This window comes from Sellimonas caecigallum (genome assembly GCF_019754295.1).
Lineage (GTDB): Bacteria > Bacillota > Clostridia > Lachnospirales > Lachnospiraceae > Sellimonas > Sellimonas caecigallum.
The window spans coordinates 1-46862 of sequence record NZ_VIRV01000018.1 but is presented as its reverse complement, the minus strand read 5'-3'; the positions used below and the strand labels follow the sequence as shown (position 1 = coordinate 46862).

The window sequence follows — 46862 nt, the reverse complement described above, 5'->3', positions numbered from 1 at the left end:
AGCGCGAGTCCCATTTTCAGTTTTGGTTGATAGATGGATGCCATCCCTTTTTTTGTACATTCGTGGTAGTAGCATCGTTCTTCGTATCCTGGCTGGGGTTTTTCCATATGCATCCAGTTTTCTATATCTTCGGCTGCGTGTTGATTGCGTGGGCGGACGTGTTCGGATGATACCGTAATTTTGCTGTCTTCATCTAAAATTGGGTATCCCATATTCATATGATACAGAATTTCCACTGGTTCGGTGCGGTCGCCTTCATTTTGGATCTGGTCATGGATCCGGAAGGTGTTTTCTTGGAGGCTGATCCGGATTTCGCGGCAGAGTTTCAGTTTTCTGGAAAAGATTGTCTCATCGGATATTTCTGCATAGATTACCAGTTCATCGTCTTCTTTTCTCCAGTAATAGTATGAGGCCGGTGTATTGGAGATGGATCCATGCATGGGTACGGATTCTCCTTCGTCAATACACGGTACGCCTACGGATTCCAGTCCGCATGTCGTTAGAAATCCTGCGGTAAAGGATTTGAGGAAGTGGTCTTCTCTCCTGTCATAGTATGACGGTGCCACATAACCACATGGGGAGAAGTACCCCATATTCATGCCTTTGAATCGAAGTCTTGAAATATCTGCGGCGCGGTCCAATGATATCGTCAATTCCAGCCCTTTGCCGTTCCACACCTCCAAAAGCCGCATTCCGTCTCCTTTTCCTCCTGTGAGGCGATGTTCTTCTGCTCCGAAAATCTGTGATTCATGTCCTATATACGGATTCATACTCTGTTTCCTCCTTTTCTCCTCGATCCAGCCAGTTATCCCACGAGAGGGCGTACTGCTTCATAGAGATGACGATACCGCTGAAATATTTTTTCGTACGCCTCATGCCGTCCTGCATCAGGATAACAGATTCCTTTTTCCCGGATCATACATTTGGCCGCTTCTTTCAGATCCTGAAAATACCCGACAGCCGTCCCTGTGATCATAGCGCTTCCGACGGTGCCTGCATCTTTTGCCTCCAGCACCTTGATCGGCACATTGAGTACATCTGCCTTGATCTGAGTCCACACTTCGGAGGATGCCCCTCCTCCGGTGGCATGAAGCATGGAAAAGGAAATTCCTGCTGATCTTAGGATCTCTTCATTGAGCCTCATCTCGTAGGCTACTCCTTCCATACATGCCCAGTAAATCTCTTTCTTCTCTGTTTCCATCGTAAGTCCAAGGATTGCCCCCTTGGATCCCGTATCCATATATGGGGTGGCCGCCCCTGCAAAATGCGGAAGCACAAGGAGACCTGTCGGCCCGCTGTACCCTGCTTCCATCACATCATACGCCGACACATTCTCTTCCTTCGCTTTTTTCAATTCGTCTCCCGCAAATGTCTCAAGAAACCATTGGAGCAGCGCTCCGCCTGTGTAAGAAAATGCGTAGCACAAGTATTTTCCTGGGACAATGTACGGCGTGACCGCATATTTCCCTTTATAAAATTCCGGATTTTTCGGAATCTCGGAGAGGACACAAGTCATGCACTCCACCGTCCCTGCACCATCCACTGCTTTTGTTTCGTCAAATACGCCTGCACCCACAGCTGCCGCCACCTGATCATGGCTGACAGAGACAATCTTTGTCTGGCTGGAAAGTCCGGTCTGCCTGCATATCTCTTCCAGCGGTTCTCCTGCTATTGTCCCCGTCGGGACCGGTTTGGAGAAAAGCTCTTTGCGGACGCCTGCTGCCTCCAGTATCTCCTGGCTCCAATCCAGTGCCCGTATATCGAAGGCCATTGTCCTGGCCGCCAGAGAATAGTCGATCTGACAGACGCCTGTGAGTAAATATACGATGTAATCTTCGATCAAAAAAATATGTGCAGCCTTTTCACATACATCCGGCCTGTTTCGGAACACCCACATAATCTTTGCAATACTGTACATTTCGTGCGGCACCAACCCGGAAATCTCGGCAAGCCGTTCTTCCCCAATCTTTTCTTTCAATATGTCACACTCTTTTTGCCCTCGCGGATCAGTATAAAGCATGGATGGAAAAAGCGGTGTCCCTTCCTCGTCCGTCACAACAAACGTCTCTCCAAAACTCGTTACCCCAATGCCTCCAATATCCGGGCAGCTCTCCGTCATGCTTTTTACGACTGCAAGTACGCTGTCTCTTACACCTGCAATGTCGATCTCATGCTCGTGATGCTTTCGGGATACCGGATAATCCCGGTATTCCTTTAAAAGCCTCTGTCCTTTCTCGTCAAACACCGTGATCTTGCATCCGGTTGTCCCGATATCCAGTCCTGCGATCTTCACTCTGTCTCCCTCCTGTCTCTTCGTCTGATTTTCCGGCAACATCTTTTTTCCTTCTACGACTCGATGGACACCACGTCATAGTGTAGATATGTCTCGAATGCTTCTGTGAGCACATCTTTCATATGTCCTACCCCAACTGACGTGTGGTGTTTAAATCCGCCTCTTGCTAGCCGAATCAGTTTGTTCTCAAGATCCGGTATCTCTGCCACACCGGCACATCCGAAATACGTCTCCTCGATCGGTTCTCCGGTAAACGTCCCTTCGCTTACATAGACGGTCAACTTTCCGTCTTCCGTCTTACAGTTGGAAAATGTCATAGGGAATGCCCTGATCCGCCCTTCATTTGCACCCCAGCCGGAGCCCGGATCATCTTTTGCGAACATCTTATGCTCTGTTACTGTTCCTTTCCCTGTCATGAGAGACTGTGCCACCGGCCCACAGTGGAACAAAATGACCTTGTTCTCCTGATCTCCATAGTTATTGTTCCAGTCAAGAACTGCCGTCGGCTCTTCGGATGCCAGATTCATGGCCCGCATGGTAATGGCCGAACAAAGATCGATCTCGCAGGATGCAACGATTCCCCTGTCGTTTAATTCACTTAACAATACACATGGACAAACTCTAAGGATCGTCTCCATCTCATTCCAGCACCGGAGCGCAAGAGCATCCAAATGATACGTCTCGATGTACTGATCCAGCACAACGCTGATCTTTGCCAATGTCGTTTTATTTTTCTCCGGTACCATGGAAAAATCGGTGTACTTCTCAAGCCGTTCTTTCTTATCAATGACGTTTTGATCTGCATCGTCCATATTCTGGACTTTGTAGATCAGTTCGGAGAGGTCAAAGGACTCCACATTGATCCCGTATTTCTGAAGCGTGATCTCATCGAACCGCACCGTCTTAAACGCTGTCGTCCTGGCGCCGATACATCCTACATTGAAATGTTTCATTCCGTTTACGACCCGGCAGATGGCCGCAAAATCTCGGAGATTTTGTGCGAAAGCCGGAGACAGCGGATGAACCACATGCGGTTTCAGAACAGTAAACGGTACTTTATACTGGCTGAATACATCAGTCACAGAGAATTTTCCGCAGAATGCATCTCTTCTGTGCTGGAAATCCATCTTCCCTATCTCGTCCGGGTATGCCTGCATCAGAATCGGCACACCTGCGTTTTCCAGTGCCTGGATTGCTCCGTTTTCATCCACAAATATCGGCATGCAGAAGATGACGCCATCGTATTCCCCTTCGTGGGACTTCAGCCATTTCGCATATAGTCTTCCCTCATCTCTTGTCTCCACAGCCCCGTATCTCGTGGCATCCTCCTCCATGATCAGGTAGTCATACCCTGCATCCGTGACAGCCTTGACCATGTCTTTCCTTGCCCCCAAGATCAGTTCTCCCGGCATAAATCCTCGATTTCCAAAACAAAGTGCAAATGTCATTTTTCTCATTTTTCTTCCCCTTTTCTGCTCATTACCGCCCTGCAAAAATCTGCATGGCCTCTTTTACATTTTCCTTCATTGCTTCTCTTGCCGCCCGGATCGTTTCCGTGAAAAAGAGAGGCCCTTTGCCTTCCTGTCCCTTTCCGTACTCCAGACAAGCTGTTCCGCCCGCCTTGTCCATGTAAGTAAAATAATTGATCTTCCGCACTCCCGCCTCGATGGCTCTGTGAAAATCTTCCCTGCTTACCCCGGATCCTCCGTGCATGACGACAGGAATGTTTCCTGCCTCCTCCCTCACTCTTTCCACTACGGAAAAGTCCAGCTTCGGCTCTGTGAGATAGATGCCGTGAGTCGTCCCAAAGGAACAGGCCAGGGCATCGATCCCAGTCTCCTCTGTGAATGCCTTAGCCAGGATCGGATCTGTATAAATCTTTGTCTCATCTTCTTCCGGCTCTTTTTCATGGCCTGTTCCCGACTCTCTTTTTCCCATCGATCCGAGTTCGGCCTCCACGGAAGCCCCCCACTTTTGGGCCATCTCCACCGCTCGTTTCGTATTCTCGACATTCTTATCGTAATCCAGCACGGAACCATCATACATGATAGATGTAAATCCCATCTCCAGTGCCTTTTCCAGATACTCCAGCGTTTCCCCGTGATCGAGATGGACACAGACCGGGACATCTGCTTCCTTCGCCATCCTTACCATGATCGGTCCTATGACAGACAACGGCATCAAATCTTCATGGCACTGGGCGAACTGTACGATGACCGGAAGTTTTAATTCTTCCGCAGCACCGATGACTGCCTGCAGGCTTTCCAAGTTCGGCGTGTTAAACGATCCTGCCGCCATCTTTCTTTCCTCCGCCATCTCCAATATTTCTTTTAATGTTACGAGCATTCTCCATCATCCTCTCTTTTTCTCTGTGGCAAATCTTAACTTTATTTTACGTGATGGATTTGGGGAAATATATAAAGAGATGTGCGTTTTACTTTGAATTCGTTCGCAAAACAGGTATAATGAAAACAAAGTTTTATGGAAGGAGAATCGACAAGATGATCTCATCTTTCAATCTGGATAAAGTAAAAGAATTGTTTCGTGATTTCTATACATTGACGAGGATTCGGGTAACCCTCTTTGATGAACGGTTTGAAGAACTGTCTTCTTATCCGGAACATCTGCCGGAATTCTGCCGCCTGCTGCGCAGTGATCCTGTCTCTGCCAAGCAGTGCCGCCTATGTGACAAAGAAGCATGCCGGGCGGCCTCCACCCGGCATGCTACCTATATTTACCGCTGTCACGCTGGTCTTACCGAAGCTATCTCTCCTGTGTATTTCGGAAATATCGTCATCGGTTACCTGTTTTTCGGACACGTCTTCTCCTACCCGGACTATGAGACCGGATGGACAGAGATCCGATCCCGATGCCGTTCCTGCCACGTGGACGAAGAAGCGCTTCATGCCGCCTGCCTGAAGCGTCCCATCATTTCGGAAGAATATATCCTTGCGGCCTCCCACCTGCTCCATGCCGTGGCGTCTTATCTATGCATGGAGCGTATGGTCACGATCCGCCGCCAGGAGCTTCCGGTCCAGATCGACGATTATATCATGGCACATCTGGACGAAAACCTCAGCGCTTGCGATATCTGCCGGGAATTCCATATTGGGAAGACGTTTCTCTACGAGATCGCCCACCAAAGCTATGGGACCGGAATTGCCCAGCATATCCGAAATCTCCGTGTGGCCCGAGCTCAGTCTCTTCTTTTGGAACACCCGGAACTTCGCATTAGTGAAATCTCATCCATGTGCGGATTTGCAAACTACAACTATTTCATAACTATGTTCAAACGGGTAACCGGCGTTACCCCCAAAGCATACCGAAGACAACACCTTGCTGCTATTCCTGATACCGGATCCGCTCCACGATCGATTCTTTCTTGACATTCCTGCTCAGGATAAAGGAGAGTCCCATCTGCAGCACTGCCAAAATGAGAATCATACACATAATTTCTGCAAGCGGGACATGATACACGTCCAATCCGAAATATCCATGCTCTCTGCCGTATCGGAAAAGTGCGTATCCGAGAGGCATTCCTGCTGCCAGAGCGATCATGACACTGCCTAATGTAAAGAGAAGTCCTTCATTTCTCAGCATCCCGTTGAGCTGCCGATTTGTCATACCAAGAGCCTGCAGGACGCCCAGCTCCCTTTTTCTTGTGATGATGCTGATGATCATCGTGTTGGCCATATTCATAAAGGCGATCAGTCCCACAAGAAAGAGGAGCGCATAGGCAAGCATCTCGAACATGCCGAGAGTGCTTTCCGCCGTTTCCAGTGCACCGAGATAGCTGCTCAGCTCATAGTGTTCTTTTCCTTCCAGCAGATTTTGGATCTCTGCCTCTACTTTTGCACAGTCTGCCTCTTTGCAGTCCACCCAGATCATCCCCGGGTTGTCTTCTGTAAATCCAAGTTTACGATAAGTATCCTCCGTGATCATCCAATCCATATTGCTGCTTCCAAAAGCTCCCTGCATTTCCCCTTCCATCGATACGGTCCGGTCTTTGTCGCCAAGTTCCATCTGTATCTGATCTCCAATGTCATATCCGCTTTCTTCGATGAAGTAACTCCAGCCGTAGATAAATGCATCTTCTTTTGCTGCTTTGTCGTAATCCACTGTCCCTTTTAATGAACCTTGATATGCTTCATCTTCAAACTCTTCTTTTCCCAGCACTCCGACACTCTGCAGGTTTCCTTCTGCATCCCGCGCATAGAGGATGTTCTGCAGACGTACCTCCGTAACTCCGTCGATTTCCTCAAGTGCCTGCAAAAATGCGTCATCAAAAGGATTATTCTGGAGGATGGAATCCAGGTTATTTTCCGGGTAGGCCGTATCGCTCAAATCATAATCAAGGGCAATCTGAAACTGCCCGTATGGCACCTGTTTTTTCGCATCGTATTTCGTGCTGATATTTCCTGTAAAGTTCGAAATTACCACAAAGAGAACACAGGAAAGTCCCATCGTCAGGATTGTCACGACAGTTCGCTTCCTGTTTATAGCCAGATTTGCAGTCATCATGGTTCCGACACTCATTTGCCTTTTCCCTTTTCTGAATCCTTTTCGTCTCTTTGATCCGTCTCCCTGGAAGCGGATCGCCTCCACCGGAGAAATTTTCGCCACGAGTTTCATTGGTTTTTTCAATGCCGCCCAAACAGCCAGGAGGGAAACGGCTGCACACAAAAGAAGGAGTGGAACGGACACCATAGAAAAATCGGTGTAAGCCTCTCTCCCCATCACAGACTGGCTCTTTTCCAGCCAGTAATGCATGAACGCCACGGTAATTCCGGCTCCTGCGATCATCCCCGGAATAATGGCCGGGAGCGCCAGCGTCATCCCTTCCCGAAAGACGAGCTTTCGCATCTGCTTTCTCGTCGTCCCAAGCGCCCGGATTTTTCCGTATTCCTGGATCTTCTGGATGATACCCACCTGGAAAATATTATAGATGACAAGGACGGAAAAGAGGCATACAATAAGTGCGATTACCACGCATCCGAGTATCGTCTCCATCCCTGGATCCAGCGCCCAGAATGTATAGTATGTGTTGATGACTGTCTGACTTGGATTGATGCCGCATTCTTCTGCCAGATCTTTTGCAGTCATCTCCACTGTCTCCGCATTCACTTGTACTTCTTCTGAAAATTTAAAATACGCATTGAATGCACGCTCTCCATTTTTATAGACCGCTTTGTAAAAATCTTCGGACACATAGGCGGCATAGGACTGATTTTCCAGCTCTACAGGCGATTTTGTGATACCGCTCACGACAAAATCCGCGTCTCTGTATGTTTCCTGGTTATTTCTCCGAAACCGAAGTTTGATCTTGTCGCCCTGTTTGGCTTCCGGATATCCGAGTTTCTCAAAAAATTCCTCCGGTCCTGCAATCTCATTTTCTTTCTCCGGAAATACTCCTGTTTCCAACTGCTCTTTCAGATTGGTCATTTCAAGAGCTTTTTCGCCCATCCAGGATAAGGCAAGGCGGCTTTTGTTTTCCACTTCTCCCACGGAAGCTGCCCTGCCCACTTCCGCAAACTCACTTCTTTGTTCCATGGAATGTATTTGATCTTCCGCTACTCCCACATACATTCCGTAATAATCGCCGTAAAATTTTTCTGCGTTCAGCTTTTCATATTTGATTGTGGAATAACCGAAAGTTGCGATGGCGGACAGAAGCGTCATCGTAAGAAATACCGCCACCATGACAAGAACGCTCCTTGTCTTATTCTTTTTGTTGTTGCTCAGTGCAAGTTTTGTGATGGTTTTCATTTCAGTTCTGCCCATATTTTTCCACCGACATTTTCAGAAGTCCAATGACTTCATCACTCGTCCTGGAATCCAGGTTACCGGTCGGTTCATCTGCAAAGAGTATATCCGGCTTAGAGGACAATGCCCTTGCAATAGCCACTCTCTGCTGCTGCCCGCCAGACAGTGTATTTGGCAGGTTTTGCAGCTTCTTTTCAAGTCCCAGCGTCCTTACGATATCCATCACAAACTCCTCGTCTGCCTTTCTTCCGTCAAGCCCCATCGGAAGAACAATGTTTTCCCACACATTGATGGAAGAAACAAGATTAAAGGACTGGAAGATAAATCCGATCTTACGTCTCCGAAACCTTGCAAGAGCATCTTCTTTGTAAGAAAAGATATCCTTTCCACGGATCAGTACTTTCCCGCTTGTAGGGGTGTCCAGACCTCCCAGCATGTGAAGGAGGGTACTTTTTCCCGAGCCGGATTTCCCCACAATAGCCACAAACTCTCCTTTCTGGATTTCGAGATTTGCGTTTCTTACCGCCTTTACTTCATTTTCTCCGCTTCCGTAATATTTACATAAATTTTTTGTTTCCAATATTCTGTCCATATGTGTCTTCCTTTCTGCCAGTTCTTTCTTCTTTCTATCCTACATCATACACGCCTTCTCTTACAGCCCACTTTCAGAAAAATAAAAGACACTTACAAAACTGTAAGAAATGATAAAAAGCAGTAGAAAAGGACCTCTCCACGGTTTCATTTTCCCCGCTTCTGGTCCTCTTCTTTCTATCGGTACGGAAGCTGAATGACAAAGGTACTTCCTTGTGTCTTTGCTCCTTTTCCTGTATTCACGCTGATGATCCCATTGTGGCCGTCTATGATCTTCCGCGTCAGATAAAGTCCGATGCCGGACCCTTCTTCTTTCTTTACCTCTGGCCGATCTCCCCGGTAAAACCGCTGAAACACTTTGTGGTATTCTTCTCTTTGGATTCCGATCCCTTCATCCTGGATTTCGATTCTGAGAAAAGACAGCCTTTTTTCTGCTCTCAGAAAAATATGGCTCCCCTTTGGGCTGTACTTTACCGCATTATCCAGAACATTGATCAGCGCTTCCCCAAGCCACTTTCTGTCATGCGGAATCTTGAGAGACTCGATTTCAGGATCCGCATCCATCTCAATCTCGATCTGTTTTTTATCTGCTTTCTCCCAAATTCTGTTGACCGCTTCCAGGATCGTATCGAAGATTTTTCCCTCGCAAAGGGAGAGCTCGATCATTCCTGTCTCCATGCGGGAAATATTCACAAGGATACCTGAAAGTTTCTCCAAACCAGAAAGCTGTACAGACAGCCGGGACTCGAACTCCTGCCGTTCCTCACTTGTGAGATCTTCTTTCGTCAGCACTTCAAAACAAGATTTCAGCGCAGCCACAGGTGTCTTGAGCTGGTGGGAAATATCGGTTACGAGAGTTTTTACCCCCTCCCGTTCCTTTTTGGCCTGATCCGTCACAACCTCCAGATAGCTGCACAGGGAATCCACCTCATCCAAAAGCATTGTAATCCCGCCCTGCTCTTCGGTAAAAATGTCATAATAGTCCGGCCCGTACCTGCCTTCCCTCACATCTTCCAAAATGGATGCGATCTTCCGGACCATGCGATCCCTTTCCCGTTCGGTCTTTTGCTTTTCCCATACAAGCATCAGAAGAAAGAGCAGCCAAAGTACCAGGCCGCCTCCCGCAATCCAGCAGCTTCTCTGAAGAAATTCTCGGCCAAACTCATTGGCATCCAGGTCTTCATAGCCATATGACTCCAAAATTTTCTTTGCGTCGTCCATGGTCATGGTTCCTGTTCCTTTTAAAACAGAGAGTGCTGTGTCCGTCTGATTGTCTGCACGGATGATCTGCGCTGCGGCGGTCACTTTTTCCTCATACTCCTGATACTGTATCCTGATCAGGAACAGGACCGCTGCGAACAGAAGGACAAAACCCATCGCCGCTTTTTTTGCCAGTCGTTTTCCTGCTTTTCCCATTGTTTCTGCTGCCTTCCTTTTTACTTATCGTCTTGCGCACTCTTTATCCCATATATACCCCAGTCCCCGGACATTTCGGATATATTCCGGTCTGGCCGCATCCGGTTCGATTTTCTCCCTCTTCTCTACTCTTTTACTGCCCGTACTGCAAGGAAAGACGGGATATGGTATTCATGCAGCCGTCCCTCCCCATTGGTGTCTTCATATAGATCCGTAAGACGGAACCCCGCTTTCAAAAGCCCGCCGATCTGCTCTTCTGTCGTGTGGGAAAACTGGATCCCATCCCGCTTCTCCATACACTCTTTGTAGAGTTCCTCATCCTGCAGCGGATTGTACGGAAGCTTTCTCACAAGCATCCTCTCATCATCGTCAAATATATAATTCAGGCCGATATCCACACCAGCCATCAAAATCCCGCCTTTTTTCAACACCCGAAAACATTCCTTCCACACCGGGAGTACTTCCTCGATATAACAATTTGCCACCGGATGAAATATCATGTCAAACGTCTCATCCGAAAATGGAAACGGGTTTGTCATATCCGCTTTCACGATCTGTATGTCATATCCTTCCCTCTCTGCCACAATCCGTTCGCCATCCAGCTGTCTGTCGGAATAATCCAGGACGGTCCCTTCTGCTTTCAGAGCTGCAAATATAGGCATCTGCTGTCCTCCTCCGGATGCAAGCCCCAATATCTTTGCCCCTTCCATCTTCGGAAACCATTCTTTTGGCACAGGCTTTGTTGGGGTAAGCACTACCTCCCATTCGCCTGTGCGTGCCTCCTCATAAATTTCATGGGAAATAGGTCTTCCCCACTCCCATCCTTCCTCTACCCACTCATCGATGGTCTCTGCATTGATTTCTGTATATGATTTCATGCTCTCTCCTTTTCTTTGCCTATCTTTGGCAACTCTGTCATTGCCAAAAATCTTTTCCACCATTGTAATGCTCAGCCATTTGGAAGTCAATGATGTACAAAACGGCTATCCTTTTTGGATTTCTCCCAGTCTTCCTTCCATAAGCAGACGCATCGCATACGCGGCCCCATCCTGTGCGTTGGACAGTGTCACATACCCGGCTGCCTCACGGATGACCGGTTCTGCATTGCCCATGGCCACGGCAGCTCCAAATCCTTGCCGAAACATCGACAGATCATTCATACTGTCGCCAAGCACCATAACTTCATCCCTTTTGTAACCAAGAGAGGTAATATACTGCTCGATCGCTTTACCCTTCTGTGCATCCTCATGGGTCAGTTCCACATTATTGAAAAAGGAGGAGGCGATGGCAAGCTTAGGAAAGCGCTCCATCTCTTTCCATATTGCTTCTGCCTCTGTCTTTCCCTTTGCCGTGATAAAGATCTTATACACAGGGATCTCCTTTTCCAAAACTTCCTCTACGTTTCTGAGGCACCGTATCCTCTTTAAGATCTGCTGAAACAGTTCCATATTCCGGATCTCCTCGTCCGATCCGTCTCCCAAAAAGAGCCTTGATTCTTCCAGGATCTGCTGCTCGGCAGTCTTCGGATCTCCGATGAGATAGTCGATTCCTCCGGCACAAAAGCGGACGGATCCTCCCGCCGCCACCGCACAATCATAGATTTCCCGGAACCATTTTCTATCCATCTCGATCGTCTGAAGGATCTTGCCTTCGGTATCCCGTATTTCAGCGCCGCTTCCTGTGATAAAATCACATTTCAGGTTCCACTTCTCCAGAACTCCTACCGCTGAAGGATAATCCCTCCCTGTTGCGATCAGAAATCGGTACCCTGCCTTCTGTGCATCTAAAATCGTCCTGTATGTGGCATCCGAAAGCGTGTGCTCCGGATTTAACAATGTTCCATCCATATCTGCTGCAATTACTTTTATCATTCTTTTTTCTCCATCTGTAAGTTTTTTAATTTTAACACAACTTTCTTTTTTTCTACAACAAAAACAGGCTGTTCCTCCTCATCACGGATTCTCACAGCCTGCTTTTTTCGTATGCACTCTCACGTGTATTCAAAGATCGCTTTCGTCTCTCTCCGCGGGAATACAGAAAGCAGTTCCATCCCTCTATGCAATCGCCGTATGTTTCCATTTTCCGCTGACATACCGCGCAATGAAACAGATACTGCGAACGACCCAGTCGATGATCATAGCCGCCCAAACGCCAAAGAGTCCCATTCCCATATATTTTCCAAGGATATAACTGAAAACAATCCGGAAGATCCACATGGAGGCAACTGATATGATCATGCACATCCTGGCATCTCCTGCTGCCCGAAATGTGGCTGGCGTCGTAAACGCGATCGGCCAGATTATGATACAGCACACCCCATAAAAAATCGTGATCTCCGTCGTCGTCTTGGCTGTAAGATCGGATAGGTTGTAAGCCTTCAATATAACCGGAAGCAAGACAACGATCACAAAGTTTGTAACAAACATGCTGACATATGTAATTCCCATCAGCTTCTTCGTGTAATAGGTGGCCTGTTCATAATCGCCTGCGCCCACACAACGAGCAATGACAGTCGTCACGCCAAGAGCGATGGCCATCCCCGGAAGCACCTGGAAAGACGCCAGCGTATTGGCAACGGCATTGGCCGCTATGGCATATGTGCCAAATGTGGATACAAGACTTAAGACGATAATTTTCCCAAGCTGGAACATACTGTTCTCCAGCCCGTTCGGGATTCCCACTTTCAAAATATTTTTGATCATCTTCCAGTCTGCCCGGTACTTCCATGTCCGCTCAATATGGACTGCCCTGTCCGGTCTGCAAAGAAGAATCAGGATCAAAATCCCTGCTGTAATCCTGGATATAAGCGTAGGGATCGCGACTCCTTCTGTCCCTCTGTGGAATCCATAGATCAGGATAGCATTTCCCGTCACATTGATGACGTTCATCACGATAGACACACGCATGGATATTTCCGAATTTCCCATTGTACGGAAGATCGCCGCACCCCCATTGTAAAGAGCAATAAACGGAATAGATGCCGCCACGATCATCAGATAAATGTCTGCGTGTCTCATGACATCCGGCTCAATCTGTCCAAATACTCCTCTCAGAATCCACCCTTTGCAAAGATAAATCACAACTGTGATCACTACGGCACAAATCGTGACAAACCATACGAGCTGAGTTGCCGCCTCACTCGCCTTTTCTTTCTTTTTCTGACCAAGGTACTGCCCCGCCACGACTGCGCCCCCGGTAGCCAGAGCGGCAAACACGTTAATCAAAAGGACCATAATGTTGTCCACAAGCGAAACACCTGAAACCGCCGCTTCCCCTACGCTGGCAACCATGATGCTGTCCGCCATCCCTACAAGGACCGCCAGAAACTGCTCTATGATCAGTGGAACGAGAAGCGTTGTCAGATCCCGGTTGGTAAAAAGATAGCCGCTGCGGTCTTTCTTTTTTTTCATACTCTCATCTCCCTTTTTCTTTCTATATTCCAAAAGCATCTCTCCATATACTTTCGGACACAAAGCTGGGATCCGCCACGTCTGTGTCGGATCCCGATCTGTTCTTCCTGGTTTTACAACATCTGCTCTTTTTTCGCCAGAATTGCTTCCACCGCTGCACATGCCGGACAGTCACAATATTTTGCTCCTGCTGCCTTGATCTCTCTTGCATGAGCGGCTACATTTTTCGCTGCTTCCTCGCCGCCGAATACCTGGATACCGGCCTCTGATTCAGCAAAAGCTGCCAGTCCATCCACTGTCACGATATCCTGTTCCAGCTCAGCAATATACTTCTTCGTCTGTTCCTCTTCCCGGTCTGTACCTACTGCATCGAGCCATGCCTGTGCAGCTTCTCTGGCTTCCCTGCTGCAAGACGGCGCATTCATAAGTTCTCTTGATTTTTCAGCAACGTAATCCCGTAATTCCTGATTCATCGTAAAACCCCTTTCCATGTTGATACTGACACTACTGTTATCTTAACACAATCTGACAGATTTTACGATACATTCTGCAAATTTTTACAGGACACAAAGTGTCTGCTTCCCTGCTTTTGATGCCCACAATTCTCTTTCATTTTCTTTCAGGTAAATCCGTGTTGTAAATACCATCGCCCCTCCATTGATAAATATTTCCATAATGGAACTGTCAATCAGAATTTCCACGTTTTCCACATCCATCTCAAGGATCCCTGTCCGCTTTTTTCTTCCTCCTCCGCAGGCAGCTGCTTCTCCGGTTTCCATCAAAAAGGAAAGCTCAGCATGTTTTTCTTTTACCGAGAATGTCGCTCCATTTTCCGGTCCGCCTACACAAAGCCTCCAGCCTTCCGGACTGATATTGTCAACTGTAAGCCGAACTGTCTTTTTCCCCCAGAAAAATCTTTCCCCATTCCAGTTTTCCACTTTCCACGGAAGACTTTCCACTTCGTGTACCGGTTCCTGAAGTATCTTTCCATTTTGAAGAGTCAGCTCTCTTGGAATAGTAAGACAATGCTGCCATCCATTTTCCACCGACAAATTCCGATGCTCTTCCCCTGTATCCGGAACTCCTGCCCATCCGATAAGGATCCGTCTTCCCTTATCATCTTCAAAGGTCTGAGGCGCATAAAAATCAAATCCCATATCCCACTCGACAAAGTCATCTTCGATCGTTTCCATCTGGGACATCAGGACATAGCCGGACTGATACCGATTTTGGAAGCGTCCTTCTTCTGTCGGAAGTCCCTGCGGACAAAATGACAAGATTTCTATCTTTTTGTCTTCATCGGCATCTTCCATGACAAACAGATCCGGGCATTCCCACATATATCCAAAATTGTTTTCCGGCAGGATCTCCTGATCCAGATCCCAGTGCTGCTTATCTTCAGATACATAGACAAGTGCACATCCCTTATCCTTCCGCGTCCCGTCCTTCCGGTACGCTCTGGCGCGCGCGCCTAGTATCATCCGGTACTTTCCATCCTCTTTCCACACTTTCGGATCCCGAACATGCTCTGTCATATGTTCCGGGTAATCTTCCGGTCCAAGGAGTTTTCGTTTCTCAGACATATGCTGTCCGTCTTTTGTCGTTGCCATCATCTGGCTCGATATCCGTCCGGCATCGATATAGTCATAATCCCCCGGAAGCTTGACATTACCAGTGTAAAAAAGCGTCAGTTCCTCCCCTTCCACAAGTCCGGATCCCGAATATACTCCGCTTCTGTCTTCCGGTATGTCCGGCGCCATGACCGGATCGTGGTATTCCCAGTGGAGCAGGTCTGTGCTTGTACAGTGCCCCCAAAATCCGTCCCCACCGTTTACACTGAACGGAGCGTACTGAAAGTATGTCTGATATATTCCTTTAAACTGACAAAGACCGTTCGGATCGTTAAGCCATCCTACCGGAGGCATGATATGATAGTTTGTCCGGAAAGGACAGTATTTCACTGTCCCTCCCTTCTTTTTCTCTTCTTCTCTGACTTTCTGAACCCAGTTTTTCATTGTACTCCCTCTTTACCTCACAATCTCCGCAATCTTGTCTCCTACTGACACACGGCCTTCTTTCGTCCGTTGTATATGAACCCCTTCCGGAAGTTCTGTAAATACCATGCAGACAGTCGTATCGTATCCTTCAGCTGCAATCTTCTCTTTATCAAACTCCAGGATACAGTCTCCTGCTTTCAACTCCTGTCCTTCTTTTGCACACAAATCAAAATACTTTCCTGCCAGATTGACTGTATCGATTCCGACGTGAATCAAAATTCCATTGCCAGCCTTTGTGCGAAGTCCTACCGCATGTTTCGTATCTGTGACCATCTCCACGGTGCAGTCCGCCGGTGCAAAGACCTTCCCCTCCTCTGGGAGGATTGCCACACCGTCTCCAAGTACCTTCTGGGAAAAGGTCGGATCGTTTACTTCCTCGATTCCCATGCATTCTCCGGACACAAAGGCGTCTATCTCTTCCGGAAGGTTTCCCTGATGCGCTGTCTCTTCTGTCGATTTCTCCGGGATGGACGTCACAGTTTCTTTCTTTCTGTCAAATGCCGCTCCCAGAAGAAATGCAAAGAGAAATCCGGCTCCCAGTGCCGCCGTATGTGCGATGATGTAACTTACATACCCATTGTCTGCCGGGTCTGCCAGTGCGATCCCTGGCACAACCGTCGTACCAAATCCAAGGGCTGCCAGATTCGTCACATATACGATGACGCCACCGATTGCGCCGCCGATACATCCCCCAATAAGCGGATAACGGTACCGAAGGTTCACACCAAACAGTGCTGGTTCTGTGATTCCAAAGAGAACGGATACAAAACTTGGAATGCAAAGTTCTCTTGCCTTTGCTTCTTTTCTGTTTCTTGCAAGATATCCTAACACCGCCCCGCCCTGGGCGATGATAGCCACGGACATAAGCGGATTCAGGAAATTCCTTCCCGTATCTACAAGAAGCTGCGATTCGATGGCTCCGAACACATGGTGCAGACCAGTGATGACGATCAGCTGCTGAACACCGGAGAATGCAGCGTATCCAACCACACCGAGATTTTCCGTCATCCACACGAGTACATTTGTGATGCCGGATGCCAGCCCCCGGCCGATCGGTCCGATGATCATAAAGAGAAGGAACGCGCTTACCAAAGTTGTCAGAAGCGGAGATACCAAAAGCCGTATCACTTCCGGCACTTTTTTCTCAAAGAAAACATCCAGTTTTGCCGTCACGATACCGATCAGAAGCGCTACGATGATCCCTCCCTGGAATCCAATCAGATCCACTCCAAATCCGAAGATATGCAGCGTCGTCACTTCCACGGTCCCCTGTGCTGCCGCATAGGCATCTGCCAAGCTTGTGGAAAGCATGATACAGCCGATGACGATCCCCATGATCGGCCTTCCTCCGAACCGCTTAACCGTACTGTAAGCGACACAAAGCGGCAGGAAACCAAAGATCGCACCAGAGGAAATATTGATCAGCCGCGCAATACCATAAAGTGTATCGTTGCTTTCCACGATCTTTAGATTTCCAAGAACACTGGAAAGCCCTGTCAAAAGCGCTGCCGCCAGGATTCCCGGCATGATCTCGATAAAGACATCCGACAGTGCCTTAACAGCCCGCTGCAGCGGATTCATCCTTTTATTTGCCTTTGTCTTCAAATCCCCCAGGCTCATGCTGTCCATATGGAGAGATTCCGCCAAAACCTGGCATACATCATTTACAAGCCCTGCTCCGAAAATGATCTGGAGCTGATCCCCTGCCACAAAAACACCTTTTACAAGATCCACATCTTCAATCTTTTTGATATCGGCCTTGTCGTTATCCTCCAAAACAAGCCTAAGCCGCGTCGCGCAGTGTGCGATTCCAAGAATGTTGTCTCTTCCTCCTGCAAGTCGGACGAGGTCGCCAGCTATGTTTTCATAGCGTTTTCTTTTTTCCGCATCCATCTTTTAATACCTCCCGTTTTCATCTTATCCTTATAAAACTCCATTTTCCATGCATTGCCGCGGCATGAACAAATGCTGTTTTGATTTGTTCTTGTAAATCTAATTATACTGGATTATACTGATATTAATATAGAGAAATGTTGTTTAACTATACAGTTTTGTTGGCTCTTTTGGAGGTACTGATGAAAGACTATATTTTTTCCAATGATTTTTCCCGCAATCTGGATGCCATGATCTACACTTGCGGGTATGAGACGTGCGCCCCGTCGCATCATTATGGTCCCGTCGTCCGAAGCGGATATCTCATCCACTACATTCTCAAGGGAAAAGGAATCTACAAGACAGACGGGCATATCTATCAGCTCTCCGAAGGAGACGCTTTTTTGATACGCCCGAATACATTGATCTACTATGAAGCTGACAAATATGATCCATGGACTTACACGTGGATCGGTTTTCAGGGTATCAAAATGGAGTCCTATCTGAAGCGAACCTCCCTTCTGGATACCCCGTATTTCCACTACGGAAAAGATGACCGGGTCAGACTCTGCCATGAAAAAATGTTTGAGGCCTACCAGCTCCCGGAAAACAGAGACCTTATCATGAACAGCATCCTGTACGAATATCTCTATCTTCTGGCGTGCAAATTTCCACGCACTTCAATCCCACCCAAAGAGAGGAAGATTTCCTATGTGGAGGAAGCCCTCCGCTACATCGAAAACAACTATGCCCATACCGTAAACATCCAGGTCATCGCCGACCATCTGAACATCGAGCGAACCTATCTGTACCGTTTGTTTAAGGATATTACCGGCATGTCCCCGCAGGAATACCTCCTGGACTACCGGATCCGCCGCTCCTGCTCCCTCTTAAAAGAGACTTCCCTTCCGGTCAGTGATATCGCCCGGTCTGTTGGCTACAATGACGCCCTTTATTTCTCCAGGCTTTTCCGCCAGAAAAAGGGACGGACGCCCACCGCGTACCGGAAAGAAAAACAGAGACTGTTGTAAAACCGATAGTCCCTTTAATATAACGCCCCTACATACCCCTCTTCCTTAGGATACATAAAACACTCCCTTTTATCCCCGGACTCTATGATTTCCAAAACACGTTCCATTCCGATAGCAAGCTCCTTTTTCCGGAATTCCTCTTTTGAAATCCAGTAAACCTCTCCCTCATCAGAACTTTGCAGTGTTCCTGTATACTCGTCTGCCTTGTACAGAAAAACCACATTGTGGATCCCCTCTTTGGTCCAGTGATATACGCCGCAGAGCACGGGATTTTTGATCGACAAACCCGTCTCTTCCCAAACTTCCCGGATCATGGAGTCATGGAATGATTCTCCTCTTTCTACATGCCCTCCCGGAAACGTAGTCCCTGAATAGCTGTCATCTACCTTGTCGAGAGCAAGGACATCTCCCCTGCCGTTCTCTACCATACACATATTCATGAATCTAACCAGTTCTGTCCGGTTTTCTGTCTTTGGATCATTTTTATATGGCAACCTTCTCATCTCCTTATTCCCTTTTCTGTTCTCATGGGATCAGACAGGAAACAGCATCATCTGTTCATATTCCGCGTGCCTTTTCAGCTCCGCCGGTATCTGCCTCAATATTTCATCTATCGCATTGCCATTTCGCAGCCATAGTTCGATCTGATCTTTCTCTAAAATTAGCGGCATCCTGTCATGTACATTTTGCATGGACTTATTTGCCTGTGTCGTCAGGATCACAAACCGTTCTTCGTTTTCCAACATATCAAAGAACCCCGCCATATACAGCACTTTTCCATCACTTCTTCGGAACGTACTTTTCTCTTTATTGGTATTCCACTCATAAAAATGGCTTGCCGGTATGACTGCCCGGTGATATCTTATACCGTTCTCAAATATCTTTTTATCCCGGACAGATTCCGCTCTGGCATTGATGATTACCCCTGTATTCCTGATTCCGGGATATCCCCATCTTTGACTGGAAAGCCGGATCCCATTCTCACTCCACGTAAGAACCGGTGCCCATTCGGTAGGACGGATATCTCTTGCGAAACATACTCTCTCCAAATCCCTCTCCCGTCCAGGGACTGCCATCTTTATCATATCCTGCAATATGGTATTGTCTATGTAAAAAATGCTGCACATCTTCTATCTCTTCTCTCCTGGAATGTGGACGCTATAATCTGAAAAAACCCTTTTTCATAAGTCACAACTTTTACATATCATAATTATACGCAGTATCGTGCAGCACATCAATAGCAATGTCTGGTTTTCAATCTCTCTTACAAAACAGACCATGTACAGTTACTCTGCACATGGTCTGTTCTCCTTTTCCCTTATTTTTGCTCATGCACGTACATCCGTGACAACGCTTCCTCTCCATCTCCCTGGACCATACAGTAATATTTCCATCCATACCTTTCATAAAATGCGGTATGATCCGTGATCAGATAAAGCGTGTCTGTCCCGAGATTTTTCATATCTTCACATACAAACCGGAGCATTTCTCCCGCAATTCCCCGACAGCGATGTGTCTCCTCCACATAGACCGCGCACACATTCGGAGCCAGATCTTTCCGGTCGTGAAAATCATTGTCTATCACGCCCAAGCCCCCTATGATCTTTTCTCCTTCCATGGCAACATACCACTGTGGTACCGTTTGTTCATTTTTGAGACATTCTTCCATACTTTCCCGGTACTCTTCCAGCGGGATTCCCCATTTCTCATGAAACCACACTGCCGCTGCATCGGCTAATTCTGCATGTTCTCTGATCTTTTGAATTTTCACAGACAACGTTCCTCCTTATTTCCCTATCTACAAATCTTCCTTGGCCGTTGATTTCTATATAAATCCTACCATACAATTTCTTCCGGATATTGAATTACCGGATCTTCCAGATCATAAATGCTTACCCCTTCTTCTCTGGCCCAATATTTGAACTCTCTCTCCATGTTATAATATGTCTGTGGTTTTTTCACAAATCGCTTTGCGATATTCTTGAGTTTATTGCCACGTTTTTCCACCGAAGTTTTTAATAACTCAACGTTACATTTATCAACATACTGTGTCACGTAATTAATGTAATCCTCATGGGAATTCTGCGCAAGGCGAATTATTTTTTCCAATTCTTCATCTCCGATAACCTCCCCGAGTGCCTGCCATATTACCGCACACAACAAATTCAAATTAGCCTTATCCTCAAGATAATATCCATATGGAATTGGAGGAAGCCCCATATCTGCACACCGCGAACGGCGTCCATAATAGCATGCCGCAAGCTGATAAAACTTTGGAATCGTCACAGCTACAAAAATAGCTTCCGGGAACAATATATTCACACTATAGTATACATTCTGCGTGGGCGTGATCATTTCATGCCATTTCATGATTTCCTGATTCATTCCATTATCTTCCAACACAATATCACGGTCCCCCATAAATGCATGACGAATGTCATAGCAGATTCCAAGCAGACGATTTTTTACTCCGTAGTAAACATCCATATGCTCTTCTTCCGTTATTGTCATACGATGAATACTGTCTACTAATCTGTAAAAATCTCCAAAATCACCCTGTATATTAATCCCTGTCAAATGTGTCGTTGGTTTCGCTTTTAACATACCGCCCTTCTCCTTTCGCTATTGTTATCCGAAAATCGACAAATTATTGCCGATTCATTTCATTTACCATCTCTGCAGGTTTTGCTGTCATTTCCACCCACGCAGGCAGAAAACCGCTTTTGACAGCATTGCGCACAGATCTGATATTGGACCATGCCGAACAATAAAAAGGAACTTTTTCTCTTTTTAATATTTCTTCCGCCAACGTGCTGGTAAGTGAAGATGCGATTCCTTTTCTTCTGTACTCCGGCAGTACATCTACACCAATCTGCCACATTGTATCACAATCGGCAGAGCACCCCGAAAGTCCAATCAGTTTGCCGCCATCATATGCGCCAACCCCCAGAACATCCAGCTGTTTTCTGTCTTCACATAAGGCGTTTGCCCACTGTGGCTGATACAGCTCGGCGAAATCTTTCTGTTCCAAAACTTTCAGCTCATAATCACAAGGCAGCGCACGCAGCTTTTCAACATCCGGCAAATAATATTCTGCCATAAAGCATACTTTTTGTCCTCTCTTTGACAGCCTTTCCTCAAGCCAGTGCATATTTGGTGTTTCAAAACAATGATAAAACTCGTATCTTCCTATGTATTCTTCCACAATATCTTTATATTCTTCCCGCACCGATGCTACGATATTGTTTCCATAGGAGACCAAATTACAGGCAATCGGTTCTCTATAATATTTTCGTGCTTTCTCGCCCACACAGGATGTGACAACGACATGGTGCTCACAGAGAAAATCTGACGCTTTGCAATTGATGTCTGCTGCCGACTGCTCCATTGCAATCCGCAGGATATCTTTATTTGTCATAATTTTTCCTCGCTTTCTTCTCCTAATCCTGTGAATATTGTAATCAAACAAATGTTGTTTGTAAATTACCCTTGCAAATATTCCATCAGCGGCAGCAGATATTTTTTATCTGTCCAGTCGCACGTTTGCCCTACCGCGCACATAAGCGCCTGCATCCACGGTTCGTATGTACTTGGGTCTTTTTTTGCAATCGATTTTTGCAGTATCTTGCACAAAGTTCTGTCTTTCCATGTCATTTTGGCTTCATCCCAGGCTCCTCGGCCATAAAAAACAGGGATTCCTTTTAAATCATCTTTTAGATTATGTTTTTTGATCTCTTCAAAGGCATTTTCATCATATGGAGAAGCCCCCACGCAGAATATTGCAATCTTTTTTTGTTTCCATCTCCCGATATTCTTTTTTAAAACCGACAATCCCGCTATGCCTGAAGCATATATGCCACCGCACAGAACGATCATTTCATAGTTTGCCACATCATCGACAAGAACCTTCGATGCTTCTACACAATCAAAATCCGTCATTTCTTTTAGCCAGTCTACATATTTTTTCGTTGCCCCATACTTAGACCGATAAATGATAATCCCCTTTTTCATAACGAACTCCTTTCCGCTTCCTTAAGCATACAGTGCCTGCTTTAAAAATGTCTCATAAGCAGCTTCTAACTGCATATATATTTCATCCGCTGAAATTCCCGGCTCAGTAACCGAAAAAATTGTACCAATCCCGATCGTATAAATCAGCATATTCAGATGTAACTGCTTTGCCTTGTCCGTGCTTATGTTCAGCTGACCGGCAATAAATTCGGCAACATGAGGATCTGTTTCCTTTCTGTATAAATCGTCCAGAGAAGAAATCCCATTTCTCTGATGCAAAATAAATATGCGAAACAGCGCCGGCTCTTCTTTTGCCAACTGAATATAGACTCTGCCGGTACTGCGGAACAAGTCCTCTTTATCAATATGGGTTCTCACATAGTTCTGGATAAAGACACCCACCTGTTCAACGACATCTCTGCGCAATCCTTCCATATTTTTGCAGTAGCTGTAAATAGGCTGCACAGAGCAGCCTATCTTATCCGCTATATTTTTTACCATAACTTGTTCCATTCCGCTATTTCGCGCTATTTCAAAAGCAGCATTGACAACCATTTCTTTTGTAATTCTCTGTTTTGGCATAAATGTTACCTCTTTATAATCATTTTATATAAATCGTTTATATAATATAATTATATATATTTTTGTATCTCTCGTCAACTGCACAACAAAAAAGGCAAGGATTTTACACCTTGCCAATTTATAGAGAAACCCAACGTTTTATCATCTGTCTACTCTGCTGCTTTTTCAATACAGGATATGGCGTTCAGACTTCTTGGATAACCAATATACGGAACACACTGGGAGACAACTTTGATCAGAAATTCTTTATCATTTCCCATATTCATATTTCCTTTTGCATGGGCGATTGCCTGAGGTTCACATCCCCCTTGTGCTATAAGGAAGCAAAAAGTAATGAGTTCCCGCTGTGCCAGATCCAGCCCATTTCTCGTATAATAGTCTCCAAAGCAGTTTGCAGCCAACCACTTGTTGATATGTCCTGCTTTCCATGCCTCTTTCATATGCTCTCCGAAAATATCAACCTGCGCCTGCACACCTTTTTCCAGACGGTTTTCTTCGGTCGTTGTTCCCCGATGCTCCACAGGCAGTTCGATTCCTTTTTCTTCCATCACTTTATTGGAGATCTGCAGAAATGGCAGCATACGCCCAAAGCCCACATAATCCGCCGCCTGATACACAATTTCTTTTACCATCACAGGTGTGAGTCCATTTTCCATTGCCTTTGGCAGCATCATTCGGAATGCCTCTTGTCCCTGGCATCCAATCAGCACGGCAAGGATCGCCATGTATCTCGTCTGATCTCACAGTTCCTGCCCTTCTTCATGGACAACTTCCTCAAAAGCAAACCGCTCAAAAATTTCCATAAACTCTTTATCTGTTTCATATAAGTTCATTGCCGACACCTCCTGAAAAAAATAGATGCCCTCTCGGACATCTACAATATAGCACCTGTATTTTTATGTGTCTAATGCTTATTTCTTTTGCTTTGTCATGCTTACAACGTATTTTTAAGCATTTCCCTATTATTGGAAAATCCTTTGATATACTCTTCTGTTTCCTTCATGATCGTTTTCATGATTTCCAGATCATTCAGTGCGTCCCCGGTCTCCATAGAATGATCTGCATGTTCCGTCAAAAAAAGAGACAATCCTCTTTTTTGGCATTCCTCGACAATGACATCTGTCTTCGCCCAGTCATCACCTGTTCCATGAAATACGATTCCTCTCTTTCCTATCGCCTGAAAAGAGGCCTCCACCGGTGTATAATAGACATGTCCTGCTCCAATTCCCTTATTTGCATCGTAGGATGCAGCCACCGCTGTTCCGATACTTTTTGATATAAACAGCACATGCGTGTACGCGGCGAAGTCTATCTTGGAAAGCTGATCTGTCACATTTCCCAGAGCCATCTCGTAAGCAGCGTACATTTTCTTTGCATCTCCTTTGATGCCGGAAGGCAGTGTGCCGTATTGGGCGCAAACAATCTCATACCCATACTGCACTGCCAGTTTTCTGCTGTAATACAAAAGTGGTTTATCTACGTGATATCCCATTCCCGGAAATATTACTGCAATCTTTTTATCCATACTCTTTGTCTCCTTTATTGATACTAAGCAATCTTTACGATAAAATTTTTTCTTTTGGGAAAGTATACCGCGGGAGCCCTCTGCTGTGTTTGCCATATTCGATAGCTTCTTTGGGACATCTGCAAATACATGCCATACAATGCGTACAATCTTTACCCCATACCGGTCTTCCATTGTTCATGCGAATATTTTGAAGCGGACAGACTTCCCGGCACTTTCCGCAGGAAATGCACGAATCGGTCGTATAAAATTTTCTGGCGTGAACAAACAGAGGGTAAAACAGATCATTTATAATGCCACTGCTCAGTTTATCTGCAGCTGAAGCAGAAATACGCGGAAATTTCTCTCCATTTTTAATTTTAGCAGCCGCTTTTTCAATGCTCTTTTCTGCCCGTCTGATAATGTTTAACGCTTCCTCTTCTGTCGGTGTTTTAAACAAAGCAATATAGTTTTCCGGCATAACCACTTCCAGACATCCAAAATATCGCAGTCTTTTTTCTCTGCACAGAGATTTCAAATATTTTCCGGCATTCCCGATATTGGTTCCGCAAGTCATGACAAAATAAATATCCCGGCTCCCTGATAGTTTCGTCTTTTTCATCCATTCCTGCAGAATGCGCGGAATCCGCCACGCATATGTCGGCGTGACGATTACCCAGGAGCGCTCAGAATGTATTTCTGTAAAATCCTTTTCACGCAGCCTTTCAAACAGATTTATGACCTCGTCATTTGCTTCTCTTCCAATTCTTTCTGCAACGTATTCGCTGTTACCTGTTCCTGTAAAATATAAGATCACTGTTTTCCTCCTCAACTTGTACGCATCACTTTTTTGCAACGATCAAATACCGGTGGATGGTTCCTTCTATTTTTCCCTCTTTTTCAATTTTCTTGTGCATTTCCAACAGTTGTGGGAAGCATCGACTGACAGAAAATTGAGGAAACTCCCATTCCAGGATACGTGCAAACCATACGAAGGCCCCTACGTCATAAAAAACAATCGGTCTATATGCTTCCTCTGCCTTCAAAATCTGAAATCCCGCTTCTTCGAATATTTTACGCTGCTCTTTCAAGTTTAGATGAGGATATGGTTCCGGCGTCCCCGGCAGCACCATTTCGACCAGATCCCGGTCATTTTCCCCGCCAACTTGTTCAGTAATAAACACGCCTCCTTTCTCCAAAAGTCTGTACAATTCTGATGCATCAAAGTCCCCATGCCGGTTAATGATGACATCAAAAGAAGCATCTGCATAAGGAATATCAGATGGATCATTGCATTCTTGAAAATCAATCCCAAGCGGCTCCAAAGTTTCCTTACACAAAAGCACATTTGGAGGATATCCCTCCGTTGCTGCGGTTTTCACATAAGGATGATGAAGAGAAAGTAAAAATTCTCCACCTCCAGTATCATAATCCAAAAGCTCGTCATCTTTTGTCAAATACTGTTCAACGATCCTTCGATAATCCCACGGCAAATCCTTTTCTTCTTCGTATCTTCCATAAATATGTGAAAAATCCCATCCATGGATATGAGCAATTTCTTCTTCCTTCTCCCAGACAGCCCTCAATTCTTCTGTCGTCATCTTTCATCCTCCTCTTAAACTAAAGAGTGTGTATTCTTATTTATTTATGACTAGTTTTCAGATCCGATTTTCCCTCTTTTTATAACAGATGATTTTCGGATCAGTTCCGTTACATTTATATTCACACACAAGAAGATATTCCTCATCTGCTACCATGCCGTAACAACTTTCACTTCCTGGTATTTCCACCTGATTTCCGAAATATACATTTTTATCTTCAAGCAGTTTTACACTTTGGCCATTTGCAAGCGGGTATTCTAAATTGACATAAAATCCATTCAGCAAGTTCAGATCTTCTATATGTAGATCCGAAATCCCAAGCGCATTGATTTCATCGATCAAATCACATTTTGCTTTTTTAAGCGCCTCAAAACCACCTTTTTTAATGCATTCCGCTGCAATGCACCTTCCTCCAAAAGGACGTCCCTCTGTTTTGACACAGCCGCCGCACTCTTCTTTTCTGGCACATTTACCGCAGCAATCCACACCACACATTGATAACATATACCTTCTGTCCTTCCTCTCCACTATGAATTTCTCTACACGTATTATATCATAAATCCCCATCTAAACACAGATGAGGAGTGTGGATCTTCCACCTGGCCTCCGGATTCCTTATTTTCATGTTTCCATGCAACTCTATGTATGTCAACATCAAACAAAACCTCCGAAGTGCACATCTCTCAATGTACATCCCGGAGGTCTTTTATCCTTGGTCTTTCATTGTTTTGAAAACAGTTATTTTTGCTTAATTATTGTCTCGCCCGTTCTAATATGGATTGAATCATTTCTTATCCTGATCCAGTTCTTTGACGTAAGCCCCTTCTTTTTTTGTAAATCCCATTGTCTGTAAGTAGGATTCATGGAGCCCCGGTGTTCCAGCAAAGGTCAGCTTCCGTATTCCCTGCTCTTTCAGCCTGGAATACAGGCAGGTCCCGACTGAGCAGTCTCTGTATGCCGGCGTGGAATAGTCCAGTATCACATCCAGCTCTCCATCCGGGCGCCGATTTCCGAGGAGGATTCCTGCCGGAGCAGTGTCATGGCAGACGATATAGGCAGCATTGCAGCCCTGCATTGTCTTTGATATTGTATCAAAATCTGGAAAGTATTTCTGGATATCTGCCGCATACCGGTTCACAAAATAATGCAGCATGGATTCTTCCGGCTTTCCCTCGATCACATCGTAAGCCCTCTCTGTTTTCCGGAGCCGCATCAGGTAATAAAAGTTGATCAGAACGAGGCAGGTATTCATGATTGCCGTCGGATATGCATGGATTACCAGAGAATAGATCGTACAGATCACTCCGCCGGCCATGTTGATAATCCTAAGTTTGACCACCGAGGCCATCAGAAAGGATACCAGCACAAGGGCGGATCCGAAATACCCGACCAGCTCTATCATCATATGGGTGCTCACGCTGTCTCCTCCTTCTAGTATCCGGCTCCTGCGTCCGGGCTGTTTTTCATGATTTTCACAAGTCTGCTTGTTCCAAGGCGCTCCGCACCAAGTCGGATGAATTCTTCCGCGTCATCGAAAGATGAAATGCCTCCTGCCGCTTTCACTTTGACGTCAGATCCAACATGAGTCCGCATCAGTTCCACGTCCGCAAAAGTTGCACCTGCGGTGGAAAATCCGGTGGATGTCTTGATATATTCTGCGCCTGCTTTTGTGACGATCTCGCACATCTTAATCTTCTCTTCTTCGGTCAGCAGGCACGTCTCGATGATCACTTTCAGAATACGGCCGCCGCATGCCTCGTGGATCTGGCGGATTTCGTCTTCCAGCGCCTCATATTTCTTATCTTTTAGCCAACCGATATTGATAACCATATCAATCTCGGAGGCTCCGTTTTCGATGGCGTCTTTTGTTTCAAATACTTTGACTGCCGTTGTGCTGTACCCGTTCGGGAATCCGATCACGGTGCAGATCGGAAGTTTCCCTTCCACATAATCTGCTGCCTGTTTTACATAGGACGCCGGAATGCAGGCGGATGCCGTCTCATATTTCATGGCGTCGTCCAGAATCTGGCGGATCTCCTCCCAGGTTGCTCCCTGAGTCAGCAGGGTATGGTCTACATATTTCAAAATTTCTTTCTTTTCCATCTTAAATCCCTTTCCATTTCGTTTCCAATATCTCTTTGATTTCCGGGTCAAATGCCGTTTCCGCGGCGTTGCGAAGCAGGGTGAGAATCAGTTCGTCATCCTGACCGTACTGCTCATAGACTCTCGTCAGCTCTTTTGTCATGGTTGTGCCGCTGACTGTCCGGTTGTCTGTGTTGATGCTGACCTTGATTCCTGCATCTACAAACTGGCGAAGCGGATAGTCTTCCCATCCTGCTGCCGCCTTCGTCTGAAAGTTGCTGGTCGGACACATCTCCACGCCGATACCGGCCTTTGCGTAAGCTTTCATCAGCTCCGGATCCTTGCGAAGCGCAATGCCGTGTCCGATCCGTCTGGCTCCCAGTTGGTAGGCTTCCCGGACATTTTCCAGATTTCCGGTTTCCCCGGAATGAATGGTAAACGGCATGCCCAGACGTTTTGCTTCCGCAAAAATGTCGCGGAATCCCGAGGTCGGGAATGCGGATTCATCCCCTGCCAGATCCAGGGCACAGACGCCGTGTCCCAGATATTCCCTTGCACATTTCAGCATGGACAGGTTCTGCTCCGGGCTGTGATTTCTCATGGCACAGACGATAATCCCGGACTGCACCTGAAAATCTGCCTTCGCCCGCTCCATTCCTTTCCGCACGGCCTCAATCACCTTTGCGCAGCTTAAGTTTTCGTGAACCGAAAGCATCGGAGCAAACCGGACTTCAATATATTCTACATGTTCCTTTGCAATCTCTTCTACAAATGTATACGCACCGTCTTCCAGTCCTGCCTCGTCCTGCAGGCACTGTACCGGCAGATCAAATTTTTCCAGATATTCTGTCAGGCTCCGGCAGTCCTCCGACACCGTCAGGGCATCCTCCGGTATCGGTTTTCCCAGATGCCGCTCGATCATGGCTTTTGTCAGAGAGCCGTCCAGATGACAGTGCAGATCCAGTTTCGGAATTGTTTTGATATCCATATATTCACGCCTTTCTTCCGTCTCTCGAAATCAGTCCTACATCGTTTCGATAATCTTTGTTACCAGTCGTTTGAAGTCTTTGGAAACGCGGTCTGCAGTCTCCTGCACTTCTTTGTGATCCAGTTTTTCCTTACTGATACCGGCTGCCAGGTTTGTAATACAGGAAATTCCTCCGATCTCCATACCCATATGGCGTGCCGCCATTGCCTCGCAGGCAGTGCTCATACCGACAGCGTCGCCGCCCCAGATTTTGCACATCCGTACTTCGGCCGGCGTCTCATAGTTTGGTCCGGTAAGCTGAACGTACACGCCTTCTTTTAAATCAATCTCGCACTCGGATGCGGCGTTTCGGATCACATCCTGGATTCTGTGGCTGTACACTTCGCTCATATCCGGGAACCGAGGTCCCAGGTCGTCCAGGTTCGGTCCGATCAGCGGACTTGGCACGCCTGTGGCAATGTGGTCGGTCAGCATCATGAAATCGCCCGGGCGGAAGTTTTCGTTGATTCCGCCGGCCGCATTGGTAAGGAGCAGCTTTTTCGCCCCCAGAAGGCCCATCAGGCGGGTAGGAAGAACCACGTCGGACATCGGGTAACCTTCGTAATAGTGAACCCGGCCCTGCATGATGACAACCGGCACATCTCCTACATTTCCAAAGACGAAGCGTCCTTTATGTCCTGTTACTGTGGATACCGGGAATCCCTCGATTTCGGTGTAATCCACGGTCGTTTCAATCTGAATTCCGTCTGCATAATCTCCCAGTCCGCTTCCGAGAATCAATGCCACTTCCGGTTTGAAATCTGTCTTTTCGCGAATACTTGCAAGACAGGTCTGTAATTTCTTTTCCATCTTTGATTCACTCCTTTTATAAATCCTCCGCCAGAATTCCGGAGATCATCTCCTCCATTCTGCGGTATTGTTCATAGTTAATCATGATATTGCTTCCCTGTGTCGTAATCATCCCGTTTTCCTTGAATTTCTTGATGGAACGGCTGATCGTCTTCACACAGAGTCCCGTGAAATCCGACAGTTCCTGCCGGTCGCCCTTCATCCGCAGGACGCCGCCCTGGGCATATTTGCGGTACCGTTTCATCAGGAGGAATGCCACCCGGTCCGCTCCCTGTAAAAACAGAAGCATCCGGCTGTCTCTGGCCTGTTCCAGAAGATATTCGCCCATCAGCCGGCTCTCCTGTTGGAGAGCAACAATATCCGAATCCAGCCATTTTTTGAACCCTTCTTTCGGTATTTTTAGCACCGTACACTCTGTCACAGTCTGGAGGGTCGTCTGGTACTTGTCCAGATTGATGATGACCTCCATTCCGCCGAATGCATAGACCTTGTCAAACATAGTAAAATCATAGTTGATTCCGTAAATCCGATAATCAGTGGCTTTGATCAGACCTTTCCCGATAAAGAAAATCATGTCTGCAGGCTCTCCCTCCTGCACGAAAACCGTCCCTTTTTCCAGTTCTTCCACCACAAAGGTGTCCATCAGCCACATGGGCACTGTCCGGAAATACTCTTCAAACTGTTTTCTTCTGTCCTCTTCAATCTCATTTAGAAACGGCAGAATCTTTGCCAGATATTTGTTTTCCATTCCTTCCCACCTACCGTTCTCCTTTGGTAAATCGTCACACATGATCGTACTCTGTCAGATTACCTGTTTTCCTTTGATAAATTTTGCTTCCACCTTCGCATCCCCGTCCAGATAGATCAGGCGCTCCAGCCGTTCCCGGACGGAAAGCGGACGGGCGTGCCGGATCTTCTGATCGTCAATCACAACCGCGTCAAACTCGTACCCTTCTTCCAGGCTTCCAGCCTTTCCAAAGAAAGCACCTCCGCCTTTGGTCGCCAGGTAAAAGACTTCTTCCACAGTCAGGGGCGCCAGACTTTGATCGACGAGTCTCCACCGAAGCTTCGAACACTGGATGGCCATCGCCATCGCCCGGAACAAAGAGAGGGAGGAACCGGCGGCCACATCGGTGCCAAGTCCCATCTGCATCCCCAGTTCCATATATTTCCTTGCCGGTGCGATTCCGGAGGCGAGGTTTGCATTGGATTCCGGGCAGTGGGCGATGAAGACGCCCTGCTCTTTCATCATCCGTATTTCCTCTTCCCCGCTGTACACGCAGTGTGCCATGATGGTCGGGCAGTCCCCGCCAAACAGACCGTGGATCCGGTAGGCATCCCCGTAGCAGGACGCCTTTGGCTGCAGTTCTTTGACCCAGTCGATTTCGCTTAAATTTTCCGAGAGATGGGACTGCATCGGCAGATCGTATTGTTTCTGAAGCCCGGAGAGCAGTTCCATCAATTCATCGGAGCAGGTTGGAATAAATCTTGGCGTCAGGATTGGTCTGACATTGGAAAGATTCTTTGCGGCCAGAATCCAGTTCTCTGTCGCTTCCGCGGATGCTTTGGCGCTTTCCTCACACAGACCTTCCGGGCTGTTCCGGTCCATATTGACCTTCCCCACATAGCCCGCAAGTCCTGCCGCCTCCATCTGTTCCATGAGCCAGAGTGTAGCGTCCGGATGGCAGGTGCCAAAGACGCAGGATCTCGTTGTCGCGCTGTGAAGCAGATCATCCAGAAAAATTTCATACGCCTTTTTTGCGTATTCCGGATCCTGATACTTTTCCTCTTCCGGGAAGGTATGGGTATTCAGCCAGTCGATCAGTTCCTGATCCATCCCCAGTCCCCGGAAAGGGTACTGGGGTGCATGGACATGCAGGTCAATCAGTCCCGGAATGATCAGCCGGTCGCCGTAATCGTGGCAGGGAATCCCGCTCCATTTTTCCGGAAGAGTCTCAAATACTCCGATGCTTTTTCCATCTTCGCACACAACATACCCATGCTCGATGGTGCGGATTGTCTTTTGATTTTCACTATAGCAGATCTGTCCTCTGATCGCAAATCGTTCCATGTTGTTCTCTCCTTGCTCTGAAATTCCGTCTGTTATCGTTGTCCCTTATCGTAAGGGATACCTTCCGCTTTTGGTGCCCTGGAGTTCCTTGAGAACAGAGCCAGTACCACGAGGGAAATAATGTATGGAAGCATGTTGTAAACGGCGCTTGGGATATTGAGCGCTTCCAGAATGTCGAATCCGGAGTACACGTTGGACAGTGCACGGAACAGACCGAACAGAAGCGCTGCCAGTCCGATCAGCTTCGGCTCCCACTGTCCGAAGATCATAACCGCAAGGGCAAGGAATCCGAATCCTGCCACACCGTTTTCAAATTTCCATTCGCTGACACCTGCTGTGATGTAGACGATTCCTCCCAGACCTCCGAAAAATCCGGAAATCAGGACGCCCGCATAACGCATCTTGTATACGTTGATTCCGACAGAATCCGCTGCCTGCGGATGCTCGCCGCACGCCCTCAGTCTCAGTCCAAACCGGGTTTTATAGAGAACCACGTGCGCAACGATCAGAAGGATGACAGCCAGGATCATAAACCAGCTTACTTCAAAATTGCCGATTTTAAATGCCGAGAATGCTTTCCTCTGATCGATATACTGAATGGAAGAGGAAACATTGTTTACATTTTCTCCCATATTGATTGCTTTGACAATGACAGTGGCCGCCGCTGTTCCAAGAAGGTTCATGGCTGTTCCGACCAGTGTCTGGTCTGCCTTGAAGTTGATGGCCGATACTGCAAGCAGAAGGGAGTAGATCATACCAAAGATCACACTTCCAAGAACAACCGCCAGAATCATCAGCGCTGCCGGAAGATCTCCCATGTACTTCATTACCAGTGCGCCGCCGAGGGCACCGATTACCATGGTACCTTCCAGCCCAAGGTTGATCACACCGCTTCGTTCAGAAAAGCATCCGCCAAGGGCCACAAGCATCAGTACTGATGCATAGATCAATGTATATTGTAATAAGAGTGCCATATGTTCTTCCTCCTTCCCTATTTCTTTGCTTTTCTGTTCATGCAGTATTTAAAGAATAATACAAAACCGCAGAAGTAAATGATGATTGCCGAGATCAGATCGGAGATCTGCGCACAGTATACCATCTTGTCCACATAGGATCCGCCGCTTGTAATGTGCTGGATGAAAAATGCTGAGAAAATACTTCCGATCGGGTTCAGGCCTCCGAGGAAGGCTGCCGCGATTCCGTTGAATCCCATGGCCGGGACTGCCGTCTGTGCACAGGACCACTGCTCGATTCCGCTTAAGTAAAGGAATGCAGCTCCAAGACCTGCGAGACATCCTGCGATCGCCATGGTAAGGATCATGTTTCTCTTTTCTTTCATACCTGCATATTTTGCAGCATTTTTATTCAGTCCGGTTGCTTTTAATTCGTATCCAAGTTTTGTCTTGCTCATGACTACCCATACGAGAATGGCGATGATGACTGCAAGCGGAATGGCGATCGTCACATACCGGTTGTCAGAAAACAGCTTGTCCAGGCCAAGACTCGGAATCAGGGCGTCCGGGCTGTTTGTCTTAAGCGCCATTGTATAGGTCGTACTGGATTCCTTGACGTTCGTCAGAAGCATGTTGACGCTGTAAAGGCTGATCCAGTTGAGCATGATTCCGGCGATAACTTCGTTTACATTTAAGTATGCCTTTAAAATTCCGGCGATTCCTCCGAGCAGTCCTCCGCCGATCATGGCTGCGATCATACAGACATACCAAGGCATCTGATACGCAAGCGCCAGGTACAGGGCAAGTCCTGCTCCTACCGCGTACTGTCCGGAAGCTCCGATGTTAAAGAGCCCCACTTTGTAGGCAAAAAGGATGGACAGGGTACACATCAGAAGCGGCGCCGTTTTGGCAAGGGTGCTTCCGAAATATTCCAGTGCAACTTCCGGTCTCGGGAAATACAGGAAGTTCTTTAAAATGGATGTCATCGCATCCCAGGCTCCGGCCGGATTGATGCACAGCAGCACAATATAACCTACCAGAAGGCCAAGGATAATACAGATCAGAGACGCTATGACCGTCTGTACGCCGCCGATCTCCAGGAACCGTTTCTTTTCATTTTTTGTATTCATATGCTACACCTCCTGTTTCTTGGCGCCGGTCATATAAAGACCAAGTTCTTCCACCGTCACTTCATCCGGTTTGAATTCCCCGACAAGTCTTCCTTCATACATGACGAGAATCCGGTCCGGCACATCCATGACTTCATCCAGTTCCAGGCTGACCAGAAGGACTGCCTTTCCGGCATCCCGCTGCTCGATCAGCTGCCTGTGAATCGATTCAATTGCTCCGATGTCGACTCCCCGTGTCGGCTGCACCGCAATCAGAAGATCCGGATTCTTGTCGATCTCTCTTGCGATAATCGCCTTCTGCTGATTTCCCCCCGACATGGAACGTACGATAGTAGAGGATCCCTGTCCGGAACGGATATCGTACTCTTCGATCAGGCGGTCCGAGTATTCCCGGATTTCTTTTCGCTTCATCAGTCCGGCCTTGCTTGTAAACTGCGGTTCAAAGTAGCGCTGCAGCACCAGATTGTCCTCCAGAGAATAATCCAGAACCAGTCCGTGCTTATGCCGGTCTTCCGGAATGTGACTCATTCCGGAAGTGGAGCGTTCCCTGACAGATGCTTTTGTAATATCTTTTCCGTTCATATGGATGCTTCCGCTCTTTAACGGCTCCAGACCGGAAAGTCCGTAAACAAGTTCTGTCTGGCCGTTTCCGTCGATTCCGGTAATGCAGACAATCTCGCCTTTTCGCACCTGGAAGCTGACGTCCTGTACCGCATCCTTTTTATTCTGTCCGGCAACGGTCATGTCCTTCACATCCAGCACCACGTCGCCAGGCTCGGCCGGTTTTTTCTCTACTTTAAAGGAGACATTTCTTCCTACCATCATGGCGGAAAGCTTCTCCGGCGTCGTATCTTTTGTCTCGACGGTTCCGACGTATTTTCCTTTTCTTAAAACCGTACAGTGGTCAGAAACTTCCATGATCTCGTTGAGCTTGTGGGAAATGAAGAGGATACTCTTTCCTTCCTTTGCAAGACCTTTCATGATCTGCATCAGTTCCTCGATTTCCTGCACGGTCAGCACTGCCGTCGGCTCGTCAAAAATCAAAATCTCATTGTCCCGGTACAGCATTTTTAAAATTTCCGTTCTCTGCTGCATTCCAACTGTGATATTCTCCACTTTGGCGTCCGGATCAATCTGCAGATGATACCGGTTTGACAATTCCATTACCTTTTTTCTTGCTTCGTCTTTTTTCAGAAATCCGCCCTGCACCGGCTCTGCGCCGAGAATGATATTATCCAGCACAGAAAAACATTCTACCAGTTTGAAGTGCTGGTGCACCATTCCGATTCCCAGTGCGTTGGCATCGTTCGGATTTTTGATTTCTACTTTTTTCCCGTCTTTGCGGATTTCTCCTTCTTCCGCCTGATACAGTCCGAATAACACGCTCATCAACGTGGATTTCCCCGCTCCGTTTTCTCCGAGGAGCGCGTGGATCTCGCCTTTTTTCAACTGAAGCGTAATGTCATCGTTCGCCACAATCCCAGGAAATCTCTTGGTAATGTGAAGCATTTCCACTGCATATTCTCCCATTTTCGCTTCCTCCTTCCGGTATACTTTACATGATCGATCCTTGTCTTTCGTTTACCTTGACAGATACTTCCGGCATCTTTTCGGTGGAATTATCGATGGTAATTTCCCCGTCATAGATTTTCCGTACCAGCTCGTGGTAATCGTCTACGGTAAAGTTTTCGTTCCACTGTGTCGTATCTTCCGGAAGTCCTACATAATTGACATCCATATCCGTTCCCGACACAAGTCCGAGGTTTTCGATCTTTCCGACATGTTCTTCCCAGGTGTTTGTTACAATGATGGAATCCAGCATCGCCTTTACAGTCGCTCCCAGACCTTTCATCGCGGATGTTACCGTCATTCCCTCTCCGTACGCATCAATAATCGGAGACTGGTCGCTGTCCACACCGATCATCTTTCCGCCCACTTTTGAAGCGGCTTCTGCTGCAGAGGTAAAGATCCCGCCGCCGCATGCAAAGACAATCTCTGTCCCCTGACTGTACCACGTATCCATTGCTGCCGTCACTTCTGTAGATCCGTAAAACTGTCCGCCATAGGCGTACTCAACTTCGATCTGGTCGGTAATTCCAAGTTCTTTTGCCGCATCATTGATTCCCTGTACATAACCGAATCCGTATCTCATAACTGCCGGTACCGCCTGACCGCCGAGGAAGCCAAGTTTCCGGTATCCCAGCTTTACGGCTGCGTACCCTGCCATATATCCCGGAATCTCTTCCTGGTACACTGCACAGTACGTATTTTCCACGTTATAATAGTCGGATGCCTCATAAGCGTCCGGGTTTTCATAATATTTATTTCCAACTGCTGCCGCAATAATGTCCCCTGCCGTCATATCCAGCGCAATAAATTTGACATCTGGATATTTGTAGGTAACTTCTACCAGCGCCGGCGCAAAAATATAACCTGGCATGACGATGATATTGTATCCTTCTGCCACGGCCACATCGATCATGGCAATCCGGGCATAATCCGTATCCCCGTCCGGCTTTTTGTAGGTAAAATCGATATTATTTTCCGTACAGTACTCAAGACATGCTTCGTAAGTTGTCTGGTTAAAAGACTGGTCTGTTATGTCGCCGCTGTCCGTGATCATGGCCACACGGTAATCAGAATTCCCGGTACCCTGGCTGGACTTGGAAGGTCCGCATCCGATCACGGAAACCGCCATGCAGATTACCAGAAACAACGCGGCAAGCTTTTTCATTCTTTTCATGTCTTCTTTTCCTCCTTTTTTTGTAGAATGGTGTTTATTTTAAACAGGAAAGCAGGGAAGTTCCGATTGTCTCCTCCGGCATGGACAGCCCGAAATTGTCCAGGATCGTCGCGCCGATCACCGCAAAGGTATCCTGTTCCGGCAGCATTCCGTTTCCTTCCATGGATCTGGAATACGCAAGGAACGGTACTTTCTCCCGAGTGTGGTCGGTTCCTGTGTAAGTCGGGTCATTTCCATGGTCCGCCGTGATGATTAAAAGATCGTCCTCTCTTAGCTTTTCCAGCAAAACCGCTAATTTTTCATCAAACATCTCCAGTTCTTTCGCATACCCTTCCGTGTCTCTTCTGTGTCCCCACTTTGCGTCGAAATCTACCAGATTGACAAAGCAGAGTCCGCGGAAATCTTTGTCTGCAAGCTCGATGGTCTGGTCCATTCCATGTACAGAGGATTTGGATTTGTATGCTTCCGTGATGCCTTCTCCGTCGAAAATGTCCTTGATCTTTCCGACAGAAACCACATCGAAGCCATTGTCCTTAAGCACATTCAGCGCCGTCTTTACCGGAGGCTTCAGGGCGTAGTCGTGGCGATTGCTGGTCCGTTCGAATTCGCCTTTCTTCTTTCCGACATACGGTCTTGCAATGACTCTTCCGACTCTCCACTCTTCTTTCATCGTCAGTTCTCTTGCAATTTCGCAGCAACGGTACAGTTCCTGTAAATCAAAGGTCTCTTCATTTCCACAGATCTGAAGCACCGAATCCGCTGAAGTGTACACAATCATATGTCCGGTTGCGATTTCTTCTTCTCCAAGTTCCTCTATAATCTCCGTTCCACTGGCACTCTTGTTTCCAATCACTTTGTGTCCGGTCCGTTTTTCCAGTTCGTCGATCAGTTCCTTCGGAAATCCGTGTTCTGTAAATGTCTTGAACGGCTCTTTCGTCTCCACTCCCATGATCTCCCAGTGTCCGGTCATCGTATCCTTTCCGTTACTTCTTTCCCGGAGTGCCGCCTGGTATCCAAGTGGATTTTCTACTGCCGGCACCTGGCGAAGCTGTGTCAGATTTGCGATTCCAAGCTTTTGCAGCGCCGGAATCCGGAAGGTCTCCACTGATTCGGAAATGTGTCCGAGCGTGTTGACTCCTACATCTCCAAACTTTTCCCCGTCCGGCATGACACCGATTCCCAGAGAATCGATCACAATTACAAATACCCGTTTTGCCTGTTTCATATTCCTCCTACCTTTCTTCCAGATTGCCCGGTCCAAATCCCTGAGGCATCAGATCTTTCAGTTTATAAATCCGATAATCATCTTTTCCCTTTGCCAGGATAATCTGAAATTCGTCCGGATGACAGAATTCCATCATGACCTGCCTGCACACTCCGCAAGGTGGTGTATAATCCAAAAGTTCTCCGTCCGGTCCGCCTACAATACAGATTGCTTCAAATTCCCGGACCCCTTCGCTGACTGCCTTGAAAATAGCGGTCCGCTCGGCACAGTTCGTCGGCGTGTACGCCGCATTCTCTATATTGCATCCTGTATAGATCCGTCCGTTTTTTGCAAGCAGAGCCGCCCCTACTTTGAAATGGGAATACGGTGTGTAAGAGAAGGCAAGTTGAGCAATGGCTGTTTCAATCAGTTCCTGAATCTGTGTTTCACTCATCTGTGCACCCTCCTTTATTTTCCTGCCTTTTTGTCCGCTTCAATCAGTTTCCGGATTGCTCCCACTGCTACCCGGACTGCCATATCGGTATCATGGACTACCGGATTTTCCAGTCCTTCCTTTTCCCGTTCCTGGTTTGCCACAACGAGGAAGCAGGATCCTGCCCGCACTCTTAAGTGGCTTGCTACAACAAAGAGGGCCGCCGATTCCATCTCGGAAGCCAGGCATCCAAGCCGCTTCCATGCTTCCCATTTATTCAGAAGCTCATAGCTGACCGGCATCCGCTCCGGAGAGTGTTGGCCATAGAAGGAATCTTTACACTGAACGACGCCGACATGGTACGGCGCTCCCATTTCCCTTGCTGATTCCATCAGTGCGTTGGTAAGATGGATGTCCGCCACAGCCGGAAACTCGATCGGTGCGTATTCCCGTGTCGTCCCTTCCATACGGATCGCCCCGTTTGCGATTACCACGTCCCCGCTCTTTACATCCAGCTGCATTCCTCCGCATGTTCCGATCCGGATAAAGGTATCCGCCCCGGACATAACCAGCTCTTCCATGGCGATCGATGCGGACGGACCGCCGATTCCTGTAGATGTCACACTTACTTTCTCGCCGTCCAGATATCCCGTATAAGTCACATATTCTCTGTTGTCTGCCATCAAAACCGGAGCATCAAAATATTTTGCGATCTTTGCACACCGTTTTGGATCCCCCGGAAGAATCACATAACGTCCGACATCTCCTTTTCCTACCTGAATGTGATATTGTTTATTCGGGTTTTCTGAATAATTCATAATCATACCTCGCTTTCCCTTACCTGTAATATGGACATCCGTTCTCATTTTTACACAAAAAAATACCGGCTTGTCCTCATTTCGTTCGTCTTTACTTGCATCTTAACCGGAATTTAACATATAAAAAAGGACTCGAGTCCCTTTTTGTTCATTTACGTAACTTTTCACAATTTTTACATCTATTTTTTATCTATTTTATCCATAATCCTGCCGGCAGATGTGACAATTCCTGGACAGATTTTTTCTATAGAAAATCCCCCGGAACCGCTCACTTCTCGAGCCATTCCGGGGGACTGTCCGTCAATTATATTTTTTTATTTCATGATTCTTCTATCACATGGATCTTCATTTTCTGAAAAGACGTCTCCAAAGAAAAGGAGTTCTCAATGCCTTCTGTCAAATAAATTTCTCCGGTTTCCGTAACTGCCAGCATTTCGAAATCCTGATGTGCTCTCCAGAATTTCTCAGCTTCTGACAATCCCATCACAAACAGGGACGTAGAAAGGGCATCTCCACATTTCCCTTCGTCTGTTATGATTGTCATTGATATCAGATCGTTGTCCACCGGACAGCCCGTATCCGGATTCATGATGTGACCATAAGTCCTTCCATCTTCTCCGACAAAATACCGTTCATAATTTCCCGATGTGACAACTGCCTTGTCCGACACCTCAAGGACGCCCAGATTTCCTTCTCCAAAAGGACTACGGATACCCAACCGCCAGTCTCTTCCGTCTGGTCTGCTGCCTACAGCCTGGACATTTCCTCCCAGGTTCAGAAGCGCCGATGCAATTCCATATTTTTTCAACACTTCTGCCGCTTCATCTCCCGCGTATCCTTTTCCGACGGCGCCAAGATCAATCTCCATGCCTTCCGGTATGGTAAGACGGTTCCCTTCCATAGATATCTTCTCGTATCCGGTTTTCTCAAGCAATTCCGAAAGCTCCTCCTGCCCAGGAATCCTGTTATCCTCTGTCGTAAATCCCCAGGCCCGGAGCACAGGATAAAGGGTGGGGTCCAGTCTTCCGCCAGTTTCCTCCGCCATACTAAGCGCGAAACGTATTACTTCTGCCGTATCATTTGAAAGTACCGCGCTTCTCTCCTTGCTGTGGTTAAGTTTGTAAATTTCACTGTCCGGATCTGTTACAGACCATTTCTTTTCCAGTTCCTCCACTCTCTCCTGCGCTTCCTTCAATGCATTTTCTATAGTTCCCGCTTCTCCGTAGGCCTGGAATGTAAGATAAGTATTCATGGCGAAGAATTCCGTTTCCCCTGATTCTTCTTCCCCACGATTTTCACTGCTGCTGGATAAGAAACATCCTGTCATAAGAAGTATTGTCATAAAAACGGCTGCACCTGCCTGTTTCCATCTTTTCTTATTCATTTTTTACACCTCCTTGACACTTGCAGAACTTATCCTGGTCATTTTCCATGGTTTTCTCTTAGTCTCCAAATCCCAACCCTTCAAGCCACGGTGCAATCTCTTCCGTGCTATTTGCAGTCAATCCTTCTTCAAGTTCTGCATCCGGTGCAAGGTCTCTGAAGATGTGAATGCTGTTATCTATGGAGTCGCTGGCACTGGTGCAAAATGGGATAATCGTTTTCCGCTGAAATCATAAGACTCCAAAAAAGATGCAATTACCATAGGAGCCTCATCCCACCAGATCGGATATCCAACAAAAATCGTCTCATACTCATCTACATTGTCAACACTGACCGTGATCTCCGGACGGGCGTTACTGTTTAATTCTTCTTCCCCTTCTGCGTTTACATCATCATAGGGTACCGCACGCTCGATCTGTGCCATTGTCCCTCCCGTACGATCTGCAATTTGCTGTGCCACTTCCTCCGTATTACCCGAATAGGAAAAATAAGCCACCAAAGGTACTGAGCCACTCGTTGTCTCTTCTTGAGTCTTCCCATTCTTTTCCGAAGAGGATGTATCCCCGCACGCTGCCAATGAAGCAAACAGAACTGCTGCGCCCATCAGTGCCACTAATTTTTTTACTCCTTTTCTACTACAATATATTTATGGTTAATACCCCTTACAGCCAGTAAGGAATTACCCATCTTGTTGCTTAAGCTGTTAGAATGAGTGTGGCAATAGGTCTGGCCTCTCCTTTCTTGGACTTAACGTCCGTAAAAAAGTCAGCCAACCAGCCCTCATTCGCAGCATTCGTTTTACGCAGGTTGAACTTTCTCGTTCGTGTGATATCTCCAGTAGATTGAATAGGCAATGAGTAAATCTGGTATTGACCATTGCTAATTCATTTCAAAGGAGTTTTTATCATGAACGCTGTTGGTATTGATGTTTCCAAAGGTAAAAGCACTGTCACCATCCGCAGACCCGGAGATGTGGTTCTGATGCCGCCCTGCGATATCCCACACACCCAGTCCGCTATCAATGCTCTTATTGAGCAGATCAAAAACCTTGACGGCGAAACCAAAGCCTGCATGGAGCATACCGGCAGATACTATGAACCGGTTGCCAACTGGCTCTCTGACGCCGGCATCTTTGTCAGCGCTGTCAATCCCATCTTGATCAGGGATTTCGGAGATGACTCTCTCCGTGCTCCAAAGACGGATAAAGCGGATTCTAAAAAAATCGCCCGTTATGCTCTTGACCGCTGGGCAAAACTGAAGCAATATGGAAGCATGGATAAAATACGCAACCAACTCAAAACAATGAACCGGCAGTTCGGTTTCTACATGGATCAAAAAACTGCCATGAAAAACAATCTCATTTCCCTTCTGGATCAAACCTATCCCGGAGCCAATGACTTCTTTGACAGCCCTGCCCGCAGTGACGGCTCCCAGAAATGGGTGGACTTTGTCTACACCTACTGGCATGTGGACTGTGTACGTAGCAAGTCTCTGCAAGCCTTTACGGAGCATTACCGGAAGTGGTGCAAACGCAACGGTTATAACTTCAGTGCCTCAAAGGCGGAAAAGATCTATCAGAGCTCTTCTGACCTGATCGCCGTATTTCCGAAAGATGACAGCACAAAAACGCTGATACGGCAGGCTGTCACGATGCTGAACACCGCTTCCCAGACAGTGGAGGCTCTCCGCCTTAAAATGGATCAGACTGCCGCCACGCTTCCGGAATATCCGGTTGTTATGGCAATGAACGGTGTCGGCCCATCACTCGGTCCCCAGCTTATGGCTGAGATCGGAGACGTTACCCGTTTCACTCACAGAGAAGCGCTTACCGCTTTCGCCGGTGTCGATCCTGGTAAAAATGATTCAGGAAAACGCAACCAGAAAAGTGTGCGTACTTCAAAGAAAGGCTCTCCAAGCCTGCGCAAAACACTGTTTCAGATCATGGACGGATTGATCAAACGTTCTCCTGTTGATGATCCAGTCTATACCTTCATGGACAAGAAACGCTCAGAAGGCAAACCGTATTATGTCTATATGACTGCAGGAGCCAATAAGTTCCTCCGCATTTATTACGGACGAGTAAGGGAATACCTTGCTTCTCTGGAAGAAGCCAAAGAAAGTTGATTTCAATCCCATACTTTGCTTCAGGCCAGCGCACTGCGGTGGTCTTGTTGTGATACTCTTTTTTCAACCTGTATAAAATTTTCAAAGTTCATTAATTTCTGCTTGACTTTTTATTTGCAGACTTTTTATCTGCGATCCTCACTTTCTTTTGCTCATTCTGATTTTTTACAAATTCAGTGCGTCCACCCAGTCGATCACTTCACTTTGAGCATCCTCCACGCTGTTTCTGGAAATCGATAATCCTTCTTCTATGACTGTGGCATCCGGCTGTGCTTCCCGAAGCACGTGATCCGCCAGCAGCGTGAGGATAATGGAACGTATATCGCATCCTGTAATCCCTTTTGTACCTGCCGCCTTAAAATCGCGATACCGTTTTGTGGTTTCCAATGTTCTTCTTGTCAGTCCATTCATGGCTCTGCAGTCCTGCTGCCTCGCTTCTTCCAGAAGCCGGCAGTAATCCCCTGCAAACGTATCTGCCGTTTCTACAAGTTCACACTCTGTCGGGTCAAGCAGACCTCGTATAAACAGTGCATGCTCCATCATAATCTGATTCCAGAACAGCTCCGTCTCAACCATATTTTCGGACGACATGCATGTTCTTTCCTCCAGCGATGTTATAATGTGCTGGTACAATTCCGCCTCCCGGATAATGTGCTCGATCAGCAGCGGATAATTGGCAGTATATAACCTGCAAGAAGTAACCTCCCGCAATATCTGCTTTTTAAACATGATCAGGCCACTCAGTAAATGCAAAACATGCTGATTCAACTGACCGATCCGCCATGCCATTCTTTCGTCCGCACATTTTGCACAGCCTGCGCGCAGTCTCTCCTCGGCCTGTGTGATCCGAAAATCGATAGGAATCTTTGTAAGTCTTCCCGTCTGCTGTTCCGCCATGACCGTAAATTCTGTGAACACTTCTCCAGAACGCAGGACGTCTTTCCCTACCATTCCGTCTGAGAGGCGTACGGTCTGCCATAGTGCTTTTTCGAATTCTTCACGGTACCAGTTCGCTTTGTTTCTGTACCCTGTCTCTCCTGCCGGGAAACCCGCCTGAAGAAACAACGCATGCTCCTTCATAATTCTCCCAAAAAAACAAATGTGTTTCCAATGATGCTCTAACATATTTCTCCATGCTAATGCACATCCTGTTATTTTAATATTCTTTATAATATATGTTGCCAGCGCCAAATGGTCCTGCTGCTCCCCACTATGAAAAAAGCCCTCCGCCTTATGGCGAAGGACTAAACTTTCTTTGTACCTACATGCTGCAACCAAAGAACTACCAGCTTTTATTACCTGCCTCTATGTTTCTCTTTTCTCTTCTGCTGTTTCAGTTCAAAGCGACGCTGTTTTTCTTCTTTGACAATTTTAGGATTTATCGTTGTCCTGTCTTTATATATTCTATAAGTGCTTCCACGTCATCGAAGTCATCATAGTCGCCATTTATGCCCTCGCGATGATAAACGATTTCGTTTTTCTCGTTTCTTTCAAGGCAGTCCAGAAGATAATTTTCGCCATACCTTCTGGCAAATTCAGTAAATGCATATGGCTTGATTTTCGCCAGTAATCCCTTTCTACATTTTTCATTGCATTCATAACAATGTCCAATCTTTTTAGAAACTGTGCATTCTCTATTTTCACACCAGTCTTTATCTGGACATTCGCCAGAATTGCATCCATTGCAGGTCACATTTTCAGAACACAAACAGCATGCAAGTCCACATCTGGCAATTCCTAATTCTCATTTCATCGCACCACCTCCAAGTCGTTTTCTATTCCTTACTCTATCGCCATTTCATCAAAAGCCTCTGCCACCTCTCGTCATCTTTTAAAAATCCATAGCTTTCTTCATCACGGAAGCATTTCAGCAGATTTTCTTTCATCTCTGCGATAAATTCCTCTCTCACTTCCTTAAATTCCATATGTTCATAGAGAGGCGATTTTCTGAACTCTCCAATTTGTTCCACACAGGAAAGTACTTCTTCCACCAGATCTATCACAGAGTCGGCATCTTTCTCCAATAATGCAAGGTCAAGCCCATTTGAAACTTCATAATATTTTCCCATTTCAAAACACTTTGCCAGTTCCTTTTGCTTATCTACAAGCATGTGCGCTCTTTTTCTGTCATTCTCCTGTATTGCAAGCATATACATCCCATGAAGTTCCATACTGGTTCTCTGAAAATCTGTGAATAAAAGTTCTTCATACGCTTTATAGGCTTCCTTTATCTTCCCTGTCTCGGCATAAATCTGCGCTTGCTTTCTCTTCCTTTCCGGATTCTGAATGGAAAAGTACTCCAGATACTTTTCTGCCTTATCATACTGCTTTTTTCTCATATAAAACCCGACCAGCGCATCAGCCGCCCTGATACGATTTGCTTCATCGGTACTGTTCAATATGCGAGTATACAAAGAGCAAAAATATTCATCATATTCTGCTTCTTTGGGAATATCCTGCACGATGCGCTGTGCATCAAAGATAACTGCAATATTGAGGATTAGCTGCTCACAATTTGGATATTGTTCCAGTTTTTTCTTTGCCCACTGAAATGCTTCTTCATAGGACTGTTCTTTTAATTTCAGGTCCGCTTCACGAATAATCCCGTTTATTTCTTCCATTGTCAATTCTTCACGGAATGACAGCAATGTATCCAGCGAAATTCCTAATAATCTGGCTATCGGCGCTAAGAGTGTAATATCCGGATAAGAATTTTCATTCTCCCACTTATTTACCGCTGGAGCCGTCACTCCAAGCCTCCCTGCCATTTCTTCCTGTGTCATATTTCTGATTTTTCTGTATTTTCTAATCACTTTTCCTAATGACATATAAGCATCTCCCTTGCGTTGATTTGCATCGGCCTTTGCTAATACAATCATACCAAACATGTCTACCCTCTACAACTGAGCCTCTGTTAAATAAACTTCAAAAAAATTAACTGTTATTTATATTTCATCTGATATGGGATAAAGAAAAGCCTCATCCTACGGTTATACCAGCGCATTCCCATTCCACAGCAACCGCGAGTTGCTTGCAAGGGCTACGGCACAAGGCTATACTGTAAACAGCATAATTTTTAGGAGGAAAGAGCATGGAAACACGAGATATTCTCAAAAACCTGCGTGAGAAAAATAATCTTACACAAGAGCAGCTGGCAGAGCGTATACATGTTACCAGACAAGCAGTCAGCCGTTGGGAAACCGGCGAAACACTGCCAAACACAGAAACATTCAAACTATTATCACAAGTATTTGATGTCTCAATCAACACACTTCTTGGCTCGCCACGACAGCTTATCTGCCAATGCTGCGGAATGCCCTTAAGTGAAGACAGTTTGATCAGCCGAGAATCAGATAAAAGCTATAATGAAGAGTATTGCAAATGGTGCTATACCGATGGCAAATTTACATATGAATCAAAAGAATCTTTACTTGATTATCTGGTCAAACATATGCCAAATCCTGATAATTTAGACAATGAAACCAGACGTGCGCAATATGATTCCTTTCTTTCACAATTAAAACACTGGAAATGATGTTATGAATAACCAACCTTTCCGGCAGACAATCCCGAGGGCAGTTTGAACTTTCCTGAGATCTTTCATTGAATTTTCTCCTGAAGCTCAGAGGCCCTCGGTTCACGAAAACTCCCACAAAGTTCGCCAAAGAAAAATGCCAAAAAGTTTATGAAACTTCCCAGCATACCTTTATCCAAATATGATTAACGGAACGACAGTTCCGAATAGTAGCCAAATGGCAGGTGTAGCCAATTTGTAGCCAATAAAAGAGAAAAATCTCTGGAAAGCCTGCAAAACAAGGTTTCCCAGAGATGTGGTGTCTATTCGAACTCCTCGGCAGATAGATTGAACTGTCTGCTTTTCTATGATTTTTATTGATTTTATTATTCTTATTTCTTATAACTTCTTCTCATATTTGTGCCAGTTCAAATTTTTA

At 46.6% G+C, this 46862-nt stretch carries 44 protein-coding genes and 3 pseudogenes; 4 read left to right on the top strand and 43 right to left on the bottom strand.

Features of this window, described 5'->3' with window-relative positions; translation table 11 throughout:
• From FLB61_RS10835 to FLB61_RS10820, 4 genes are all read right to left on the bottom strand, one after another.
• A partial coding sequence (locus FLB61_RS10835; RefSeq protein WP_221920143.1) for an aldose 1-epimerase family protein occupies nt 1–770 on the bottom strand: 770 nt, incomplete at its 3' end.
• Between the two features lie 35 nt (nt 771–805).
• Nucleotides 806–2335, bottom strand: coding sequence for an FGGY-family carbohydrate kinase (locus tag FLB61_RS10830; protein ID WP_246599208.1), 1530 nt, complete (start codon nt 2333–2335; stop codon nt 806–808).
• An 11-nt stretch (nt 2336–2346) separates the two neighbouring features.
• Entirely contained in the window at nt 2347–3750 is a 1404-nt protein-coding gene (locus FLB61_RS10825; RefSeq protein ID WP_246599207.1) for an L-fucose/L-arabinose isomerase family protein, read from the bottom strand.
• 22 nt (nt 3751–3772) lie between these two features.
• Nucleotides 3773–4639, bottom strand: coding sequence for a class II fructose-bisphosphate aldolase (locus FLB61_RS10820; RefSeq protein WP_221920142.1), 867 nt, complete (start codon nt 4637–4639; stop codon nt 3773–3775).
• A 119-nt stretch (nt 4640–4758) separates the two neighbouring features.
• Here FLB61_RS10820 and FLB61_RS10815 point away from each other — a divergent pair, with 119 nt between their 5' ends.
• A complete protein-coding gene (locus FLB61_RS10815) occupies nt 4759–5679 on the top strand; it encodes a PocR ligand-binding domain-containing protein (RefSeq protein WP_221920140.1) in 921 nt (306 codons plus the stop codon).
• On the opposite strand, the gene FLB61_RS10810 is transcribed toward FLB61_RS10815, so the two are convergent.
• The 9 genes and pseudogenes from FLB61_RS10810 to FLB61_RS10770 all read right to left on the bottom strand — a co-directional run bounded on the left by FLB61_RS10810 (nt 5636) and on the right by FLB61_RS10770 (nt 17423).
• Nucleotides 5636–8074, bottom strand: a complete 2439-nt coding sequence (locus FLB61_RS10810) for an ABC transporter permease (protein ID WP_246599206.1) — start codon at nt 8072–8074, stop codon at nt 5636–5638. The genes FLB61_RS10815 and FLB61_RS10810 overlap by 44 nt on opposite strands.
• Nucleotides 8067–8648 (bottom strand): annotated as a pseudogene (locus tag FLB61_RS10805) (ABC transporter ATP-binding protein); the annotation flags it as partial. The gene FLB61_RS10810 and the pseudogene FLB61_RS10805, both read right to left, overlap by 8 nt.
• A gap of 176 nt (nt 8649–8824) precedes the next feature.
• Nucleotides 8825–10063, bottom strand: a complete 1239-nt coding sequence (locus tag FLB61_RS10800) for a sensor histidine kinase (protein WP_221920137.1) — start codon at nt 10061–10063, stop codon at nt 8825–8827.
• A 125-nt stretch (nt 10064–10188) separates the two neighbouring features.
• Entirely contained in the window at nt 10189–10941 is a 753-nt protein-coding gene (locus FLB61_RS10795) for a class I SAM-dependent methyltransferase (protein WP_221920135.1), read from the bottom strand.
• A 105-nt stretch (nt 10942–11046) separates the two neighbouring features.
• Nucleotides 11047–11934, bottom strand: coding sequence for a Cof-type HAD-IIB family hydrolase (locus FLB61_RS10790; RefSeq protein ID WP_221920134.1), 888 nt, complete (start codon nt 11932–11934; stop codon nt 11047–11049).
• Nucleotides 11935–12117: 183 nt separating this feature from the next.
• Nucleotides 12118–13473: an MATE family efflux transporter gene (locus FLB61_RS10785; RefSeq protein WP_087212579.1), complete on the bottom strand. Its 1356-nt coding sequence runs from the start codon at nt 13471–13473 to the stop codon at nt 12118–12120.
• A gap of 113 nt (nt 13474–13586) precedes the next feature.
• Nucleotides 13587–13946, bottom strand: coding sequence for a molecular chaperone Hsp90 (locus FLB61_RS10780; protein WP_087201229.1), 360 nt, complete (start codon nt 13944–13946; stop codon nt 13587–13589).
• A gap of 84 nt (nt 13947–14030) precedes the next feature.
• Nucleotides 14031–15488 carry a glycoside hydrolase family 32 protein gene (locus FLB61_RS10775; RefSeq protein ID WP_221920132.1) on the bottom strand — a complete coding sequence of 486 codons (1458 nt, stop codon included), beginning with the start codon at nt 15486–15488 and terminating at the stop codon, nt 14031–14033.
• A gap of 12 nt (nt 15489–15500) precedes the next feature.
• Complete coding sequence (locus tag FLB61_RS10770; RefSeq protein ID WP_221920130.1) at nt 15501–17423, bottom strand: PTS sucrose transporter subunit IIABC; 1923 nt, start codon at nt 17421–17423, stop codon at nt 15501–15503.
• 182 nt (nt 17424–17605) lie between these two features.
• On the opposite strand from FLB61_RS10770, the gene FLB61_RS10765 reads away from it, so the two are divergent.
• Nucleotides 17606–18433, top strand: a complete 828-nt coding sequence (locus FLB61_RS10765; protein WP_221920127.1) for an AraC family transcriptional regulator — start codon at nt 17606–17608, stop codon at nt 18431–18433.
• A gap of 14 nt (nt 18434–18447) precedes the next feature.
• Here FLB61_RS10765 and FLB61_RS10760 read toward each other — a convergent pair whose 3' ends face one another.
• From FLB61_RS10760 to FLB61_RS10630, 27 genes and pseudogenes are all read right to left on the bottom strand, one after another.
• Nucleotides 18448–18927 (bottom strand): 8-oxo-dGTP diphosphatase, encoded by a 480-nt coding sequence (locus FLB61_RS10760; protein WP_246599205.1) that lies wholly within the window; start codon nt 18925–18927, stop codon nt 18448–18450.
• 39 nt (nt 18928–18966) lie between these two features.
• Nucleotides 18967–19560: an SOS response-associated peptidase gene (locus tag FLB61_RS10755; RefSeq protein WP_087201240.1), complete on the bottom strand. Its 594-nt coding sequence runs from the start codon at nt 19558–19560 to the stop codon at nt 18967–18969.
• 191 nt (nt 19561–19751) lie between these two features.
• Nucleotides 19752–20204: a GNAT family N-acetyltransferase gene (locus tag FLB61_RS10750; protein WP_330620636.1), complete on the bottom strand. Its 453-nt coding sequence runs from the start codon at nt 20202–20204 to the stop codon at nt 19752–19754.
• A 65-nt stretch (nt 20205–20269) separates the two neighbouring features.
• Nucleotides 20270–21037 (bottom strand): DUF6904 family protein, encoded by a 768-nt coding sequence (locus tag FLB61_RS10745; RefSeq protein ID WP_221920125.1) that lies wholly within the window; start codon nt 21035–21037, stop codon nt 20270–20272.
• Nucleotides 21038–21080: 43 nt separating this feature from the next.
• Nucleotides 21081–21851: a GNAT family N-acetyltransferase gene (locus FLB61_RS10740; RefSeq protein WP_087201245.1), complete on the bottom strand. Its 771-nt coding sequence runs from the start codon at nt 21849–21851 to the stop codon at nt 21081–21083.
• 65 nt (nt 21852–21916) lie between these two features.
• Nucleotides 21917–22444, bottom strand: a complete 528-nt coding sequence (locus tag FLB61_RS10735; protein WP_087201247.1) for a flavodoxin domain-containing protein — start codon at nt 22442–22444, stop codon at nt 21917–21919.
• Nucleotides 22445–22465: 21 nt separating this feature from the next.
• Nucleotides 22466–23026, bottom strand: coding sequence for a TetR/AcrR family transcriptional regulator (locus FLB61_RS10730; protein WP_087201249.1), 561 nt, complete (start codon nt 23024–23026; stop codon nt 22466–22468).
• 149 nt (nt 23027–23175) lie between these two features.
• Nucleotides 23176–23859 (bottom strand): annotated as a pseudogene (locus FLB61_RS10725) (carboxymuconolactone decarboxylase family protein).
• 101 nt (nt 23860–23960) lie between these two features.
• Nucleotides 23961–24551, bottom strand: a complete 591-nt coding sequence (locus tag FLB61_RS10720; protein ID WP_087201252.1) for a hypothetical protein — start codon at nt 24549–24551, stop codon at nt 23961–23963.
• 34 nt (nt 24552–24585) lie between these two features.
• The gene (locus FLB61_RS10715) at nt 24586–25347 is read right to left on the bottom strand and encodes an EFR1 family ferrodoxin (protein ID WP_087201254.1); all 762 of its coding nucleotides are present in this window, start codon (nt 25345–25347) and stop codon (nt 24586–24588) included.
• A gap of 25 nt (nt 25348–25372) precedes the next feature.
• The gene (locus FLB61_RS10710; protein WP_087212614.1) at nt 25373–26131 is read right to left on the bottom strand and encodes a class I SAM-dependent methyltransferase; all 759 of its coding nucleotides are present in this window, start codon (nt 26129–26131) and stop codon (nt 25373–25375) included.
• A gap of 57 nt (nt 26132–26188) precedes the next feature.
• Entirely contained in the window at nt 26189–26635 is a 447-nt protein-coding gene (locus tag FLB61_RS10705; protein WP_221920124.1) for a DUF3795 domain-containing protein, read from the bottom strand.
• A gap of 280 nt (nt 26636–26915) precedes the next feature.
• The gene (locus FLB61_RS10700; RefSeq protein ID WP_221920122.1) at nt 26916–27548 is read right to left on the bottom strand and encodes a hypothetical protein; all 633 of its coding nucleotides are present in this window, start codon (nt 27546–27548) and stop codon (nt 26916–26918) included.
• Nucleotides 27549–27562: 14 nt separating this feature from the next.
• Complete coding sequence (gene deoC, locus FLB61_RS10695; protein WP_221920121.1) at nt 27563–28234, bottom strand: deoxyribose-phosphate aldolase; 672 nt, start codon at nt 28232–28234, stop codon at nt 27563–27565.
• 1 nt (nt 28235) lies between these two features.
• On the bottom strand, nt 28236–29201 hold the full coding sequence (gene add / locus FLB61_RS10690; protein WP_221920119.1) for an adenosine deaminase: 966 nt from the start codon (nt 29199–29201) through the stop codon (nt 28236–28238).
• A 36-nt stretch (nt 29202–29237) separates the two neighbouring features.
• Entirely contained in the window at nt 29238–30050 is an 813-nt protein-coding gene (locus FLB61_RS10685) for a purine-nucleoside phosphorylase (RefSeq protein ID WP_221920118.1), read from the bottom strand.
• A 16-nt stretch (nt 30051–30066) separates the two neighbouring features.
• Complete coding sequence (locus FLB61_RS10680) at nt 30067–30798, bottom strand: Crp/Fnr family transcriptional regulator (protein ID WP_087166859.1); 732 nt, start codon at nt 30796–30798, stop codon at nt 30067–30069.
• A gap of 54 nt (nt 30799–30852) precedes the next feature.
• Nucleotides 30853–32121, bottom strand: a complete 1269-nt coding sequence (locus tag FLB61_RS10675) for an amidohydrolase family protein (protein ID WP_221920117.1) — start codon at nt 32119–32121, stop codon at nt 30853–30855.
• Between the two features lie 32 nt (nt 32122–32153).
• Entirely contained in the window at nt 32154–33095 is a 942-nt protein-coding gene (locus FLB61_RS10670; RefSeq protein WP_087166857.1) for an ABC transporter permease, read from the bottom strand.
• Between the two features lie 17 nt (nt 33096–33112).
• Nucleotides 33113–34204 carry an ABC transporter permease gene (locus FLB61_RS10665; RefSeq protein ID WP_087201269.1) on the bottom strand — a complete coding sequence of 364 codons (1092 nt, stop codon included), beginning with the start codon at nt 34202–34204 and terminating at the stop codon, nt 33113–33115.
• 3 nt (nt 34205–34207) lie between these two features.
• Nucleotides 34208–35734 carry an ABC transporter ATP-binding protein gene (locus FLB61_RS10660; protein WP_221920116.1) on the bottom strand — a complete coding sequence of 509 codons (1527 nt, stop codon included), beginning with the start codon at nt 35732–35734 and terminating at the stop codon, nt 34208–34210.
• 25 nt (nt 35735–35759) lie between these two features.
• Entirely contained in the window at nt 35760–36947 is a 1188-nt protein-coding gene (locus FLB61_RS10655; RefSeq protein WP_318256974.1) for a BMP family lipoprotein, read from the bottom strand.
• A 34-nt stretch (nt 36948–36981) separates the two neighbouring features.
• Nucleotides 36982–38172 carry a phosphopentomutase gene (locus tag FLB61_RS10650; protein ID WP_221920115.1) on the bottom strand — a complete coding sequence of 397 codons (1191 nt, stop codon included), beginning with the start codon at nt 38170–38172 and terminating at the stop codon, nt 36982–36984.
• A 7-nt stretch (nt 38173–38179) separates the two neighbouring features.
• Entirely contained in the window at nt 38180–38605 is a 426-nt protein-coding gene (locus FLB61_RS10645; RefSeq protein WP_221920114.1) for a cytidine deaminase, read from the bottom strand.
• Nucleotides 38606–38619: 14 nt separating this feature from the next.
• Nucleotides 38620–39402 carry a uridine phosphorylase gene (gene udp, locus FLB61_RS10640; RefSeq protein ID WP_118636781.1) on the bottom strand — a complete coding sequence of 261 codons (783 nt, stop codon included), beginning with the start codon at nt 39400–39402 and terminating at the stop codon, nt 38620–38622.
• 319 nt (nt 39403–39721) lie between these two features.
• Nucleotides 39722–40786, bottom strand: a complete 1065-nt coding sequence (locus FLB61_RS10635; RefSeq protein ID WP_221920113.1) for an FAD:protein FMN transferase — start codon at nt 40784–40786, stop codon at nt 39722–39724.
• Nucleotides 40787–40844: 58 nt separating this feature from the next.
• Nucleotides 40845–41389 (bottom strand): annotated as a pseudogene (locus FLB61_RS10630) (flavodoxin).
• Between the two features lie 302 nt (nt 41390–41691).
• Between FLB61_RS10630 and FLB61_RS10625 the strand changes: the two are divergent.
• Nucleotides 41692–42909: an IS110 family RNA-guided transposase gene (locus tag FLB61_RS10625; RefSeq protein ID WP_221920111.1), complete on the top strand. Its 1218-nt coding sequence runs from the start codon at nt 41692–41694 to the stop codon at nt 42907–42909.
• Between the two features lie 165 nt (nt 42910–43074).
• Here FLB61_RS10625 and FLB61_RS10620 read toward each other — a convergent pair whose 3' ends face one another.
• From FLB61_RS10620 to FLB61_RS10605, 3 genes are all read right to left on the bottom strand, one after another.
• Nucleotides 43075–43989: a DUF2935 domain-containing protein gene (locus tag FLB61_RS10620; protein WP_334300402.1), complete on the bottom strand. Its 915-nt coding sequence runs from the start codon at nt 43987–43989 to the stop codon at nt 43075–43077.
• A gap of 298 nt (nt 43990–44287) precedes the next feature.
• Nucleotides 44288–44617 (bottom strand): DUF3795 domain-containing protein, encoded by a 330-nt coding sequence (locus FLB61_RS10610; protein ID WP_246599204.1) that lies wholly within the window; start codon nt 44615–44617, stop codon nt 44288–44290.
• Between the two features lie 79 nt (nt 44618–44696).
• The gene (locus FLB61_RS10605; RefSeq protein WP_221920109.1) at nt 44697–45737 is read right to left on the bottom strand and encodes a helix-turn-helix domain-containing protein; all 1041 of its coding nucleotides are present in this window, start codon (nt 45735–45737) and stop codon (nt 44697–44699) included.
• Between the two features lie 263 nt (nt 45738–46000).
• On the opposite strand from FLB61_RS10605, the gene FLB61_RS10600 reads away from it, so the two are divergent.
• On the top strand, nt 46001–46444 hold the full coding sequence (locus FLB61_RS10600; RefSeq protein WP_221920107.1) for a zinc ribbon domain-containing protein: 444 nt from the start codon (nt 46001–46003) through the stop codon (nt 46442–46444).
• Nucleotides 46445–46862 lie beyond the last annotated feature (418 nt).

Bases quoted from the DNA above. Each gene is read 5' to 3' on its own strand.
- udp (WP_118636781.1), bottom strand. From the start codon at position 39,402: ATGAATTATTCAGAAAACCCGAATAAACAATATCACATTCAGGTAGGA.
- FLB61_RS10650 (WP_221920115.1), bottom strand. From the start codon at position 38,172: ATGAAACAGGCAAAACGGGTATTTGTAATTGTGATCGATTCTCTGGGA.
- FLB61_RS10740 (WP_087201245.1), bottom strand. From the start codon at position 21,851: ATGACAAATAAAGATATCCTGCGGATTGCAATGGAGCAGTCGGCAGCA.
- FLB61_RS10790 (WP_221920134.1), bottom strand. From the start codon at position 11,934: ATGATAAAAGTAATTGCAGCAGATATGGATGGAACATTGTTAAATCCG.
- FLB61_RS10675 (WP_221920117.1), bottom strand. From the start codon at position 32,121: ATGGAACGATTTGCGATCAGAGGACAGATCTGCTATAGTGAAAATCAA.
- FLB61_RS10800 (WP_221920137.1), bottom strand. From the start codon at position 10,063: ATGGGAAAAGCAGGAAAACGACTGGCAAAAAAAGCGGCGATGGGTTTT.
- FLB61_RS10815 (WP_221920140.1), top strand. From the start codon at position 4,759: ATGAAAACAAAGTTTTATGGAAGGAGAATCGACAAGATGATCTCATCT.
- FLB61_RS10830 (WP_246599208.1), bottom strand. From the start codon at position 2,335: ATGTTGCCGGAAAATCAGACGAAGAGACAGGAGGGAGACAGAGTGAAG.
- FLB61_RS10665 (WP_087201269.1), bottom strand. From the start codon at position 34,204: ATGAATACAAAAAATGAAAAGAAACGGTTCCTGGAGATCGGCGGCGTA.
- FLB61_RS10810 (WP_246599206.1), bottom strand. From the start codon at position 8,074: ATGGGCAGAACTGAAATGAAAACCATCACAAAACTTGCACTGAGCAAC.
- FLB61_RS10635 (WP_221920113.1), bottom strand. From the start codon at position 40,786: ATGAATAAGAAAAGATGGAAACAGGCAGGTGCAGCCGTTTTTATGACA.
- FLB61_RS10625 (WP_221920111.1), top strand. From the start codon at position 41,692: ATGAACGCTGTTGGTATTGATGTTTCCAAAGGTAAAAGCACTGTCACC.
- FLB61_RS10795 (WP_221920135.1), bottom strand. From the start codon at position 10,941: ATGAAATCATATACAGAAATCAATGCAGAGACCATCGATGAGTGGGTA.
- FLB61_RS10755 (WP_087201240.1), bottom strand. From the start codon at position 19,560: ATGTGCAGCATTTTTTACATAGACAATACCATATTGCAGGATATGATA.
- FLB61_RS10660 (WP_221920116.1), bottom strand. From the start codon at position 35,734: ATGGGAGAATATGCAGTGGAAATGCTTCACATTACCAAGAGATTTCCT.
- FLB61_RS10735 (WP_087201247.1), bottom strand. From the start codon at position 22,444: ATGAAAAAGGGGATTATCATTTATCGGTCTAAGTATGGGGCAACGAAA.
- FLB61_RS10785 (WP_087212579.1), bottom strand. From the start codon at position 13,473: ATGAAAAAAAAGAAAGACCGCAGCGGCTATCTTTTTACCAACCGGGAT.
- FLB61_RS10780 (WP_087201229.1), bottom strand. From the start codon at position 13,946: ATGAATCAGGAATTACGGGATTACGTTGCTGAAAAATCAAGAGAACTT.
- FLB61_RS10710 (WP_087212614.1), bottom strand. From the start codon at position 26,131: ATGACGACAGAAGAATTGAGGGCTGTCTGGGAGAAGGAAGAAGAAATT.
- FLB61_RS10620 (WP_334300402.1), bottom strand. From the start codon at position 43,989: ATGAAGGAGCATGCGTTGTTTCTTCAGGCGGGTTTCCCGGCAGGAGAG.
- FLB61_RS10825 (WP_246599207.1), bottom strand. From the start codon at position 3,750: ATGAGAAAAATGACATTTGCACTTTGTTTTGGAAATCGAGGATTTATG.
- FLB61_RS10645 (WP_221920114.1), bottom strand. From the start codon at position 38,605: ATGAGTGAAACACAGATTCAGGAACTGATTGAAACAGCCATTGCTCAA.
- FLB61_RS10820 (WP_221920142.1), bottom strand. From the start codon at position 4,639: ATGCTCGTAACATTAAAAGAAATATTGGAGATGGCGGAGGAAAGAAAG.
- FLB61_RS10765 (WP_221920127.1), top strand. From the start codon at position 17,606: ATGAAAGACTATATTTTTTCCAATGATTTTTCCCGCAATCTGGATGCC.
- add (WP_221920119.1), bottom strand. From the start codon at position 29,201: ATGGATATCAAAACAATTCCGAAACTGGATCTGCACTGTCATCTGGAC.
- FLB61_RS10775 (WP_221920132.1), bottom strand. From the start codon at position 15,488: ATGAAAAACTGGGTTCAGAAAGTCAGAGAAGAAGAGAAAAAGAAGGGA.
- FLB61_RS10600 (WP_221920107.1), top strand. From the start codon at position 46,001: ATGGAAACACGAGATATTCTCAAAAACCTGCGTGAGAAAAATAATCTT.
- FLB61_RS10705 (WP_221920124.1), bottom strand. From the start codon at position 26,635: ATGTTATCAATGTGTGGTGTGGATTGCTGCGGTAAATGTGCCAGAAAA.
- FLB61_RS10770 (WP_221920130.1), bottom strand. From the start codon at position 17,423: ATGGATGCGGAAAAAAGAAAACGCTATGAAAACATAGCTGGCGACCTC.
- FLB61_RS10685 (WP_221920118.1), bottom strand. From the start codon at position 30,050: ATGGAAAAGAAATTACAGACCTGTCTTGCAAGTATTCGCGAAAAGACA.
- FLB61_RS10730 (WP_087201249.1), bottom strand. From the start codon at position 23,026: ATGCCAAAACAGAGAATTACAAAAGAAATGGTTGTCAATGCTGCTTTT.
- FLB61_RS10605 (WP_221920109.1), bottom strand. From the start codon at position 45,737: ATGTCATTAGGAAAAGTGATTAGAAAATACAGAAAAATCAGAAATATG.
- FLB61_RS10680 (WP_087166859.1), bottom strand. From the start codon at position 30,798: ATGGAAAACAAATATCTGGCAAAGATTCTGCCGTTTCTAAATGAGATT.
- FLB61_RS10655 (WP_318256974.1), bottom strand. From the start codon at position 36,947: ATGAAAAGAATGAAAAAGCTTGCCGCGTTGTTTCTGGTAATCTGCATG.
- FLB61_RS10720 (WP_087201252.1), bottom strand. From the start codon at position 24,551: ATGGATAAAAAGATTGCAGTAATATTTCCGGGAATGGGATATCACGTA.
- deoC (WP_221920121.1), bottom strand. From the start codon at position 28,234: ATGGAAAAGAAAGAAATTTTGAAATATGTAGACCATACCCTGCTGACT.
- FLB61_RS10745 (WP_221920125.1), bottom strand. From the start codon at position 21,037: ATGTTAAAAGCGAAACCAACGACACATTTGACAGGGATTAATATACAG.
- FLB61_RS10670 (WP_087166857.1), bottom strand. From the start codon at position 33,095: ATGGCACTCTTATTACAATATACATTGATCTATGCATCAGTACTGATG.